Annotated in this window: 39 protein-coding genes and 2 pseudogenes; 36 read left to right on the top strand and 5 right to left on the bottom strand. The window is 35.9% G+C overall.

Going from position 1 to position 56860, the window contains the following annotated elements; all coding sequences use genetic code 11:
• The 16 genes and pseudogenes from RVS70_RS11325 to RVS70_RS11400 all read left to right on the top strand — a co-directional run.
• Positions 1-5585: non-ribosomal peptide synthetase (locus tag RVS70_RS11325; RefSeq protein ID WP_321133338.1), on the top strand; the 5585-nt coding region annotated here is incomplete at its 5' end.
• A gap of 76 nt (positions 5586-5661) precedes the next feature.
• The gene (locus RVS70_RS11330) at positions 5662-18216 is read left to right on the top strand and encodes a non-ribosomal peptide synthetase (RefSeq protein ID WP_321133340.1); all 12555 of its coding nucleotides are present in this window, start codon (positions 5662-5664) and stop codon (positions 18214-18216) included.
• Positions 18217-18550: 334 nt separating this feature from the next.
• Positions 18551-19237 carry a response regulator transcription factor gene (locus tag RVS70_RS11335; protein WP_034679502.1) on the top strand — a complete coding sequence of 229 codons (687 nt, stop codon included), beginning with the start codon at positions 18551-18553 and terminating at the stop codon, positions 19235-19237.
• Positions 19234-20247 (top strand): sensor histidine kinase, encoded by a 1014-nt coding sequence (locus RVS70_RS11340; protein ID WP_321133342.1) that lies wholly within the window; start codon positions 19234-19236, stop codon positions 20245-20247. The genes RVS70_RS11335 and RVS70_RS11340 overlap by 4 nt, the downstream gene beginning before the upstream one ends.
• Positions 20248-20275: 28 nt before the next feature.
• Complete coding sequence (locus RVS70_RS11345) at positions 20276-21022, top strand: thioesterase II family protein (protein WP_026682510.1); 747 nt, start codon at positions 20276-20278, stop codon at positions 21020-21022.
• On the top strand, positions 21015-21710 hold the full coding sequence (locus RVS70_RS11350) for a 4'-phosphopantetheinyl transferase family protein (protein ID WP_026682511.1): 696 nt from the start codon (positions 21015-21017) through the stop codon (positions 21708-21710). The genes RVS70_RS11345 and RVS70_RS11350 overlap by 8 nt, the downstream gene beginning before the upstream one ends.
• A 228-nt stretch (positions 21711-21938) precedes the next feature.
• Positions 21939-22703, top strand: a complete 765-nt coding sequence (locus RVS70_RS11355) for an ABC transporter ATP-binding protein (RefSeq protein WP_026682512.1) — start codon at positions 21939-21941, stop codon at positions 22701-22703.
• Complete coding sequence (locus RVS70_RS11360) at positions 22690-24615, top strand: ABC transporter permease (protein WP_121604760.1); 1926 nt, start codon at positions 22690-22692, stop codon at positions 24613-24615. The genes RVS70_RS11355 and RVS70_RS11360 overlap by 14 nt, the downstream gene beginning before the upstream one ends.
• A 52-nt stretch (positions 24616-24667) precedes the next feature.
• Positions 24668-27673: an efflux RND transporter permease subunit gene (locus tag RVS70_RS11365; RefSeq protein ID WP_026682514.1), complete on the top strand. Its 3006-nt coding sequence runs from the start codon at positions 24668-24670 to the stop codon at positions 27671-27673.
• Between the two features lie 135 nt (positions 27674-27808).
• Positions 27809-28792: an ABC transporter ATP-binding protein gene (locus tag RVS70_RS11370; protein ID WP_026682515.1), complete on the top strand. Its 984-nt coding sequence runs from the start codon at positions 27809-27811 to the stop codon at positions 28790-28792.
• Entirely contained in the window at positions 28770-29543 is a 774-nt protein-coding gene (locus tag RVS70_RS11375) for an ABC transporter permease (RefSeq protein ID WP_026682516.1), read from the top strand. Before RVS70_RS11370 ends, RVS70_RS11375 begins: the two co-directional genes overlap by 23 nt.
• 813 nt (positions 29544-30356) lie before the next feature.
• On the top strand, positions 30357-30563 hold the full coding sequence (locus RVS70_RS11380; protein ID WP_026682518.1) for a hypothetical protein: 207 nt from the start codon (positions 30357-30359) through the stop codon (positions 30561-30563).
• Positions 30564-31246: 683 nt separating this feature from the next.
• Positions 31247-31753 (top strand): matrixin family metalloprotease, encoded by a 507-nt coding sequence (locus tag RVS70_RS11385; protein ID WP_051388428.1) that lies wholly within the window; start codon positions 31247-31249, stop codon positions 31751-31753.
• Positions 31754-31768: 15 nt separating this feature from the next.
• Positions 31769-32386, top strand: coding sequence for a hypothetical protein (locus RVS70_RS11390; protein WP_051388429.1), 618 nt, complete (start codon positions 31769-31771; stop codon positions 32384-32386).
• 22 nt (positions 32387-32408) lie between these two features.
• Positions 32409-32849 carry a DUF4362 domain-containing protein gene (locus RVS70_RS11395; protein ID WP_321133348.1) on the top strand — a complete coding sequence of 147 codons (441 nt, stop codon included), beginning with the start codon at positions 32409-32411 and terminating at the stop codon, positions 32847-32849.
• 195 nt (positions 32850-33044) lie between these two features.
• A pseudogene (locus tag RVS70_RS11400) lies at positions 33045-33609 on the top strand (transposase); the annotation flags it as partial.
• Positions 33610-34089: 480 nt separating this feature from the next.
• Here RVS70_RS11400 and RVS70_RS11405 read toward each other — a convergent pair.
• Positions 34090-34293, bottom strand: coding sequence for a hypothetical protein (locus RVS70_RS11405; RefSeq protein ID WP_240455722.1), 204 nt, complete (start codon positions 34291-34293; stop codon positions 34090-34092).
• Here RVS70_RS11405 and RVS70_RS11410 point away from each other — a divergent pair.
• The gene (locus tag RVS70_RS11410; protein ID WP_321133351.1) at positions 34267-34677 is read left to right on the top strand and encodes a hypothetical protein; all 411 of its coding nucleotides are present in this window, start codon (positions 34267-34269) and stop codon (positions 34675-34677) included. The genes RVS70_RS11405 and RVS70_RS11410 overlap by 27 nt on opposite strands.
• Before the next feature lie 236 nt (positions 34678-34913).
• On the opposite strand, the gene RVS70_RS11415 is transcribed toward RVS70_RS11410, so the two are convergent.
• On the bottom strand, positions 34914-36062 hold the full coding sequence (locus tag RVS70_RS11415) for an MFS transporter (protein WP_321133353.1): 1149 nt from the start codon (positions 36060-36062) through the stop codon (positions 34914-34916).
• A gap of 195 nt (positions 36063-36257) precedes the next feature.
• Here RVS70_RS11415 and RVS70_RS11420 point away from each other — a divergent pair, with 195 nt between their 5' ends.
• The 13 genes and pseudogenes from RVS70_RS11420 (at position 36258) to RVS70_RS11475 (ending at position 49319) form a co-directional block, all read left to right on the top strand.
• Positions 36258-37106, top strand: coding sequence for a LysR family transcriptional regulator (locus tag RVS70_RS11420; protein ID WP_026682929.1), 849 nt, complete (start codon positions 36258-36260; stop codon positions 37104-37106).
• Positions 37107-37306: 200 nt separating this feature from the next.
• A pseudogene (locus RVS70_RS11425) lies at positions 37307-38157 on the top strand (aminoglycoside 6-adenylyltransferase).
• A 147-nt stretch (positions 38158-38304) separates the two neighbouring features.
• The gene (locus tag RVS70_RS11430; protein WP_026682930.1) at positions 38305-38871 is read left to right on the top strand and encodes a GNAT family N-acetyltransferase; all 567 of its coding nucleotides are present in this window, start codon (positions 38305-38307) and stop codon (positions 38869-38871) included.
• 240 nt (positions 38872-39111) lie between these two features.
• Positions 39112-39867 carry a class I SAM-dependent methyltransferase gene (locus tag RVS70_RS11435; RefSeq protein WP_026682931.1) on the top strand — a complete coding sequence of 252 codons (756 nt, stop codon included), beginning with the start codon at positions 39112-39114 and terminating at the stop codon, positions 39865-39867.
• A gap of 207 nt (positions 39868-40074) precedes the next feature.
• Positions 40075-40926, top strand: coding sequence for an AraC family transcriptional regulator (locus RVS70_RS11440; RefSeq protein ID WP_026682932.1), 852 nt, complete (start codon positions 40075-40077; stop codon positions 40924-40926).
• A gap of 442 nt (positions 40927-41368) precedes the next feature.
• Positions 41369-41959, top strand: a complete 591-nt coding sequence (locus tag RVS70_RS11445) for a nucleotidyltransferase family protein (protein WP_321133356.1) — start codon at positions 41369-41371, stop codon at positions 41957-41959.
• Positions 41960-42207: 248 nt separating this feature from the next.
• On the top strand, positions 42208-42672 hold the full coding sequence (locus RVS70_RS11450; protein WP_080668773.1) for an NUDIX hydrolase: 465 nt from the start codon (positions 42208-42210) through the stop codon (positions 42670-42672).
• Between the two features lie 527 nt (positions 42673-43199).
• Positions 43200-45269 carry a penicillin-binding protein 2 gene (locus RVS70_RS11455; protein WP_321133360.1) on the top strand — a complete coding sequence of 690 codons (2070 nt, stop codon included), beginning with the start codon at positions 43200-43202 and terminating at the stop codon, positions 45267-45269.
• Positions 45270-45465: 196 nt separating this feature from the next.
• The gene (locus RVS70_RS11460; protein ID WP_026682935.1) at positions 45466-45762 is read left to right on the top strand and encodes a hypothetical protein; all 297 of its coding nucleotides are present in this window, start codon (positions 45466-45468) and stop codon (positions 45760-45762) included.
• Between the two features lie 298 nt (positions 45763-46060).
• The gene (locus tag RVS70_RS23385; protein WP_240455726.1) at positions 46061-46153 is read left to right on the top strand and encodes a hypothetical protein; all 93 of its coding nucleotides are present in this window, start codon (positions 46061-46063) and stop codon (positions 46151-46153) included.
• Positions 46154-46458: 305 nt separating this feature from the next.
• Complete coding sequence (gene eutH, locus RVS70_RS11465; RefSeq protein WP_121604770.1) at positions 46459-47559, top strand: ethanolamine utilization protein EutH; 1101 nt, start codon at positions 46459-46461, stop codon at positions 47557-47559.
• A gap of 54 nt (positions 47560-47613) precedes the next feature.
• Positions 47614-48258 carry a YczE/YyaS/YitT family protein gene (locus RVS70_RS11470; RefSeq protein ID WP_034679802.1) on the top strand — a complete coding sequence of 215 codons (645 nt, stop codon included), beginning with the start codon at positions 47614-47616 and terminating at the stop codon, positions 48256-48258.
• A 395-nt stretch (positions 48259-48653) separates the two neighbouring features.
• Positions 48654-49319 (top strand): hypothetical protein, encoded by a 666-nt coding sequence (locus tag RVS70_RS11475; RefSeq protein WP_166530357.1) that lies wholly within the window; start codon positions 48654-48656, stop codon positions 49317-49319.
• Positions 49320-49445: 126 nt separating this feature from the next.
• Here RVS70_RS11475 and RVS70_RS11480 read toward each other — a convergent pair whose 3' ends face one another.
• The gene (locus tag RVS70_RS11480) at positions 49446-49595 is read right to left on the bottom strand and encodes a hypothetical protein (protein ID WP_161629298.1); all 150 of its coding nucleotides are present in this window, start codon (positions 49593-49595) and stop codon (positions 49446-49448) included.
• A gap of 278 nt (positions 49596-49873) precedes the next feature.
• Between RVS70_RS11480 and RVS70_RS11485 the strand changes: the two genes are divergently transcribed.
• Positions 49874-51334 (top strand): SulP family inorganic anion transporter, encoded by a 1461-nt coding sequence (locus RVS70_RS11485; RefSeq protein ID WP_205388361.1) that lies wholly within the window; start codon positions 49874-49876, stop codon positions 51332-51334.
• Between the two features lie 81 nt (positions 51335-51415).
• Positions 51416-51832: a universal stress protein gene (locus RVS70_RS11490; protein WP_121604773.1), complete on the top strand. Its 417-nt coding sequence runs from the start codon at positions 51416-51418 to the stop codon at positions 51830-51832.
• Between the two features lie 701 nt (positions 51833-52533).
• Here the strand turns inward: RVS70_RS11490 and RVS70_RS11495 are convergent.
• A complete protein-coding gene (locus RVS70_RS11495) occupies positions 52534-53658 on the bottom strand; it encodes an FAD-dependent oxidoreductase (RefSeq protein WP_321133366.1) in 1125 nt (374 codons plus the stop codon).
• Entirely contained in the window at positions 53659-54111 is a 453-nt protein-coding gene (locus tag RVS70_RS11500; protein ID WP_240455727.1) for a DinB family protein, read from the bottom strand.
• A gap of 120 nt (positions 54112-54231) precedes the next feature.
• Between RVS70_RS11500 and RVS70_RS11505 the strand changes: the two genes are divergently transcribed.
• From RVS70_RS11505 to RVS70_RS11520, 4 genes are all read left to right on the top strand, one after another.
• Positions 54232-54810 (top strand): hypothetical protein, encoded by a 579-nt coding sequence (locus tag RVS70_RS11505; RefSeq protein ID WP_121604776.1) that lies wholly within the window; start codon positions 54232-54234, stop codon positions 54808-54810.
• A gap of 42 nt (positions 54811-54852) precedes the next feature.
• Positions 54853-55425 (top strand): hypothetical protein, encoded by a 573-nt coding sequence (locus tag RVS70_RS11510; RefSeq protein WP_121604777.1) that lies wholly within the window; start codon positions 54853-54855, stop codon positions 55423-55425.
• 69 nt (positions 55426-55494) lie between these two features.
• Positions 55495-56427: a manganese-dependent inorganic pyrophosphatase gene (locus RVS70_RS11515; protein WP_026682945.1), complete on the top strand. Its 933-nt coding sequence runs from the start codon at positions 55495-55497 to the stop codon at positions 56425-56427.
• Positions 56428-56553: 126 nt separating this feature from the next.
• Positions 56554-56706, top strand: coding sequence for a small acid-soluble spore protein P (locus RVS70_RS11520; protein ID WP_026682946.1), 153 nt, complete (start codon positions 56554-56556; stop codon positions 56704-56706).
• Positions 56707-56860 lie beyond the last annotated feature (154 nt).

The raw sequence follows: 56860 nt of genomic DNA on the forward strand, positions 1-56860 counted from the left end.
TTCAGCGTGGGCTAGATATTGAAAACGGCCCACTTGTTAACGTAGCATTATTTCAAACGAATGAAGGGGACCATTTACTTTTTGTGATTCACCATTTAGTGATAGACGGAGTTTCATGGAGAATTCTATTAGAAGATTTCACAGAAGGCTACCATCAAGTTAGTCAAGAAAAAGAGATAGCCTTCCAGAAAAAGACTAATTCTTTTCGAGATTGGGGTATTTATTTAACAGAACAGCTACATGGAGATGTTCTATTAGAAGAGCTAGAATATTGGAAGCAAATCGGTAGGGCTAAAGGAACGGGGTTACCAGTAGATAAAAAGGATCAGGGGTACTCCAATAAAGCAAAATATTATTGTGATGTGTACATTGAAATAAGTAAAGAGTACACGGAGGATTTACTAAAGAAAACAAATAAAGCCTATAATACAGAGATTAATGACATCTTATTGACTGCTTTAGGGTTGGCTATTCACGATTGGACAGCTGAAAACCAAATTCTTTTAATGCTAGAAGGACATGGGAGAGAAACGCTTGAAGGCGATATAGATATTTCAAGGACAATAGGCTGGTTTACTACGCATTACCCTGTACTACTGGAGTTAGATAAGTCGAATCAAATAGCTGTTGTGATTAAACATGTAAAAGAAATATTAAGACATGTACCTAATAAAGGCATTGGTTATGGAATACTAGAATATTTGGAAAAAGACCGTGATGAGACCTTTAATCACATAAATTCTTCAATAAAGTTTAATTATCTCGGTCAGTTTGATGAAAATACGAAAAATGGATTCTTTAATATGTCCACTTTCTCACATGGAGATTCCATTAGTTTAGAAAGTGAAAGACTATTTGACATTGATATTTCAGGAATGGTCTCCAGTCATCAACTAGAATTTAGATTTTCATACAATAGTAAGAAATATCATGAAAGTACAATGAAGATGGTAGCCGCATCATATAAGAGCTACTTACTACAAATCATTGAACACTGTCAAAAACAAACCACCACAGAATTAACACCCTCAGATTATGCAGATCAGAGTTTGACGTTAGAAGAACTAGCGGAACTAACGAAATACTACCATTCTGCAACCATTCAAGATATTTACCCATTGACACCAATGCAGGAAGGAATGTTATTCCATTCTCTGTTAGATGAACATTCAACGACCTATTTTGAGCAAAAATCCTTTATATGCAAGGGGAATGTCCATCTTGATATTCTCGAACAAAGCTTTATAAAACTAATCGAACGGTACGAAATTTTACGAAGTGTAATCGTCCATGAGAATGTTCAATCACCAAAACAAGTCATCTTGAAAACACGCAAGCCTATGATTCATTATGAAGACCTTAGTACGCTTAGCGAAAACGAAAGAACAGCCTATGTGGAAAAGTTTGAAGTTGCCGATAGGCAAAAAGGCTTTAGTCTTAGTCAAGATATTCTGATACGACTAGCTGTTTTAAAGCTGAATGCAGAGGAATATAAAATGATTTGGAGCTCCCATCATATTCTGATGGATGGCTGGTGTAACGGGTTAATTATGAAAGATTTTTTCACCATTTATAGCTATTTAAGCAATGGGACAGCGGTACAGTTACCAGACACCACGCCATATGTGGAATATATTAAGTGGCTACAGAAACAGCCAAAAAATAAGGCAAAGCAGTTCTGGCAACAGTATGTGGAAGGATATACGAATCAGGCGAAGTTACCTGGTAAAGAGAAACGAAGTGAAGCCTTTACGAAAGAGCGCTTAGAATTTACGATTGATCCAAAAATGACCGAAGCTTTAAAACGAATTAGTAAACATCATCAAGTAACCTTAAACAACGTCATCCAAACGGCATGGGGAATCCTACTCCAAAAGAATACAAACTTAGATGATGTCGTATTTGGCTCGGTCGTTTCCGGAAGGAATGCAGAAGTAGAAGGTATTGAGGAAATGGTAGGATTATTCATAAACACAGTACCAGTACGGGTAAAACAAGAAGTTAATCATACATTTATTGATGTTGTTAAACAAATGCAGAAAGATTCATTAGAATCGGCAAGATATGATTATTATCCACTGGCAGATATTCAATCTTTATCTGAGGTGAATCAAGAATTAGTTCATCATATCATTATTTTCCAAAATTACTATTCCGATGATCAAGTCTATGATGTAGTAGAAGATGTAGGCTTTAAAATTAGTGAATCAAACGTCTATGAACAAACGAATTATGATTTTGACGTAATGGTTTTACCTAAAGATGTATTAGAAATTACGTTTTCTTATAATAAAGAGCTGTATGATAAAACAAGTGTTATCAAATTTAAAAATCAATTCACTAAAATTCTACAAACTATTATCGAGACAGTTGAAGTAGAAGTTGCAGATATCAATATTTTAACCGAATTAGACAGTCAGAAACTCCTGCAGGAGTTTAACCAAACAAACGCGGATTATCCGAAAGATAAATCACTTCATACATTATTTGAGGAGCAGGCTGAGAAGAATCCTCATCATATTGCGGTTGTATGTGCGGGCCAGAAGTTAACTTATCAGGAATTAAATAAAAAGGCGAACCAACTGGCAAGAGTTTTACGACAACAAGGGGTTCAGAATGAAGCCATTGTAGGTCTCATCATGGATCGGTCCATCGATATGATCATTGGAATCATGGGAATACTAAAGGCAGGAGGAGCCTATCTACCAATCGACCCAACTCATCCAACCGATCGTATCCAAACGATTCTATCCGACGCAAAGGTGTCCTTAGTTGTCACATCAAGTGGTCAAGCTCGTTCACTTTCTCTAGCTGTACAGGCTATCGATATTACGGTAGAAGATTTCTATCAAGGTCCATCCACAAATCTAGATCTTGCTATCGACTGTCATCAATTGGCGTATGTAATTTATACATCTGGTTCCACTGGAACTCCAAAAGGAGTGATGGTTGAGCATCAACAGGTGACTAACTTCATCTATGGTGTTATGCACGAAACCAATCTAGGAAGCTATGAACGGATTCTCTGTTTAACCACGGTATCTTTCGATATCTTTGGTTTAGAAACGTTTGTACCGCTAACGCAAGGATTAACGGTTGTGATGGCCAAGGAGGAAGAGACGAGAGAAGGCGAAAAGCTAGCGAAGGTAATGACGAAACATCAGGTTGATGTCATGCAGAGTACGCCGACGCGGGTCAAGATGTTGCTGGAGAATGATTCCTTTACGGACGCACTAATGGGAATAAAAGCGCTTCTTGTAGGTGGTGAAGAACTTTCGAAATCATTATGGGAGGAGTTACAGGGATATCCTTTTACCGTATTTAACATGTATGGACCAACGGAAACGACAATCTGGTCAACTGTTAAGAAGCTGGAATCAACCGACCGTATTACAATCGGAAAACCAATTCAAAACACCGAGCTGTATCTTATGGATTCAAATAGGAAGTTAGTGCCAAAAGGAGTGCATGGTGAGCTTTGTATCGGTGGAGATGGTGTAGCACGAGGATACTTTAATCGCGAGGCATTAACGAAGGAACGATTTATCGACCATCCATTTAAACCGGGGGAACGCTTATATAGAACTGGGGATTTAGCGAGGTGGCTTCCCAATGGAGAATTGGAGTATTTAGGAAGAATGGACAACCAAGTCAAGGTTCGAGGCTATCGAATCGAACTTGGAGAGATTGAGAGTCGACTGATTAGTCACCCTGCCATTAAGGAAGCTGTCGTGGTGGCAAGAGAAGATGAAATGAATCAAAAATACCTATGTGCTTATATCGTGGCGAAGGATTTCGTGGATAAAGCAGAAGTGAGAACATATGTCAAGGAAGGTTTACCAGATTATATGGTTCCTGCATACTACATGGAACTGCAGACGATTCCATTAACGCATAATGGAAAGGTAAACCGGAAGGCGTTACCGAAGCCCGAAATGCAGTACATTACGAATGCATATGAAGCACCGCAAACTACTACACAGAAGAAGCTGGTAATCATTTGGCAACATGTCCTGGGAGTGGATACGATAGGTATCCATGACAATTTCTTTGATTTAGGTGGTCATTCATTAAAAGCAACGATGGTTATGGGGGAGATACACAAAGCGTTAGAGATTTCCGTTCCATTAAAAGAAATCTTTAATAGACCGACAATTCAAGAGTTAAGTGACTACATTGAAACGGAAGGATTGATCAACCCATATGAACAGATAAAGCCATGTGAAGAAAAGGAATACTATCAGACATCTTCTGCGCAAAAACGGATGTACACGGTACAGCAATTGGATCAAGAAAGTACGGCTTATAACATGCCCGCTATTTTTGAATTAGAGGGAGAAGTCAACAGGGAACGTATGGAAGCAACGTTTAGGCAATTAATCGAAAGGCATGAGGTACTACGTACCTCTTACAAAATGGTAGAAGGCGAGATAGCTCAGAAGATTATGTCCCATTTGGATTTCCATCTTCGTGTACGGACAGTGGATGAAACGGATAAGACGGTACTGGTCCAGAATTTTATACGCCCGTTCTCCTTAGAGGAGGCACCGTTATTCCGAGCGGAAATCATGAAAAGCCAAGGAACTAATTACCTACTTATTGATATGCATCATATTATCTCAGATGGTGTCTCGATGAGTATCTTGGTTCAGGAATTCGCGAAGCTCTATAATGGCGACAAATTGGACCCACTCCGTATTCAATACAAGGATTATGCGGAATGGGAACAACACTATTTACAATCTGGACAAATGAAGAAGCAAGCACGATATTGGAAGGAACAATTCCAGGATGAGGTGCCAGTCCTTCAATTGCCATATGATTTTGAACGTCCAGCGTTTCAACGATTCGAAGGAGATAGCATTTCGTTCACGATAGACGAAGCAACAACGAAACAGCTACAGGAACTAGCGAAACAAGAAGATGTAACGATGCATATGGTTTTATTGTCTGCCTTTACCATTCAACTAGCGAGATATAGTGGTCAAGAAGACATTGTTGTCGGGGTACCGATTGCCGGAAGGCCACATGCCGATCTTCAAAATATCATGGGGATGTTCGTTAATACGTTAGCGATGCGACATCGACCAAATAAGCATAAAACATTTAGTGAATTTTTGAAGGAAGTGAAAGAAAACTCATTGCAAGCTTATGACAATCAGAACTATCAGCTTGAAGAACTGATAGAGCAAGTGAATATAAAGAGAGATGTTAGTAGGAATTTTCTGTTTGACGTTGTATTTAACTTGAATAATATCGAGTATGATGACCTTGAAATAAATGTAAATAATCTAAGATTAAAACAAATAAACACTGAAAATGAATTAGCAAGGGTAGATTTAAGTCTAACTGGGTATGAAACCTCAAAGACCATTGCATTAAAGCTAGTTTATGCAACAAAACTATTTAAGAGAGAAACGATACAGAGAATCGTAGAAGATTTCCTATTCATTTTACGAGAGTATTCACAAAACATTCATACAGCTATTAAAGATGTTCAATTAATAAATAGCGAAGAAGAAGCGTATATTCTCAACGAAAAAAAAGAATTAGATAGTTTAAGAGACCTAGAGTTTGATTTTTAAAATAATGTAATAAATTTCCAGATAGAGTTAAGTGTTGTTTACCTTAGCTCTAGCATTCAGCAAATGGAGGGGTGACATGAGTAAAGAGGTTCATAACAGTCAGTTATCTGAGCTTGATCAATATTGGAAAAACTTACATATAAAAGGTACAGATAGAACTACATTAAGACACGATATGACAACAGGAGACTCGTACCAGAAACAAACGGTATCTTTACCAATTGATCATCAGCTCATGAAAAGAATGATGTCCATTACAAAAAATAATGATATGTTAACGTATGTTACTTTTTTAATGGGATTATTGATTGAACTATATAAATATACCGGGAGTGATGAAATTTTAGTCGGTGTTCCGGTTTATTACTCTAGAGAGAAAAGACCACAAAATATAAAAAATAAACTTATGCCATTCAAAGAACGTTTGAATGGTGGATATAAAATAAAAAACTTCCTTGTAGAAACGCAACGAGGATTATTGGATCACTATGATAATCAGTTTGTAAACTTGGAACAGGTATTTAGGCAGTTAGGTGTATCAGAATCGATTTCCACACTAGTTCCAATAAGCATTACTTACAATAAATTACATGCAAAAGAGGATATTCATTTTATCTGTGAATCAATTCATAATGAACTAACACTATGTATTGAAAAGGATGATCAGAATTATTTTGAGGCTAAATTGATTTATAATGCTGCTTTGTTTAAAAGGGAAACTGTTGAATCATTTGGAATGAACTATTTTCAAGTGTTATCGGATTTACTCGATAAGCTTGATATGACTATTAAAGATATAGACATGATCACAGAAAAGCAGAAAAAGCTAGTAGTAGAAGAATTTAATAATACGGAAGTTCAATTTAAAAATGCAAATTTAACACTCCCAGAGCTTTTTCAGAAACAAGTAGAACAAACACCAGAGCAGATCGCGGTAATCTTTGAAGGAAGAGAAGTGACGTTCCGAAAACTAAATAAGATGGCTAATTCATTAGCACATTCCCTAATGAAACAACAAGTAAAAAATAATCATGTTGTAGGAATTATACTAGATAGATCTATTGAGATGGTCGCTGGAATATTAGGGGTTTTAAAATCCGGTGCAGCGTACCTACCTATCGACCCAAATAATCCAAAAGATAGAATAGAATATATATTAACCGATGCTAAAGTTGACCTAGTAATTACGAAACCTTCTCTAATTACTGAAGTAGATTTTAATGGGAAGGTTATTGATGTCAGTAAAAAGCAGGTTTTTACAGAAGAGACAACTAATCCAGATGTTACTAATCTTCTAAATGATTTAGCTTATGTCATCTATACATCGGGTACGACAGGAAATCCAAAGGGGGTAATGGTTGAGCACCATAGTTTAACTCAGACAATGCTGTGGGAGAAGAAGGAATATGATTATAACCATGAGAATGTTGTTCTTCCTTTAGTAAATTATGCTTTTGATGGCTTTATCATAGCATTTTTTACGCCACTTATTGCAGGGGGACAAGTCGTATTAGTGAATAACGAAGAAATGTCGAATCCTTTCAAAATTAGTGAACTGATTAGAAGTTATAAGATAACAGATTACTTAAGTGTACCATCGATATATTTATCAGTACTAGACTTTATTTCATCGAAGGACGCTATTTATTTGAAACAAGTTACATTAGTTGGAGAAGAAATGCCTGTTAATGCGATTGACTATACCAATAAACTTCATTTTGGAATCGAAATTATAAACAGATATGGTCCATCAGAAAATACTGTAGATACAACGATTATGAGAAATGTAGAAAACAGTGAAAAAATACTCATTGGTAAACCAATTGCTAATTCGAAAGTTTATATCGTAGATAAAGACCATAAACTACTTCCTATAGGTGTGCCTGGCGAAATTTGTATTGGTGGAAGTAGGTTAGCAAGAGGTTATGTAAAAAGACCAGAATTAACGAAAGAGCGGTTTATCGATAATCCTTTTGATCCTGGGAAACGAATGTATAAAACAGGGGATATGGCAGCCTGGATGCCGGACGGTTCTATTCAATTTTTAGGTAGAGAGGATGATCAAGTAAAGGTAAGGGGAATTCGAATTGAGTTAAAAGAAATTGAACACAAGCTACTTCAACATGTACAAATTAAAGAAGCCGTTGTCCTTGTTGAAAAAAAAGATAATCAAGATCAGTATTTGTCTGCTTATATCGTAGGATTAAACATCCATGTACCTGAGATTAGGAGCTTTTTAAGAGATAAATTACCACAATATATGGTACCGACTTATATTACACCGATAGAAAAAATACCATTAACAAATAATGGGAAAATTAATCGGAATGCCCTTGCAAAACGGAGTAGTGAAGCGAACATGGAGAGTATTTATGTTGCCCCGAGAGATGGTATGGAAGCTACCTTAACTAAAATTTGGTGTGAAGTATTAGGGATTAATCAGGTAGGAATAGATGATAACTTTTTTGAGTTAGGTGGTCACTCCTTAAAAGCTAATGTTCTCATAAGTAAAATTCACCAAGAATTAAATATGGAAATAACGTTTAAAGAAGTCTTTTTGCATCCTACAATTAGAGAGATTCGACGGCTTATGGAAGATGTTAAACAGGAACAACGATATGAAATGATCCCGGTTTGTGAGGAAAGGGAATATTATGAAACATCGTCTGCTCAAAAACGAATGTATATGGTAGAACAACTTGAAAAAGGGACTGCTTATAATATGCCAATGGTGCTAGAGGTGGAAGGGCCACTTCACCTTGAAAGAGTCTGTCAGGCCTTTGAAAAATTAATTGCCAGACATGATTCTTTACGGACGCACTTTGAAGAGGTGAATGGCGAAATTGTTCAAAAAATTGCCTCGCATGTCGCCTTTGAAATGGAAACGAATCGCCCGACGGGCGAAACGATAGAGGATATAGTACAGAACTTTGTCAGACCGTTTCAGTTACAGGAAGCACCGTTATTCCGAGCGAAGCTCGTAGAGACAAAGAAAAAACGATATCTATTAGTCGATATGCATCATATTATAAGTGATGGGGTATCCATTCAGCTGTTGATGACAGAATTTATGGAATTGTATCAGGGAAATGATCTGGAGCCATTACGAATTCAATATAAGGATTTTGCTCATTGGCAAAATAGACAGCTTATGTTAGACACTGTGAAACATCAAGAAGCCTATTGGCTGCATCAATTTGCTGGAGAGATTCCAGTGCTGAACCTGCCGTATGATATGAAGCGGCCACTGGTCCAAAGCTTTGAAGGGGATCGTGTCCCACTTTTCATCGATGAAGAGCTAACACACGCATTACGGAAATTGGCAAACGAAACCGGAAGTACGATGCATATGGTCTTACTTTCCGCATACTACCTACTTCTTTCGAAGTATAGTGGGCAAGAAGATATTGTTATCGGAACACCGGTAGCTGGCAGATCACATGCTGATCTACAATCGATCATTGGGATGTTTGTCAATACGCTCGCCCTTCGTAATCGTGTAGATGGGAATAAGCGTTATGTTGATTTCTTAAAAGCCGTGAAAGAAAATGTACTTCTCGCCTATGAGAATCAAAGCTATCAATTTGAAGAATTGATTGAACGATTACACATAAACCGAGATGCAAGTCGAAATCCATTATTTGATGTGATGTTTAATATGAATCCTGTTGATGACACCATAGTGTTTCCACTAGAAGATGACTTCCAGTTGAAACAAGTTCAACACGAAAGTAATATCGCTAAGTTTGACGTGACACTACATGTCACGGAGTATACTAACACCATCCAAGGTAGTTTAGAGTATAGTACTGCGTTATTTACATCTGAAACGATGGAACGAATGGCAAGGCACTACTTAGAAATTGTGAAAGGGATTTGTCAACAACGGGAAGCGAAGCTTGCCGAGCTAGACATGATGACGGAAGAAGAAAAGCAACAAATTATAATGCAATTTAATGATACGAAGACAGACTACCCACGAGAAAAAACGATGGCTGAATTATTTGAAGAACAAGTGGCGAAAAAGCCAAATGAACTAGCAGTTGGTTTTGAGAATCAATGCATGACGTATCAAGAATTAAATGAAAAAGCTAATCAGCTGGCTCGGGTCCTACGTCAAAAAGGTGTTCAAGCAGAGACGGTAGTAGGGTTGATGACAGACAATACCATCGAGATGATTATTGGAATTTTAGGCATCTTAAAATCTGGAGGAGCGTATCTTCCACTGGATAAAACTTACCCGATGAAGCGAATCGAATATATGTTGAAAGACAGTAATGCTCAGCTGGTGTTGACAGAGAATGACGCAGAGAAATTGGGCGCATTTTCCGGAGAGCGGTTGGATATAACGAATGAGAGCTTGTATGTCGGAAATACGAGCAATTTATCTATTGAACACCATCCAACAAACTTAGCATATATCATGTATTCGTCAGGGAGTACAGGAGAACCAAAGGGAATTCTAATCGAACAGCGAAATGTCGTCCGTCTCGTTAAGCATACAAGCTATATCCAATTTAATGAAGGCGATCGAATCCTCCAGACAGGATCACTCGTGTTTGATGCCTCAACATTTGAGATATGGGGAAGTCTATTAAATGGACAGAGTCTGTATTTAACGAAGAAAGAGACCATCCTTTCGGTAGAAAAATTAGAAAACGCCATCGAGAAGCATTCCATCACTTTAATGTGGCTAACGGTTGCGTTGTTTAATCAATTAGCACAGGAGAAGCCAGATATGTTTCGCCATCTACGATGCCTCCTCGTTGGGGGAGACGTCCTATCTACAAAGCATATTCAACTAGTTCGTAGTCATTGTCCAAACATACAGATCATTAATGGTTATGGCCCAACCGAAAATACGACTTTTTCTACGACATTACCAATCGAAAAGGATTACGAATCGAGTATCCCGATCGGTAGACCAATTAGTAATTCCAGCGCGTATATTGTTGGGAAACATGGTGAGTTAAATCCAATCGGAGTCTACGGTGAGCTATGGCTTAGTGGGGATGGAGTTGCCAGAGGATATTTAAATAGACCAGCTCTTACCAAGGAAAAGTTCATCGAGAATCCATTTGTACGTGGTGAAAGACTATATAAGAGTGGGGACATTGCCAGATGGTTGCCGGATGGCACAATCGAATTTTTGGGTCGAGTTGATCACCAGCTTAAGATTCGTGGATTCCGAATTGAAATTGAGGAGATTGAACGGAAGCTATTACGTCACCACGCAGTGAAAGAGGCGGTTGTTTTAGTGAAAGAAAACGAGCAGCTAGACAAGTATCTTATTGCGTATCTGACCGCCCATAAATTAGAAAAAAGTAATTTAAAAGAATACTTACAAGATAGTTTGCCAGATTATATGATTCCATCCTATATAAAAGAAGTATCGACCATTCCCCTCACCGCTAATGGAAAAGTAGATCGAAGATCGCTACCAGAAGTCACGAATCAAGATCTCATTCAAGGGGAGTACAAGGCGCCAGAGAATAAAGAAGAGGAGAAGCTTGTCAAGATTTGGCAAGAAGTCTTAGGCATAAATGAAATAGGAACGGAGGATAATTTCTTTGAACTTGGTGGGAATTCACTTAAAGCTAGTTTAGTAATGAATAAAGTCCATAAGGAACTAGGAAAAGATTTACCATTAAAAATCTTTTTTGAACATGTAACGATAAGAAGTATCGCTCGCTATATAAGGAGAAGTGGGAATAAGGTATATGAACAAATTGAAAAGGTAGATATGAAAGAATACTATCAAACATCTTCAGTTCAAAAGAGAATGTACACTCTACAACAATTTGAAAAAGACAGTATCGCCTATAATATGCCTGCTGTTTATGAATTGGATGGTACCATAAACAAAGAAAGATTAAATAAGACCTTTAAAAAGCTGTTTAATCGTCATGAATCATTGCGAACATCTTTTCAAATGATTGATGGAGAAGTTGTTCAAAAAATTAATGATGACATTGCATTTAACTTGAACTTTATAAAAAAGTCTAATATATATCTAGAAACGATAATCAATGATTTGATTCAACCATTTGATCTAGAAGAAGCACCTTTATTCAGAGGAATGTTACTTGAAAATGGAGAGAAGAGCTATCTATTCATTGATTTGCACCACATTATAGCAGATGGAATATCGATGAATATTCTAATTAAAGATTTTATCCGTTTATATAATGGAAGCAATCTTTCTCCATTGCAAATTCAATATAAAGATTTTGCAGAGTGGCATAATAAGATATTAAAATCTAACGAAATAAAACAACAAGAAAACTATTGGAAAGGTCAATTCCGAGGTCATCTCCCTGTACTAAACTTACCTTATGATTTTGAAAGACCACAGGTCAAAAGCTTTGAAGGAAACCAGATCAGTTTTTCATTGGATAAGCAAAGAATGAATATCCTGAAAAAAATATCTAACCAATCGGACAGCACTTTGTTTATGGTTATTCTATCTTCCTTCTATATTTTATTAGCAAAGTATAGTGAACAAGAAGATATTATAGTTGGGACAACAACAGCTGGTAGATTGCATGCAAACCTAGAAGATGTAATGGGGATGTTTGTTAACACGATTGCCTTAAGAAATAGACCTGAGCGTGAAAAAGCTTTTAAAGATTTTTTGATGGAGGTTAAGGCAAATTCAGTAGCTGCTTTTGAAAATCAAACGTATCAATTTGAAGCATTGTTAGAATCTGAAAATATTGAAAAAGATATAAGTAGAAATCCATTATTTGATGTCATGTTTTCTATGAATAATCAAGAGACAGATGCCATAGAGAATCTAATGCTAGATGGCTTTGTTATGGAACCATTAAAGATCAACGCAGGTATCACTAAGTTTGATTTAAGTTTAGCTGTAACTGAAAGAGAAGCTGGATTAACCTGCTCATTTGAGTATTGTACAAAGTTATTTAAGCAAGAAACCATTGAAAAAATGATCAATCATTTTAAAGAGATTGTGAAGTGTATTTGTGAAAATCCTAATATGAAAATCTCAGACATGGAAATGATTAGTCCAGCAGAGAAGGAAAAAATTCTTACAGATGTAAATAATACGAAGACAAATTATCCTAAAAATAAATCCTATGTAATGTTATTGGAAAAAAAAATAACAGAGAATGCAAATGGTATTGCTGCCGTATATAAAGATAAACAAATCACTTATGGTGAGTTAAATCAAAAAGCTAATGCTTTAGCACAAGTATTAAGAAATGAAGGGATACAGGATAATTCCATTATTCCAATAATGGTTGATCGTTCAATAGAAATGCTCATAGGTATCTTGGGAATATTAAAGGCTGGTGCAGCATTTATGCCAATCGATACTAAATTTCCTAAAGAAAGAATTAATTACATGTTAGAAGATATTAAAGCAAGCCTATTTTTAACAGTGAAAGGTTCTGATATACCAACTAGTGTTAATCCAATTTATTTGGATGATGAACGTGTATATTGCAATGTGGATTTGGATTTCCAGGTTGCTTATAGTCCTGATAAATTAGCATATGTGATGTATACATCAGGTTCGACTGGTAAACCAAAGGGGGTTCAAATAACACAAAGAAGTATTGTCAATTTATGTATGTGGTTTGGTAAACAGTATGGTTTGTATCAAAATAAAAATGTATTGCAAAATACAAGCATTTCTTTTGATGTATCCGTGGAAGAAATTTTCCCAACATTGTTATACGGGGGTACGTTGTTCATCACAACAGAAAAAGAATCTCTTTCTCGAGAGCATTTTAGAGATTTCATTCGAAGAAACAAGATAAACATCGTCCAATTAGTACCTACTATGATGAGAGAATTTATTGCTGGTGGGGAGAAACTTGAAAGCATCCAAGTATTGATTTCTGGTGGAGAAGCATTACCACAAGCTTTACAAGCAGAAATCATGGATATTGGTTATAATTTATATAATTGCTATGGCCCAACGGAATATACTGTTGATGCTATTACAACGAAATGTGTGGAATCTGAGAATGTCGTTATTGGTAAACCAATAGCAAATACAAATGCTTATATTTTGGATAGAGATGGTCATTTACAACCAATCGGATTACCAGGAGAACTCTGTATAGGTGGAGATGGTTTAGCATTAGGCTATCTAAATAGACCAGAATTAACTTCTGAAAAATTTGTAGAAAATCCATTTATACAAGGGGAAAAAATTTATAAAACAGGCGATCGAGCTAAATTATTATCAGATGGAACCATTGAATTTCTTGGTAGGATCGACAATCAGGTTAAAATTAGAGGCGTTCGAGTTGAACTCGGTGAAATCGAAGAACGAATACAGGAGCATCCTGAGGTTAAGGAGGCAGTTGTTATAGCTAAGGTCAATCATCATGATCATTACTTAGTTGCTTATATCATAGGAAGCATTGCTTCTTTAGAAATAAAACAGTATTTAAAAAAGACGCTCCCTTATAATATGGTGCCAACTCATATTATGAAATTAGAGGAACTGCCCTTGACCAATAATGGAAAGGTAAATAGAAATGCTTTACCAGAACCAAATCTAGAAATGATGAGCCAGGTTGAGCGTGCTCAACCAAAAACAAAACTGCAGAAAAATTTAATGGACATATGGTCTAATGTGTTAAACAAAGAAATTTATAGTATTTATGTGAACTTTTTTGAAATAGGCGGACATTCCCTAAAAGCAATCATCGTTTCGAATGAAATTGAGAAAAACATAAATGTGGCAGTATCTATAATAGATATATTTAAGTATCCGTCAATTCAGGAATTAAGTGATTTCTTAGAAGGAAAGCAAGAAAAACGATATGAAATGATTCCGGTTTGTGAGGAAAGGGAATATTATGAAACATCGTCTGCTCAAAAACGAATGTATATGGTAGAACAACTTGAAAAAGGGACTGCTTATAATATGCCAATGGTGCTAGAGGTGGAAGGGCCACTTCACCTTGAAAGAGTCTGTCAGTCCTTTGAAAAATTAATTGCCAGACATGATTCTTTACGGACGCACTTTGAAGAGGTGAATGGCGAAATTGTTCAAAAAATTACCTCGCATGTCGCCTTTGAAATGGAAACGAATCGCCCGACGGGCGAAACGATAGAGGATATAGTACAGAACTTTGTCAGACCGTTTCAGTTACAGGAAGCACCGTTATTCCGAGCGAAGCTCGTAGAGACAAAGAAAAAACGATATCTATTAGTCGATATGCATCATATTATAAGTGATGGGGTATCCATTCAGCTGTTGATGACAGAATTTATGGAATTGTATCAGGGAAATGATCTGGAGCCATTACGAATTCAATATAAGGATTTTGCTCATTGGCAAAATAGACAGCTTATGTTAGACACTGTGAAACAACAAGAAGCCTATTGGCTGCATCAATTTGCTGGAGAGATTCCAGTGCTGAACCTGCCGTATGATATGAAGCGGCCACTGGTCCAAAGCTTTGAAGGGGATCGTGTCCCACTTTTCATCGATGAAGAGCTAACACACGCATTACGGAAATTGGCAAACGAAACCGGAAGTACAATGCATATGGTCTTACTTTCCGCATACTACCTACTTCTTTCGAAGTATAGTGGGCAAGAAGATATTGTTATCGGAACACCGGTAGCTGGCAGATCACATGCTGATCTACAATCGATCATTGGGATGTTTGTCAATACGCTCGCCCTTCGTAATCGTGTAGATGGGAATAAGCGTTATGTTGATTTCTTAAAAGCCGTGAAAGAAAATGTACTTCTCGCCTATGAGAATCAAAGCTATCAATTTGAAGAATTGATTGAACGATTACACATAAACCGAGATGCAAGTCGAAATCCATTATTTGATGTGATGTTTAATATGAATCCTGTTGATGACACCATAGTGTTTCCACTAGAAGATGACTTCCAGTTGAAACAAGTTCAACACGAAAGTAATATCGCTAAGTTTGACGTGACACTACATGTCACGGAGTATACTAACACCATCCAAGGTAGTTTAGAGTATAGTACTGCGTTATTTACATCTGAAACGATGGAACGAATGGCAAGGCACTACTTAGAAATTGTGAAAGGGATTTGTCAACAACGGGAAGCAAAGCTTGCCGAGCTAGACATGATGACGGAAGAAGAAAAGCAACAAATTATAATGCAATTTAATGATACGAAGACAGACTACCCACGAGAAAAAACGATGGCTGAATTATTTGAAGAACAAGTGGCGAAAAAGCCAAATGAACTAGCAGTTGGTTTTGAGAATCAATGCATGACGTATCAAGAATTAAATGAAAAAGCTAATCAGCTGGCTCGGGTCCTACGTCAAAAAGGTGTTCAAGCAGAGACGGTAGTAGGGTTGATGACAGACAATACCATCGAGATGATTATTGGAATTTTAGGCATCTTAAAATCTGGAGGAGCGTATCTTCCACTGGATAAAACTTACCCGATGAAGCGAATCGAATATATGTTGAAAGACAGTAATGCTCAGCTGGTGTTGACAGAGAATGACGCAGAGAAATTGGGCGCATTTTCTGGAGAGCGGTTGGATATAACGAATGAGAGCTTGTATGTCGGAAATACGAGCAATTTATCTATTGAACACCATCCAACAAACTTAGCATATATCATGTATTCGTCAGGGAGTACAGGAGAACCAAAGGGAATTCTAATCGAACAGCGAAATGTCGTCCGTCTCGTTAAGCATACAAGCTATATCCAATTCAATGAAGGCGATCGAATCCTCCAGACAGGATCACTCGTGTTTGATGCCTCAACATTTGAGATATGGGGAAGTCTATTAAATGGACAGAGTCTGTATTTAACGAAGAAAGAGACCATCCTTTCGGTAGAAAAATTAGAAAACGCCATCGAGAAGCATTCCATCACTTTAATGTGGCTAACGGTTGCGTTGTTTAATCAATTAGCACAGGAGAAGCCAGATATGTTTCGCCATCTACGATGCCTCCTCGTTGGGGGAGACGTCCTATCTACAAAGCATATTCAACTAGTTCGTAGTCATTGTTCAAACATACAGATCATTAATGGTTATGGCCCAACCGAAAATACGACTTTTTCTACGACATTACCAATCGAAAAGGATTACGAATCGAGTATCCCGATCGGTAGACCAATTAGTAATTCCAGCGCGTATATTGTTGGGAAACATGGTGAGTTAAATCCAATCGGAGTCTACGGTGAGCTATGGCTTAGTGGGGATGGAGTTGCCAGAGGATATTTAAATAGACCAGCTCTTACCAAGGAAAAGTTCATCGAGAATCCATTTGTACGTGGTGAAAGACTATATAAGAGTGGGGACATTGCCAGATGGTTGCCGGATGGCACAATCGAATTTTTGGGTCGAGTTGATCACCAGCTTAAGATTCGTGGATTCCGAATTGAAATTGAGGAGATTGAACGGAAGCTATTACGTCACCACGCAGTGAAAGAGGCGGTTGTTTTAGTGAAAGAAAACGAGCAGCTAGACAAGTATCTTATTGCGTATCTGACCGCCCATAAATTAGAAAAAAGTAATTTAAAAGAATACTTACAAGATAGTTTGCCAGATTATATGATTCCATCCTATATAAAAGAAGTATCGACCATTCCCCTCACCGCTAATGGAAAAGTAGATCGAAGATCGCTACCAGAAGTCACGAATCAAGATCTCATTCAAGGAGAGTACAAGGCGCCAGAGAATAAAGAAGAGGAGAAGCTTGTCAAGATTTGGCAAGAAGTCTTAGGCATAAATGAAATAGGAACGGAGGATAATTTCTTTGAACTTGGTGGGAATTCGATAAGCTTCGTTCAACTTTTATCTAAAATAAGAGAATATTTTAAAGCAGGCATTGGTTTGGATAGTTTGTATACAAATGCAACGATAAAATCAATGGCAAAATTAATAAGAAATGAAGAATCTTCCTTTATCGTTGGGGAAGAGGATCTTCACTTATTAAATGGTAAAAAGGATCATAACATTTTTGCCTTTCCGCCTATTGGCGGCTTCGGAATGGTATATAATGGAATGGCAAATTTAATGGATACACATTCCCTATATGCATTCGATTTCATAAATTCTGATAATAGAATTGATCAGTATATTGAATTAATTCGAATGGTGCAGCCAGAACCACCGTATCAACTATTAGGTTATTCAGCAGGTGGGAACTTAGCATTTGAAATTACTGCAGAAATGGAGCGACAAGGATTAGAAGTATCCTATATCATCCTTCTAGACAGTTATCCAATCGAGGGAGCAACACTAAATAAAGCGGATACTACTAACTTATATGACAATATTATAAAAGAAGCGAAAACAAATCCTGCCTATCAAAAGTATCTAGAAAGAGATTATTTTAAGGAAGAGATTATCAAGAAGATTAAACTTTATTCGGACTATGTTAATAATCTAATAAACCATCATATCATTGATACGACTATTCACTTCATTCAGGCTCAAAATGATGAGCATTACGTTAAAGATGAACTGTCTTTGCCAAAATGGGACGAGTTTACAAAGAAAGACGTATTAAACTATCAAGGCTATGGTAATCATGGTGATATGTTATCGGAACCATATTTAGAAAGAAATATGGAAGTAATTAACCAGATATTAACCTCTTTGCAAATGAAAGCTTTAAATACTAAATGATATTAGGAACTAGTAAAGGGCGAAAAAACAGGAATAAAGGGAAACTACAATCAGTTGGGGGGTATCCCCTACGATTGTAGTACCACAAGGGTATGACCTAAAGGACTTTGTTGAACCAATCGGCCATTTACCGGCAGTCGATCGCCACATATCCATATTGGTTTCACTTTTGAAATGGAGGTCTTACTGCCGGTTATATCGAGATAAATATATATTTCAATTTTTCTACACTATTTTAATCCATATTTTCATCTTTTTTGATTATGCTTTACAATACATATAAAAGTGTAATCGTTTAATCACCTAGTTGAGATTCTACTTAGGGAAGGTGAACATGTTGAAAGGTGTTTATAAATTATTAATCATTGAAGATGATGAAAACATGGCAAACGTATTGAAGACTCTCCTTGAAAAATGGAATTTTCATACAATGGTTTGTAATGACTTTGAAAATATTTTAAAAGTGTTTGAAAAAGAAGAGCCTCATATTATTTTAATGGACATTAATATCCCGTCTTTTGATGGATTTTACTGGTGTAAAAAGATTAGAGAGATTTCAAGTGTTCCTATAATCTTTTGTTCCTCAAGAAACAGTAATATGGATATTGTAATGGCTATCAATAATGGTGGAGACGATTATATACAAAAGCCTTTTGATAGTTATGTACTAGTTGCCAAACTGCAAGCAATTATTAGACGTACGTATGAGTATAAATCAGATTCCAATCAAATCATTGAATGTAAGCAGGTCATACTAAATTTAAGCGATACAGCGGTTTACCACCAAGATCAGAGGGTAGAGCTTACAAAAAATGAGTTTGAAATTTTAAAAACATTGATGGAGAATAAAGGAAAAGTGGTCACACGAGATCGATTAATGAAGAAGCTCTGGGATGATGATATTTATGTAAACGAAAATACCTTAACTGTTAATATTAATCGTTTACGAAGTAGATTAGAAGATATCGGTGTCGTGAATTATATAGTAACGAAAAGAGGAATGGGTTATATAATTCAATGAAGATACAAGATTATTTAAAAGCTCACAAGCTATGGGTGGTAAGTAACGTAATTGTACTTTTTATTGTTAATAGTATTTACATTAGTACTGTAGTAGAATATAGATCTTCTGATTTATTGTATATGAACGGCCTACTAATCATTATACAACTATCTTTTCTATTAATTGGATTTTGGCAACAAAAAAATAAATATAACAAAGCTATGAAAAGCTCGATGGAAGAACTAGAAAAAATGGCCATTCATGATGATGATTACATTATAAATATGCTCTATACTTTATTACAGCAACAACGATTTCAACACCAAAACAATGAAGAAGCGTTTAAAAAGAAAATCAATGAAATACAAGATTATATTACACAATGGGTTCATGACATTAAAGTTAATATAGCAGTATGTGACCTGCTACTTGATGAGACAGAAGATATAAAGGTAAGAGATTTACGAAATCAAATAGAGCAAATTAAATTTAGAGTAAATCAAACGCTATATATCACTCGAGCAAATCATTATAGTCAGGATACAGTTGCTGAAAGAATAGACGTTGGTCAAGTTCTAAGAATGGCAATAAAAGAGAATGCGCTTTTCTTGATTAATAAAGACATTACGATTAATACGGATTTACACCATATTACGGTTATTAATGATAAAAGGTGGGTTTATTACATTTTTACCCAAATATTAAATAATAGTAGTAAGTATACCCAAAAAAGGGGAACAGTACAGATTAATAGTGAAGAGGATGATCATGCATATTATATTTACATTAAAGATGATGGCATTGGTATTCCTAAAGAGGATTTGGGGAGGATTTTTGACAAAGGCTTTACTGGTAAAAATGGAAAAAACGTTACCAAATCTACTGGTATGGGACTTTACTATACAAAGAAAATATCAGAAATGCTTCAAATCGGTATAGATGTTAAGAGTGAAGAAGGAGAATATACAGCGTTTACAATTATATTTTATAAGCTATCAGATTACTTCAACATAGCATCTAATGGTTAAAAGTTTAAGAAAAGGTGGGAGTTTCATAATGAAAAAGATAAAACTTTTCTGTATCCCATATGCTGGCGGGTCTGCTACTGTTTATTCGAAGTGGAAAAGATTAGTAAGTGCTAATATCGAAATCGTAGAAGTAGAATTAACAGGTAGAGGACGTAGGATAAATGAGGCTTTAATAGATAATATGGATGATATGATAGAGGATATTTATACGAGCATTAAAGATCAATTACAGGAACCTTATGCAATATTTGGTCATAGCATGGGTGGACTTATTACATACGAACTTTGTCAAAGATTAAAAAAGGAAAGCCATCAAGACCCCGTACATATTTTTATTTCCGGAAGAAAAGCACCACATATAAAGAATCCATTTTATGATTATCACGATTTACCATTTGATGAATTTGTAAAGAAAATTGTAAATTATGGTGGAATGGAACGAGAGATTTTTGAAAATAAGGAGTTGGCTGAGATTTTTGTACCTATCCTACGAGCAGATTTTAAGTTGATTGAAACGTATGAATATAGCCAATCAAATCATCGTTTAGACTATGATTTTTCTATATTTCATGGCAATAACGATCACACGGTTCAATGGAATGACATAATACAATGGGATGAAATAATAAGTGGGAACAGTAAATATCATCGAATCCCTGGGGGACATTTTTTTATTAATGAGAATACAAGGCAAGTAACAGATATCGTTTGTAATGTTCTAGGAAATGAAATAAACAGCTTAACTAAAGGAATGGGGCCAACATTCAATGTGTGAAGTTTATGGTGTAAACATTGCACAAGGAATTGGTGACCAACCGTTTCAGCAATTATTAAGCATATTACCGTATGAAAAACAGAAGAGAATTAATCGATTTAAATTTGTTAAAGATGCGGAAAGAAGTCTAGTAGCAGAGTTATTAATTCGTTACCTCTTAAACATAAAGGGATTTACCAACGGTGAAATTCACTTTCAACTTAACCCATCTGGGAAACCATTTTTGCAAAATGTACCAAATATTGCATTTAATTTAAGTCATTCTGAAAACTGGGTCGTCTGTGCACTGGATAAGACCCCTGTCGGTATTGATGTTGAACATGTACAGTCTATTGATTTACAAATAGCAAATCAATTTTTTACGGATGTAGAATGCCATTATATATTTTCTAATTCTTCTGCTCAGCTGGATAGATTTTATGAAATATGGACGATGAAAGAAAGCTATATAAAAGCAAGGGGACATGGGTTATCCATTCCATTGGATTCATTTTCCATAACCGCATTAAATAATAAATTTAAGATTGAGGTCCATAATACGATAAGTAAGTATAATGTAAAACTAATGACAGTCGATCCAAAATATAAGCTTGCACTATGTTCGATGAGTAATAATACTCCTGCACCTGTTACCGTTATACCCCTGGACAACTTAATTACCAATCATTTGCAAGATAGGTTATCTTAAGGGAGAAATGATCTCCCTTATTTTAGTTTCAACCTCAAATTTCTGGTTATGCATATAGATGTCCCTCCTTTGTAGTCATTATCCTCCTTACTTTAATTTAAAATTCTAGAAAACTAACATAAATGTCACATAACTATTTAAAATGTAACCTAAATCGATAGAGAGTGATTTTATTGCGAATTATAATAAAATTAAAACGTAATTAAGTTGGGTTGGAGGTTGAAATCTTTGAAAAAAATAGTAGAACTATCCAATGTAATTAAAGAATACGGTAAATCAAGTAATTCTTTTCGGGCATTAAAAGAAGTAAGCTTCGACATTAACGAAGGAGAATTTGTTGGCATTATGGGGCCATCTGGTTCAGGTAAAACTACATTGCTTAATATTATGTCTACAATTGATAAACCTACGTATGGAAAAGTCTTACTAGATGGTAAGGATTTAAATGAATTTAAAGGAGAGAATTTAGCTGGGTTCCGAAGAGATAATATTGGTTTTGTTTTTCAATCCTTTAATTTATTAGACAATATGACGGTAAGAGATAATATCGCCTTACCACTTACTTTAAATAATGTAAGACATGAAATTATTTTACAAAAAATTGATACGTTCACGAAGCTATTAGGGATCTCCGACCAAATGGATAAATATCCTGTTGAATTATCTGGAGGTCAAAAACAAAGAGTAGCTATCTGTAGAGCTCTAATTACGGATCCAAAGGTTATTTTTGCAGATGAACCAACTGGAGCATTGGATTCTAAGTATTCATCTGATGTGTTAGAGTGCTTTAAAAATGTTAATAGTAGGTTAGGGATCACCATTATTATGGTAACACATGATTCCAATGCAGCCAGTTACTGTGATCGTGTAATGTTCTTAAAGGACGGAAAGATGCACGGTAGATTAGATAGTAATGGTAACAAACAGGAAATGTTTACAAAAGTATTAGATATGCTTGCTATCCTGGGAGGTTCGGATAATGAACTCCTTTAGAATTGCTTTTAAGCTAATGCGAAACAATTCTAATATCTATGGTCTGTATTTTTTAGTGTTAGTAGTAACAGTTGCTACTTACTATAATTTCGCGGCCATTCAGTATAATGATAAATTTGTGGAATTAACCGAAAGAGTCCAGTCTGCTGTAGTAGCTAGTTTCGCCTCTGGATTTGTCTTGATATGTACAGTTGTATTTTTTATGTGGCATGCGAACAGTTTTTTTATAAAACAGCGTCAAAAAGAAATTGGGCTTTATATGTTGATGGGAATTAGCAATGCTAGAATTGGCAGAGTATTAGCGCTAGAAGGTTTGTTTATTGGTGGATTAGCTTTTACTGTTGGCTTGATCATTGGTATCTTATTTTCCAAGCTTTTCTTTATGTTATTAAGTAAGGCAATGTTTTTAGATGTTGTATTACCATTCAATATTTCAATAGAAGCAATTATACAGTTAATATTGGTGTTTGGGGTTATCTTTATCTTACTGGGAATTAAGAATTATAGTGCTATCAAGAAGAAACAGTTAATCGATATGTTACATGCTACGAAAGAAAAACCTGCTAAGCCAAAATATAGTCTACCTAAAGGTATTCTAAGCATTTTTTTAATTGTAGCAGGCTATTTCATTGCACTTAATATTAAGCCTTGGCAATTAGACTTATTGCTTGCTGCGGTAGCGATCGTGTTTTTAGTTAGTCTAGGAACATACTTATTTTTTGGAAGTTCATTAACAGTCATTTTAAGTAACTTAATTAAGACAAAGCGTTTTATTTATAAGGATGTAAGACTAATCAGTATAAGCAGTATTTTTTTTCGGTTAAAGGAGAACTATCGAAGTTTAGCAATGACAGCAATTTTGGCAGCGGCGACCGTTACAGCATTTAGCGTTAGTATTTCATTTAATCAATTTGCAAATAGTCACGAAGTGATTGAAACACCTTATAGTTTTAGCGTTGAGAGTGAATCCCCAGATACTAATGAATTGGTTAGAGAAGCTGTTGAGTCTTCTGAACATAGCTTAAAGGGAGTTCATGATCTGCATTTTTTTATTGGAAAGGTCCATTATGATGATTCCCGTAATGAAGTGGATAAAAATAATGAAGCTATAATTACGAGCTATTCACAGATGGAGAAAACACTGGAGTATTTACAGTATAAAGGTAGAGACAATCTGTTAGATCAGATTAAGCCATCTCAAAATGAAGCGACATTTATTCTAAATCCTAATACGATTGCTTCTCCTATGAATATTCTCGGAGATAAGATGAAGATAAATAAAACTGATTTCCAGATTGCAGAATTTACCCAAGTTCCATTTATAGGTAACAATAGTAAGTATGGACGAATGAACGTGTATGTTCTCCAAGATCAAGATTATGAAAGACATGTTCAAGATTTTGAAGAACTAACGCTTACTGGAGTAGACATCACCAATCAGGAGAACAGTAGTGAGTTAATTAGTAATATCAAACAAATAATTCCTAATGGGGAGCAAATGCTTTATGAGAATCCGAAACAATATATCTGGGAGTACTATGCTTTAGGAACATTGTTTTTCTTAGGTTTAATTATTTCGATTGTATTCATGCTTGCGACATTTAGTACGATTTACTTTAAGTTTTTAAGTGATGCTTTTTCTGATAAAGAACAATATGCGATGCTTAAAAAGGTTGGCATGAGTAGAAAAGAAGTCCAGCGTTCGGTTAATTTAACGGTTGGAATTGCATTCTTAATCCCTATCATAATTGGTATTGTCCACAGTGTGGTAGCGATGAAGGTATTGGAGCAAATCATGAGTGTGAAATTTACCTTCCCGCTTTTACTAGGGGTAGGTTGGTTTGTTTTTGTCATGACCTTCTTTTATAAAGGTATTATCAGAAGCTATACCAATATGGTCTATAAAGATTAAGCTTTTTATGGCCTAATTTCACAAAACAACATTGCAAAGGGGAGTTTTAAAGATGTCTTGGTTTACCAAATGGTCTTTTGCCAACAAAGCGGCTGTAACTCTAGTAACCTTAATTGTTCTGATATTGGGAGTCCTTAGTTACTTTAGGATGCCTATGGAATTCTTGCCAAAAGCGGAAACACCACAGATTAGAATCATCGCAATGGGGCAGGGTGTTAATTCTAAGTCGATGGAAACTGATGTCACAAGTCCGATTGAACAATCAATTGCAGCGGTAACTGGAAAGAGTGGAGTTCTTTCAACAACTGGTGATGGTTACAGTAAGATTGATGTGTTTTTTGAATATGGAACAGATATGGATCAAGCAAGACAAGATGTACAAGAATTAGTAGATTCGGTATCTTTACCTAATTACGTATCAAAACCTTCTGTAACAAAGCTGGATACGTCCTCTATTCCAATTTCCTTTGTAGCAATAACTTTTAAAGATGGTATCACAGCAGAAAATCTAGACTTTGTAAAAGAAAAACTGGAGCCAATATACAGAGATACAGAAGGAGTAGCAGAAGTACAAATACAGGGAGTTGAAGATTCCTTTGTTTCAATCCAATTAGATCGTGAAGAATTAGATGAATTACAAATACCAGTTCAAACTGTTATTGAGGCTCTACAAGGGCAGGATGGGTCATTTGCAGTAGGAGAAAATATCATTGAAGGTAATGCTAGTAATATTACAGTAGTTGGTAATATAGATAGTCTAGAAGACCTTGAGAATATTACTGTATCAAAAAATGTTCAGCTCGAAGATATTGCTATTATTCAAAAAACTAGACCAGGAGATGTTATTAATCGCTTTAATGGGGAGGATAGTATTGAATTTACCATTGTTAAAGATAGTACATCCAATGCAGTGACACTTAGTGAAGAGGTCGATAGCATAACAAAAGAAATAAGTGATAAATATGATAATTTAGAAGCTACTGTGTACCTGACTACAGCGGATATGGTCAAATCATCGGTACAATCGATGATCAAAGAAGTTCTTATTGGCGCTCTATTTGCAACAATTGTAATTATGCTATTCCTTCGGAAAATTCGTTCTACCTTTATTACGATTGTTTCAATACCATTATCACTATGTATTACATTAATTTTATTATCCCAATCAGGAATTACGTTAAATATTTTAACACTCGGTGGTGTAGCTGTAGCAGTTGGGCGTTTAGTAGATGATAGTATCGTTGTGATTGAAAACATATTTAAGAAAATGCAACAAGAAAAGTTCTCGGTAGGGATGATAATTGATGCAACAAGGGAAGTAGGCGGAGCAATTACTGTTGCAACTTTGACAACTGTCGCTGTTTTTTTACCGATAGGGCTAGTGAATGGGAGTTTACAAGAATTTATTTTACCATTTGCCTTAACAATTACGTATTCGTTACTTGCTTCATTACTAGTTGCATTAACAGTCGTTCCGCTTATGAGTGCAGGACTATTAAAAGGTTCAAAATTAACAGAGTATAAACCACCTGTCCGATTTAGAAAGGTTGTTAACTGGTCATTGAGCCATAAGTTCATCACGTTAACGATTGCTTTATTATTATTCTTTGGTTCAATCGGTGCATATTTCGTAATGCCAAAAGGAGTAGTGGATGATTCGAGTACAGATTATATACAAGCAACATTAAAATATCCCTCTGATACTCCGCTTAAAAAGGTAACAGAAAGCACATTGAAGCTGGAGTCGAAAGTTCAGAAAATAGAAGGAGTTAAACATGTTATCACCTATTTGGGTAACTCGAGCTCTGCCGTTCAATCGGGAGTCGTTAAGTCGCCTACAGAGGCACAGGTGAGAGTGTTACTTTCAGATGAAGAAGAGGTTGATCGTATAATGGAGGAGATAGAGCAGCAACAGGATTTATTTTCGGGCGCTGATTACAGTGTAGTAGCAGCTTCTTTCCTTGGATCAACAGCAACAGATATTAATATTGATGTAACAGGTGATAATTTAGAGAATATTGAAGATGTTACAAATGAAATAGTCGAACAGATTGAAGATGTAGAGGGAATTGAGGAAGTCACAACAAACCAACAAGAGAAGAAAAGCGTTTATTCGTTTGAAGTGAATTCTGCTAAAATCAATACTGAGCAAGTGGCATCTCAACTAGGCATATTATTAAATAAAACACCAATTGGGACGATTGATCTTCAAGGTGAAAAGACTAATATTGTATTAGAACCATTGCTGAGCACTGAAACAGAAGAGGATTTAGAGGATATCTCGATATTAAGTGAAGACGGCCCTACACCTATTACCGAAGTAGCATCGTTAAAGAGTGAGCGTACAGCTACCAATCAGTATCATAAAGATGGCGAACCATTCTTACAAGTAACGGCAAAAATAGATCCAACAAAACTATCCGAAATTAATGCAGATATTCGTACTACTATATTCGGAGATGGCGAGAAAAATGGGATTAAAATTCCCGAAGATGTTGAAGTATTTATTGGTGGAGCTAATGTCCAACAATCAGAAGACTTCAATGATCTATTCATGACGATGGGCATTTCCATTGGCTTAGTATTTTTAATCCTTGTTGTAACTTATAAAGGGATTAAAACACCAATTGCGATACTCATCACATTGCCGCTAGCATTAATTGGTTCCATTGTTGGCTTATTAATTACAGGAATTTCAGTAGATACGACCGTATTATTAGGGGCATTAATGCTCATTGGTATCGTAGTGACAAACGCAATTGTCTTATTAGATCGCGTAAAACAAAATGAGAAAGCGATGAGTATAAGAGAATCCTTATTAGAAGCCTCACAACGGAGATTACGTCCGATTATCATGACAGCTATCTCCACAATCAGTGCCATGATTCCACTGTTATTTGGAACAGCAGAAACAGGAAGCCTTGTATCAAAAAGCTTAGCAGTTGTTGTTATTGGAGGATTAACTATATCTACCTTATTAACGTTAGTAGTGATTCCATGTGTTTACGAATTATTGCATACCAAGGAGAGAAAAAGATCAGTTATAGAAAAGAATTAAATATAGCTTTTTGTTAGCTAATGGAGAAAATGATATGACGATTTATGAAAGAGTATCATTTTCTCTTTTTCAGAACATTCGATATAATGATGAAGAGACAAGGTCGTATAATAAAAAGCAGAAGGGATGGTGAAGATGGAAGCCATAATTGAAGTAAAAAACCTTAAAAAGGTCTATAAAAAAAGAAAAACGAAAGAATCTCTAATAGCTGTAGATGATATTTCATTTTCGGTTAATCGGGGAGAGATTTTGGGTCTGTTAGGTCCAAATGGTGCAGGAAAGTCTACTATGATTAAGATGATCTGTGGACTTCTTATTCCAGATGATGGCTCTATTATAGTAAATGGCATTAACACCCAAAAGAAGCGATTGGATGCGCTACGCCATATAAGCGCAGTACTTGAAGGGAATCGTAACCTGTATTGGCGTCTATCAGTAAAGGAAAATTTAGAGTATTTTGCTGGAAATAGAGGACTTTCTAGTAAAGATATTGCTGAACAAATTGAAGGCCTTTTGACCAAGTTTAATCTAAAAGACAAAGAAAATGAATTAGTGAATCGACTTTCGCGCGGAATGCAGCAAAAACTTGCCATTGCAGTTGCAATGCTTGCAGATAGCGAGATTATTTTACTGGACGAACCAACTTTAGGACTTGATATTGAAACAAGCTATGAGGTTCGCGAACTATTGAAGTCAATTGCCAAAGGGTATAACCGAACTATTATTATCAGCTCTCATGATATGGATGTCATTCAAGCTATTTGTAACCGGACTATTGTTATTAACTACGGAAAAGTAGTTGCAAATGATAATGTGGAAAACCTACTACGTTTGTTTGAAGTTCGCTCCTACAAGATTCAACTAGGTGATCATTTGACTGATCGGCAGTATAAGATGTTGGTAGAAAAGTTTCCAGGGCTAGAATACATACCAGATTCCATACAATCTACAATCGAGGTTGATCTAAATCATAGTAAAGAAATTTATGATTTGTTTGATGTATTGAAGCTTGAGCATATCCCGGTTGAGACAATTGATAGACAAACAGTTAATTTTGAAGAAATCTTTATGAAAATTGTAAAGGGAGAGAAAGAATATGCGATGGTATATCCTTCTTAAGACAAATGTTCGTAAAGAGTACATAGAGCTAAAACGCTATCTACCTAATACCATAGCTATGCTACTTACTTTTTATTTCATCTTTTTAGCAATGTTTTTAGGTATTCAAGTAATTGGGGATCCTGGTACTCAGGATGTAAACACGCAATATATTATTGTCAATTATGTTTTTTGGTTTTTGACGGTAATGGTTATAAATCAAATTGGCTTTGATATCATCAATGAATCCATGCGAGGTACACTAGAGCAACTTGCTATGTCACCTATGGGGATATGGAGAATCATGACTGCTAGACTTGTTGCCACAACAATACTGAATTTTATAATTGTCGTTATATTATTACTCATGTCTATGCTAACTACCGGACAATGGCTAAATATTGATGTGGTGACTATAATCCCAATTCTAGTATTGACACTTTTTAGTATGTATGGGCTAGGCTTAATTATTGCAGGTATTTCAATAGTGTTGAAACAAGTACAAGCTTTTCTCCAAATTTTACAGTTTATTTTAATGGGGTTAACGTTTATTCCATTATCTGTTGCACCTATCTTATCTTTCTTTCCATTTGTAAAAGGTGTGGATTTAATGCGAAGTGTGATGATAGAAGGCTTAACTTTATCCTCTATAAATTTGGGGGATATAGCAATATTGCTTATTAATGCGATTATTTACTTTACTTTAGGCTTAGCAACCTTTCTTTGCTGTGAACGGATAGCAATGAAAAAAGGATTGCTGGCACAATATTAACAGCTAAAATCAGTAAGTAAATAAGATAGAAGAAAAACTAGAATGCAGCCAAATGTATTTTAGTTTTTCCTGTGTCTTTTATTATGAAGGCGGAAAAGTAAAAGGTAAATTTATTTCAAAAGATAACGGTAAAACATGGGAATTTTCAATGGAGGTACAGCTGAATGAAGCGAAATAGCACGAAACAAAAATGGATAGGCTGGATGTTATTTCTTTTTACAATTGCCTTTTTTGTTTACAAATAGGATATTTGATTGTTCACGATAGGTTTCAAGTAGAGTATATTGATAATAGATTATTTTATATGATTAATATTGTCTGTGTGGCCTGTTTATTTCTTGCAAATATTCTATTGCTGCGAATCACTAAACGATTCAAAATAATAGGTTCTAGTATCATATTCCTATTTATCGCTGTTCATGTAGTACTTCTAGTAGACAGTAATAAACAAGTTAACAATATAACAAGTGTTTCACCTGACTTTAAACATGTACTATCTATTAAAAAAATGTTGAGAGTGGATCAGCCGTTTACTATAGGTCGTATGGTATTTTAGCTCGTCCAAAAGATAGCTTACCAGCCGAGATAATTGGCGATTTTAAGGTAGATTGGTTAGCTAAAGATATCGCAGCCGTTACTTATAAAACGGCAGACAACTCGATACAGCAATTTATAGCCACATATGGGGATCGAGGTGATGGTACAAGCTATTATTATGTTGGTGCACAAATTCACGGGAATTGGCAAGGTGATAACATTAAAGTAGTTAGTAACCAAGAAGGGATTTCTGTTACACAAGCTAATCAAACAGAATTGTTTACATGGGACACTATTGAACAGTTTGGTACACTTGCAGTTGTTTTGAAGAAAAATAACGAAGCAGCTTGGACCATTTCTTTGAACGAGAATTTTGAAGTTGATTCTGCTGCCTCCCAATCAAATGTTGGCAATATTCGTTTATATAAAGCAATCTTAGAAGAAAATCAGCCAATTACGCTCCACTATAAATCTTCAAACTAAAATTAATTGTACTATTAGTGATCCCTACATTACTTTTTAGATGTAAGTATGCTACGTAATACGTAAGATTATATATAAATATTTGTTGCACCTTGTTAGGATGAATTATAAAAATAACCAGAACGATTAACGGTCTAAGCTCTATGACAAACAGGGCAAAGGCCAATTAATCGTTATTTTTTTGAAACCAATTGGAGTTCCATTATTATCATAAACTATACTTTTATCAAACAAGATTTCTAATACTTTTGCAAGATCTTCTACTTCTTTTTCATCATAATTGTCAGCTTCAGAAGCACTTGCAGAAATACTACTTACATTTGTAATTAAAAATCGTTCAGAAACAGACAGGAACCTACAAAGTGTTGATTTATGGCTAACTACACGCTTTTTCGTAGTTGGCCATAAACTACAGTTTGTGGTTATCGGCTGTTTTAGAGGGAAGCGAGAAGCCATAGAGTTGTAAGTTAGCGTTCTTTGATAACTTACAACTTATGTGCAGACCTTTAGGCAACCCCCCTAAAAAATTTAATTTATTTGATTATTCTTGCAGGTTTGAAAAATTTTAGGCAGAAGTTATTATATAGGTTATTAATGTCGAAATTAAAAAGAAAGGGGGAATAGCCCTTCATTACCACGACAATAACCTTAATAAATGTTCTACTTTTAAAGGAGGAATTAAAATGAATAGAAAGAAAGTTATAAAGATATTGGCAGCACTTTTTATTTTACTATCAATCCCCACTTATTCTAGCGCATACGTACTTAATGGAAAATCTTTATCAAATAGATTAGATGCTTATTATTGGATAGATGGAGATTTCAATAGTAATAGAAGAGAAGTTTTATATGGCATATTAGCATGGAATGACACAAGCCAAATACAATTCAGAAAAGAAGCCGGGGTTCCAGGGGGCGGGGATGTAATGGTAGAGTATGTAAACTATTATAACGGCGATATTTATGCTGTTAGTAAAGGACGTGGGCATATTATGGTTTATAAAAAATGGAAAAACATAAGTTCATATACACAAAGGAAAGAAGTCATAGTTCATGAGGTAGGTCATGAAGCAGGTTTAGCTCACACCCAAAAATCTAACAATAGTATCTCTGTAATGCGCCAATACGGTTTTAATAATAAAGCATATCCTTTATCAGACGATAAAGCTGGACTTCGAGCTAAATATTAAAAGGGGGTAAAAGTTATGAAGAAGATTACTAGTGTTTCGCTTATCCTAATATCTTGTCTAACAATAATGGTTTTTATAATTAGTAAATCGAATGAAGAAAAAAATATTATTCAAGGTAAGTCTTTAGATAATCTTTCCACAACTGAGACTTTAGTATTTGAAGCGAAGACAGATGGATTTGAGTCACTAGATGAATTAGAAAGTAATTCAAAAATCATTCTACGAGGAAAGAAAATAGGAGAAGAAAGTCCAGTAATTTATAGATCGGAAGTAGACGGTTCAGTAGCAGGTGGCTATACAGTAACTAACTTTAAAATATCAAAGGTATATAAAAATGAAACAAAAAATAAGAAGATTAAAGAAAAAGAAGAAGTTAATATAGCAGAAAATAATTTTTTTGATAAAAAAACAAACAAAACATACAGTTTTAATGGATATAAAAAAATGAATGTGAATGAAGAATATCTTTTATTTTTAACACCAGAACAAGATGGAGTATTTGCTACAAGAGGAGTCACTTTTGGTAAAATACCTTTAGAAACCAACAAAATTGAAGTTTTAAAAGACACAGAAGAACCTCTATCTTTGAATTTGCAAAAAATATTTAGTGAAGCAAGAAACCAATACAAATAATTTAAGTCATGAGGGAGATAACGTGAGAAAAACTATACAGTTAGTAATTATACTTTTAGTGAGCGTAAACATTATAGGTTGTTCTCAAACTTCAAAATATGATTCAAAAGAAGCGATAAAAAAGGGTGACGTTGTATACAGTGGAGATAACGTATACAACCTAGATATTTTTTTAAAATTTCTAGATAATATTCATAGCAATAAAAAAGATTCTATTCGAATAACTAGTTATACAAACGAAGGAGACCCTATATTTCAGGACTTGAATTTTGATGGAAATGTAATAAATTATAGTTATGATAATAGGTATGATGATTATGGAGGGGGTGATGTAGGAGTAAAAAAAGACGATTGTGAAAACATAAAAAAAGAAAGAAAGAAAGATGGAAAAATAGAATATTTCATCGTAGGTTGCTCAAAAAAACCTAATGATAGTTACTTACTTATTCGTACAGATGAATAAAAATAAACTTGAAGCATGATAGGTTGTTTACCAGAGGATATACAAATCTTCAATGTATTTTTAATCATAGATGTAAGCTAGCATAAATGCAGGAGTGTAATATTAACTGTGTAAGTAAGAAATGCGTACGGTTTCTTACTCACACAGTTTTTTTATTTGGTAAAATAAAAACATAAAGCTAAAGGAGTGTTTTAAATGGGAAAACCTAAAAGAGATCCTAACTCCGTAGAATTAGCTAACAAGATTATTGAACAGTATCAACCAAAGTCTGTAGAAGGTTATGCAACATGCATTAAAGGACATATTTGGGCCGATGTTTGAATCGATGTTAAAAGGTGAAATGAATCATCATTTGGGCTATGGATCAAAGGAGAAAAAGAAACAAACAATAAACGGAATGGGTACGGAAAAAAGACAGTCAAAACGACTGCTGGCGAAATGAATATTGCCGTACCTCGTGACCGTGTCATTTGAAACACAACTTATTCTCAAGCGCAAAAGAAATGTTTCTGCCATCGAGGATAAAGTCATCTCCATGTATGCAAGAGGAATGTTCCAGCGAGATATTTCGTCCACTATCGAAGATACCTATGGTTTCTCTGTGTCTCATGAAATGATATCCGAAATTACCGATACAGTGCTTCCTGATTTAAAAGAGTGGCAAAGTCGCCCTTTAAGCAACTGTTATCCTTTTGTGTTTGTAGATTTCCTTTATACGACGATACGTAATGACTATGAAACAAAGAAATACGCTGTTTATAGGGGTGGTGTCAGCTTCGCTGGCACTACCCCTACTGCAAAAAGGATATTCAATAATCATTATCATCACGCAATAGAGGTTGTGAATTTGCATTCCTATAGGAAAGGTGAGGTATCAAAGATCATAGAAGAATTAAATATCCTTTTGATCAAATAAATATTCCTTTAGCTTTGTATACAGAAAAACCCAAGTTAGTAGATTACTACGAACAACATGGATTTATAAATTATGGAAGGTGTGGAGTTCATAGAGAATATTTTATGGTTAAATGGCCAGAGTCGTTATAGAACATGGAGAACAGAGGTTTAATGCTAATAGACATTACCAGCCTTTAGACCATTAAATAAGACTTAAACCAATAACATAATCCAAATTCCTTAACATACAAGAATTTGGATTTATCTATATAGAAATTTTCTTAGCGTACAAAATTTCCGAAATGGTGGCAGTACCCCCTTACTATTCTTTCTACAATTTTATTTATAATACCCTCCTACTAACAATACAACCAGAAGCAATTGGAAGATATGAAGGTGTTAGTCCACCAACCATCACGATTCCTCCAAGTGCAGATCCCATGGAACCACCTAAGTAATTAGCTGAGCTGTTTAAAACAACTACAGATGATCCGTGTTCTGGCTGTAGCTGAAGTAATACATGCTGCTGTGGGCCAATGAAGCCCAACCCATTTCTCCCCATACCATGAAGGGGAGAAATGCTAGAAAAGTAATTCCAAGCACCAATGGTAAACTAAACATTGCTAATGCTAATAGAGCAAGTATTCCACCTATAATCCAGCTTGGACGTCCTATTCGATCAATAAGCGTCCCAATAGATAAGTTTCCGATAACACCACCAATTCCCCATGCCCATAAATATGGTGTTACTTTTGGTACACTTGCAGTTGTTTTGAAGAAAAATAACGAAGCAGCTTTGACCATTTCTTTGAACGAGAATTTTGAAGTTGATTCTGCTGCTTCCCAATCAAATGTTGGCAATATTCGTTTATATAAAGCAACCTTAGAAGAAAATCAGCCAATTACGCTCCACTATAAATCGTCAAACTAAAATTAATTGTACTATTAGTGATCCCTACATTACTTTTTAGATGTAAGTATGCTACGTAATACGTAAGATTATATATAAATATTTGTTGCACCTTGTTAGGATGAATTATAAAATAACCAGAACGATTAACGGTCTAAGCTCTATGACAAACAGGGCAAAGGCCAATTAATCGTTATTTTTTCTTCACTGTCTATTCATAGTTTCTTATTATCTACTTCAAAAGGTCTTACAGCATGTTACTTCTTTCGTTGTTTATTTATTATAAGTATGATCAATTGCCCTAGAAAAGCCACTAGTACAAGGCAGCCAGAAGCAATTGGAAGATATGAAGGTGTTAGTCCACCAACCATCACGATTCCTCCAAGTGCAGATCCCATGGAACCACCTAAGTAATTAGCTGAGCTATTTAAAGCAACTACAGCTGGTCCGTGTTCTGGCTGTAGCTGAAGTAATACATGCTGCTGTGGGGCCAATGAAGCCCAACCCATTGCTCCCCATACCATGAAGGGGAGCAATGCTAGAAAAGGAATTCCAAGCACCAATGGTAAATTAAACATTGCTAATGCTAATAGAGCAAGTATTCCACCCATAATCCAGCTTGGATGCCCTATTCGATCAATAAGCGTCCCAATAGATAAGCTTCCAATAACACCACCAATCCCCCATGCCCATAAATATGGTGTTACTTGATGGATTTCCTGTAAATCTTGCAAGATTGGAGAAATATACGTGTAAAGACCTAAACTAGCAAGGGCAGCAACAAACGTTATGCCCACTGTTGCTGTGACACGTCCATTAGTCATCATTGCAAAACGTTGGCGCAATGAAGCTGGTTGTGAAGCAGGAATGTCCGGGAACCAGAGTATAATCCCGATCATAGCAATAATGCCGAGTGTAGTAATTAACCACAACGTACCGTGCCAACCTATCTCTGTGGCCATAATTAATCCAAGAGGAACCCCTATGACTGTGCCCAAACTCATACCACCTAATACCGTACCTAAGGCACGTCCACGTTTTTGAGGAGGAACTAGTGCGGCTGCTGCGGCTGTTGCAAGCGGTGAATAGAGACCAGCTCCAATACCTGCAATTGCCCGAGCCAATAGTAGCAGGGGGAAATTCGAGGCAAGTGCACTCAATGCATTACCTAATGAGAAAATAACTAGTGCGATAACTAATATTCTTCGAGCTGGTTTGCCCGCTAATAATGTTGCGAAAACGGGGGCTGCAAGTGCAAAGCAGAGGGTAAAGACAGTGACTGCCTGTCCTGTCTGTGAGTCGCTAGTCTTAAAGGTTGCTCCGATATCAGGTAACAAACCAGCTACTACATAAGCATCAAATCCAAGCGTAAACATTCCTATAGTGAGAAGAAAAACCATTCTCATTTTACCCCTCCTTAAATGTCTCAGTATAATTTGTCAATGCTAATCAGAGTGGGATATAATTTTTTTGTTATATCGATATGTTATAATGATGGAGCGATTGACATTTGAAATAATATCATATCGATAGCCTCAATAGAATAATCAATATCTTAGAAGGGTATAACAAATAGTTATAACAGATGTGGGGTAAAAGAAATGAATACAGTGTGGATGCAAAGCTTTATAGAAGCTGCAAAGCAAAAAAGCTTGTCTAAAGCAGCTAAGGAAAATAATATATCTCAACCGGCATTGAGCAAACATATACGAAATTTAGAAAATGAACTAGATGTTGCGTTGTTTTACAGGACCTCTACGGGTATTGAGCTTACAGAAGCTGGAGAACGTTTTCGCTCTCGAATTTTACCTGTTATTACTGAGCTAAACGCGATCCGTCAAGATTTACGGCAGTTTTCACGAACTTCACCTATAGCGATAGGAAGCCTGCCTAGTCTAGCAACCTATTATTTGCCACCAATGATTAAGAAGCTTCAGTCTTTAGCCCAACCAGCAACGCTAATGATTCAAAATACTTCAAATGAGCTTGTACAATCATTAGAGGAAGGGAGACTTGATGCAATCTTTATGGATACAGTAAGTACAAGGGAATCCCTGTGGAGTTGCGAATTATTTAAGGAACCTTATTATGCGGTGTTTCCATTAGATCATCCGTATCGTTCTAGAAAAGCGGTCAAACTTGCTGAGTTATGCGAGGAGCAGCTTATTGTTCATCAATCTCCTTGTGATACAAGGAGTCGTATTATGGAGCACATGGAATTGATAGGGCAAAAACCTACTATTATTAGCGAGGTGGCTTTTGGTGATTTTATTTACGGAGCTGTAATAGCTGGAATGGGGATAACGATTGTTCCCGAAATAAGTGCAGAGCATATTGATCGTCATCAGCTTTTTGCTTTACCGATTATAGATTTCGGAAACGAGCGGTCGATTTCATTGGCCACCCGAAATGCTAAACTTGGATCACAACTTTATCAATATTTTTGTTGACATTGATTTCTTATATGTTTCCGTTAGGAGTGTAGCAGGCATTCTTACGTGTTTGGATACAAGTAGATAAGTAGTTTTAATTAGAAAGGTGAAAAATTCAGCACATTATAAGATATAATGGTTGAATACAAGTTAGATAAGTAAAATGATATATTCAAGATTAGAGATGGATGAATGAAATGAGAAGCGAGCAGGAGATAATGAATTTGATTATAAGGATTGCTAAGAATGATGAGCGTATTAGGGCTGTTTATATGAATGGCTCGAGAACGAATCCAAATGTTCCAAAGGATATTTTCCAAGATTACGATATCGTTTTTGTTGTGAGAGAAACATCCTCATTCATCAATGATGACAATTGGATCTCCAAATTAGGTAATCTATTAATGATTCAAGAACCTGATAAACTTGACAAAGGGATTGGTCAGGATAAGAATTTTGACGATACTTATGCCTATCTAATGCTATTTACAGATGTGACCTACGCCTTCAAACAGTTGATGTGATGAATCATACTTATACGAATGATAAGCTTACTCATCCAGTGTTGGATAAGGATAATATTCTGCCATCGATTCCCTCGCCATCTGATATCGACTATCATGTAAAGAAACCTACACATGGCCAGTTTGAAAGCTGTACAAATAATTTTTGGTGGTGCTTGCAAAATGTTGCCAAAGGAATATGGCGTGATGAACTGTCTTATGCAAAATTAATGTTTGAATATACCACAAGAGATTGTTTGGATAAAATGATTAATTGGTGGATTGGTATGGAACATGATTTTGGAGTGTCGACAGGGAAACTAGGAAAATATTTCAAGTACTATCTCCCTTCAACCTATTGGAAGATGTATGAAGCTACATATTCTAATTCGGACTATCAACAGATGTGGCATTCCATGTTTACTGCTTGTGAATTATTCAGGGAATTATCGTTAGATGTAGCTACATACTTTGGGTTCATCTATCCAAAGACGGACGATAACAACATAACCAAATTTCTAAAACATATTAAAGAATTACCAGCAGATGCAAAAGATATATATTAAATTACGAATAAATAAGAAAATTATTTGAATAATGGTATAACTGCATAAGTGTAAAGAAAGGAATGATTACTATGATCAATAAGCTAAATGGTATTAAAAAGGAAGCATTTGTATTTAGAAGAAAAACGATGCAGAGGAGATATTGTATTGAAGTCGGAGAACATAAACCATGATTTTGTTTCAGAAACAGAAAGATTAATAATTAGATTGTTAGATGAACAGGATTATAAACGGTGGCTGGAAGGGTTTAATAATAATTATCCTCCCCAGTACAAATATGATGATGACCACCTAGATATAAGCGAGTGGACGGAGGATGCATTTCAAAATGTTGTAAAAAAACATCGGGAATTAGCAGCTGATGATAGGGCGTATGTATTTGGGATTTTTCGAAAAATGGATGGTCAACATATTGGTAAAGTGGAATTTAGTACAATAATGAGGGGGGAATTTCAATGGGGGATGATTGGTTATCGTTTGCATAATCAATTTTGGAGATATGGCTATGGCAAGGAGGCAGTAAAAGAAGGATTGAATATCGCCTTTAGTCATCTTCATTTCCATCGGATTGAGGCCCATATAAATGTGGATAATATTCCCTCGATTAATTTAGCAGAGAGTGTAGGAATGGAGTTCGAATGTACACGTAAAGGATTTATATTTGAATTTGGAGAGTGGACGGATAATCTCGTTTATTATAAAAACGCAAAATAGCTAATTTCAAAATAGGTGCAGCTCATGTATCATATACTGACTGCACCTTTCCTATAGTCTAGGAAATTAAAGGAAATTATAAAATTTGCCCATATGGATAAAGATGGGCGTGTTGAGCCACGTTCAGCTCCAACGCCCAGAAACGTAGCGACTTCACGAATCGCCCTAAGTTGTTATAAGTTTGTAGTTGAATTTTCAAAACGTGAACAATAGATAATCTTAAAAAAAAGGGGAGCTTACATGAGCCAATCAATGGGGACCGAAGAGGCAATCAAAAGATGGGATAACTTCGCTGAAAATTATTCAGAAAACCATACGGAACAAGGTGATCTTCATAAAGAAATCTTTTTAAACCCAGCTTTATTCTCACTTATGGGGAATGTGAAGAATAAAAAAGTGCTTGATGCTGGATGTGGAGAAGGATATTTGAGCAGAATTTTATCTAAGCGTGGTGCCGCTGTAACAGCGGTGGATTATTCTCCGACCATGATAGAAATCGCTAAGGAAAGAACGCCAAAAGAATTGAACGTTCATTATAGTCATGGAAATTGTGAGGATTTACATCAACTAGAGGATAAAAGTTTCGACTTCATCGTGTCCAATATGGTCATCCAAGATCTTGCGGATCATGAAAAAGCATTTCGAACGATGTATCGGCTGTTAGCAGATAAAGGTATCTTTATCTTTTCTATATTGCATCCATGTTTTGTTACTCCAGAAAGTGGTTGGGAAAGAACAGAAAACGGAGAAAAGCTGCATTGGAATGTGGACAAGTATTTTTATGAAGGAGTCTATGAACAGCCCTTAGGTGATAAAGAAAACATGCTGCTTTTCCATCGAACGTTAACAACCTATATAAATACATTAATACATACAGGGTTTGTTTTGGAGAGCATTATCGAACCACAGCCATCAAAAGACATGCTAAAAAAATACCCTTCATTTGCAGAAGATTTTAGGTGTCCTGACTTTATTGTTTTTAAATTAAGGAAATAGTCGAGCTTGTGTTATTTGTTACAGGGTGCTTATTTCTCCATACAATAAGCACCTTTTTTTGTGTGCTACATGAAGTAATATGTATAAATATTATGAAATACTTATTATTAACCTAGCATTGTAAGCAAACATACTGTCAGCCTAGAGCACAAAGTGACAGGATACATGGTGAAATACTTGTTAAGATCTGATTAGGGAGTGGGCGATATGACGTGGGTCGAATCATTACAGAAGGCCATCAATTATATGGAGGAGCATTTATTGGATGAAATATCGATAGATAGCATCGCAAAGCAGGCGAATTTTTCAGCATTTCACTTTCAGCGTACCTTTTCGATATTGACCGATATATCTGTTGGTGAATATCTCAGACGTAGACGCTTAACATTGGCTGCTCATGAGCTTAATCGTGAAAATACGAAAATTATTGATATTGCCTACAAGTATGGCTACGACACTCCAGAAGCTTTTTCCAAAGCATTTCGCAGACAGCATGGTATAACACCGAGTGAAGCGCGAAAATATGCAGGAAGGCTTAAATCTTATAACCGCCTGGTGATTCAGGTTAGTGTGAAGGGAGCAGAACCAATGCAATACAAAATTGTTGAACGGGAAGCATTTCAGATTGTAGGGATTAAACGAGAATTTTCGTGTATCAATCAGCAGAATCAAATTGATATTCCAAAAATGTGGGATAAAGTAAATGGGGATGGAACGGATGATTTATTATTCCGATTAAACGATGGTTTGATCGAAGGGGTGTTGGGGGTTTGTGTCGACAAAAGCTCGGAAGTAATTGATTATTGGATAGGTACAACCTATGAGGGGGACGTACCTGATGGGCTAGTGGCTTTGACTATTCCTGAATCAAAATGGGCTGTTTTTGAGGTGCATGGCCCGATGCCCGATGCCATGCCAAAAGTATGGAAACAGATTTTCTCTGAATGGTTTCCTTCGAGTGGTTATAAACATGCTGGTATACCGGAGTTAGAGGTTTATTCAGAAGAGGATCCTTCGAGCCCAGATTTGTATTCAGAAATTTGGATACCAGTGAAATAGAAACAGAGATGAATAGGTAGTTATTCATTCATTAATAATAATTGGGATTTCTTATTAAAATTCATGTTAATTTATAAGAGGTTGAGACAAAAGTCGTCAAAAAACAATCAAGAAACGAACGATAATTAGTTTAGATTCCACATATAACTGGCAATTAAACCCCCACTTCAAGCAATAAAGTGAAGCCAATATTGGTAAGTGGGGGTGCTCTGCCAGTAAATATCCAATTGGTTCAAAGGCCTTTAGGTCATACGTTTCTGGTACTTACAATTAGTGGGAATAAACAAACCCCCCATCATTTTAGGTTCACACCAACTTATTGAAGATAGTCAGTGTCTAGACTTAGATGCTTTACCAATAATTAATTTGTTTCCTTTTCACTAAAAGTCAATAGACGGAACAAATATTCACTAAAGCTTTTATTATGCTATAATAAGAATGTATGTTCTGGATAGGGGGAATATTCTTGTTAAAGAATAAAGAAGATGTCAGAAAGTTAATTCAAGCTGATGATGAGATGATGGAAATTTTGCAAGCTGCCAATACATTGAACCTGCCTGATTGGTGGATATGTGCCGGATTTATTCGTGCGAAAATTTGGGATACATTGCACGGCTTTACTAAACGAACTACTATACCAGATGTGGATGTAATCTATTTTGATATAGAAACGATAGATGAACAGGAGGAAAAAATTTTAGAAGCTAAATTAAAAAATAAAATGCCCAATGTTCCCTGGTCTGTTAAAAATGAAGCAAGAATGCATATTGTTAATAATATTCCACCATACACTTCATCAGTTGATGCGATATCTAAATTCCCAGAAACAGCAACTGCACTTGGGGTAAAGCTAGATAAAGAAGGTAAGGTAATTGTTACTGCACCTTGTTGTATAGCCGATGTCATCAATTTACAGCTGAAGCCAACGCCTTATTTCACAGAAACAAGAGAACGTGAAGCAATTTATGAGGAGAGAATAAGGAAAAAGAAGTGGAAATCTACTTGGAACAAGCTTAACATTTATCATACATAACTTTTTCATACAATCGGTAGATCTGTCCTATCAGTTTCCATTAAGAGCATGTAGTCGAACAAGAATAGTGGAGGAGGAGCCTAATTTGTCTTGGGAATATAAGTTATTATTAGCAAAAATTTATACCCCCACTAATTGAAGCTTCACTTTATATATTTCTTGTGAGATTAATAGATATATGTGCTATAGTCTGATAAAAAACTAATAAATTAAGAATTTTTAAAATAAAAATAGAAAGGTGCTTATAGATGAAAAAATGGCTTGGTGCTGCGGGAGTATGTGTTTATGACAGAAAGGTTCTAATGGTATTACAGGGAACCCCAGAAGAACCAAAACGTTGGTCTGTTCCTTCTGGCGGTTTAGAAGCAGGTGAAACCTTTGAGGAATGTTGTGTTAGGGAAATAAAAGAAGAAACAGGCTTAAACGTAGAGATAAGACAATCTATATGGAAAAAAGAAAGACCATATGGGGAAATTATTTATTTTGCAGTTAAGGTGGTTGGTGGAGAGGAAACCATTAATGATCCTGATAAATTAATTTATCGTATAGATTGGAAATCACCAGATGAACTAACAAATTTAGCTTTATCCTATCCTGAAGATAAAACATTTTTAATCGAATACATACAAAATTATAAGCACGATGATTTGTCTATTAAAAATGACAGAGAGTTAATAGGTGAGCATCTCAATAATGACATCGATGAAAAATAAGCTTCTACTTAGGCATTTTCCTTTGAGAGAATTCATTTTCCATAGCATGTAGTAGGTTCAAGAACTCCCTCTTATACCTGTGATGATGGATCGATAGTTGCATTCAAACAGTAAATTCACAGAGAGCTTCTAAAAAGTTTGCAGCTATGATAGATAATAAAAAGGAATACCTTATCATGGGGAAGGGGCAGAGGACTTTAAAGTAATACTGGAAAAGAATCTGATCATATACATAGTATACTATAGACATTGATAAATCCTTAATTACTCAAGGTATAGAGTGTTTAATTATTGCTTCTATAAAAGGAAATAATTGGTTGAATTGCAGGATAAGTAAATGATATGATTAACTCAAATATATTGTTACTTATTAAGTAAAAAGCATCAATTGAGTATTAAGTTGGATTGGATGGTGGTCTTAAGTTCCTGTATTTATATTTTTTGGTTAAAAAGTCTTAATATTCTTATTATTAGAGGGGATAAGAGGTGTTAGATTACATAGCACTTGTAACAAAGGGGAAGATTAGATGGGGAAAAAGAACAAGCGAAGGAAGTTGAAAAGGGAGAGACTTCCTTTTCGATTAAACATTTTATTTTTTGTCATGTTTATTATGTTTTCTGCATTGGTGTTGCAGCTGGGTGTAGTTCAAATTCTGAAAGGAGAGTCATTTCAAGAAGAAATCGATCGAACCATTAGAGACACAACTAAGGTACCAGTGCCGCGGGGGGAAGTTTATGATAGTAATCATCGATTAGTAGTCACGAATAAACCTTTGTACGCTATTACATATACACCCGCTAAGAGAGTGCAAGCGAAGAATCGATTAACGGTTGCTAAGAAATTAGCGAAATTAATTTCTTTTGATAGCAAAGGAATTTCGGAGCGGAATAAAAAGGAATATTGGTATTTAGAGAATAAAAAAGAAGCTGTTAAGCTGCTAAGCACAGAAGAGAAAAAGGAATTAGATGATACAGAGGAATATAATCTTATTTTAGAGAGAATCCCGAAAGATAAAATAAGTGATTTCACGAAGAATGAGCAGAAGATCATAGCCATTAAGCGGGAGTTGGATAAGGCATATGCTTTAACGCCCCAAATTGTTAAAAATGAGGGGGTAACGTCAGAGGAATATGCAATGGTTTCTGAACATCTTAGCGAACTTCCAGGCATTAATGCAACAGCTGATTGGGAAAGGGAGTACCCATTTGGTGACACATTTCAAAATTTAATCGGAAATATTACAACGCAAAAGAATGGAATTCCAGCAGAAAAGGAGGAATATTTTCTAACTAGAGGATACAGTCGGAATGATCGTGTTGGGATAAGTGGTTTGGAAGAATACTATGAAAATGTATTACGAGGTAGGAAAGAGCAGATTCAATACACAACTAAAAAGGACGGTACGATTGTAGGTTCTGAAACGGTTGTTGAAGGTGAGGCAGGGAAGGATCTCGTCTTAACCATAGATATGGAGTTTCAGAAGAAGGTTGATAAAGTTGTGAAGGATGAATTAAAAAATATTATTCAAGCGAATCCTTATCAGCATCCATACTTAACAGATGCAATTGCAGTTGTGATGAATCCGAAGACAGGTGAGTTATTAGCTGTTAGTGCTGCGAGTCGGGATAAGGAAAAAAATGAATATGTAAATGAGTCGTATAGAGCATTGTACGATTCCCACTTGCCAGGTTCTGCAGTTAAGGGAGCTACGGTTTTAGCTGGGTATGAATCGGGGGTTATTTCCCCGGGACAATCATTTTATGATCGCAAACTGAAGATTAAAGGCGATCCTAAAAGAAGGGGTTCCTATAGGAATTTAGGTGCTGTGAACGATTATGATGCATTAAGACTGTCTTCAAATGTGTATATGTTTTATATCGCTTTAAAGATGGGGGGAGAACAACGGAATCCATTACCAGATGAGGCCAAAATTACGTTTAATCCGGATGCTTGGGAAGAAATGAGAAATTATTTTCAGCAATTTGGTCTAGGTGCGAGTACAGGCATTGATTATCCATATGAATCGACAGGATTAACGGGTGAAAATTCAACGATGGGTGGCTTGTTTATGAACCTTGCCATCGGTCAGTATGATACATATACTGCGCTACAAATGGCTCAATATGTGTCAACAATTGCCAATGATGGCTACCGCATTCGCCCGCATTTTGTAAAGGAAATTAGAAATCCAAGTAACTCGTCTGAGGAATTAGGTTCCGTTTATCGAAATATTGATACAAAGATTTTAAACCGAGTAGATATGGATCAATCATATATTACTCGGATTCAGGAGGGGTTCCATCGAGTTTTTCACGCAGCTGGCGGAACAGGTGTAAAATATTTTGGTAATAACGAGTATAGTAAATATAATGCGGCAGGAAAGACAGGAACTGCTGAAAATGCATATTATATAGATGGAAAGAAGCTAGCTGATACGGAGAACCTTTCATTAGTTGGTTACGCACCATATGATGATCCGGAAATGGCTTTTGCGATCATTGTTCCACATACAGGAAAAATAAAGGGGCGGTATCCAATTAATCATAGGATTGGTCAAGGAATATTAGACGCTTATTTTGAAACATATAAACCATAGAGCTTTCTTAAGAAAAAACGTAATTGTTGAGTGGCGTTTTAGTAAAACAGTAACAGCTATTTTAAACCAGAAAGTCGAACGAATTCGAATGCCACGTACATTTCGAAAGGTCGTTCGGCTTTTAGCTTTAACGTATACTTTTGTCTCAGTCACTTTCAGTTATAGAATAGGTACCATTATGAATGGAGGATGAGAGGTGAAGCTTCGTAGCGTTTTAGTAATGGCGATCTTAAGTATTATGTTGTTTGCAACTGGGTATATAACTGCGTTATTTACAAATAGTCAGACCTCAAGAGAAATATGGTTAACGGATCATGATGAAACGGTGATAATTACAAATATAGCAGATCAATCTGTCGTCGATAATATAATAATGATTTATCTTAGAAAAAAACAGCTAACAGCTAATATTAATGAACTTGGTAAACCTGATATGTCCATTCGTGTTGTAAGTCCGAGGGAACATACAAGTCTGATTGATTCTAAATTGTAGTTTGTAAAAGACGGAGCTATTATTAGTGAACGAGCAGGAGAATCTTCGAGTCAAGTGATCTACTATAGCATTGATGAAGCGAGTAAAAATTTTATTGTAGAGGAATTTAAAGCGAAAAAGTAAGCTGTGGAAACCGTCATGCGAGAAGTAATTGTAATACTTTAAGGGGAGGAGTGGGGAAATATGTTTATCAAGGAAGTTGAGAAACTAAAGAAAATTCTTAATGGGGAGTTAATTGCTATTTATCATATCAAGTATGGCAGTTAAAGGGGGAAATGCAAAACCTATCATGGATATAATGCCTATAGTAAAATCAATCACAAAGTTAGATTTCTATAATCAAGCAATGCGTAAGCATGGTATAAATCATGTGGTGAAAACGGTATTTTAGGAAAGGTATTTTCAAAAAAGTGGAGAACAGCGTAGAGATTATGTTCCTATGTATGAAATAGCAGTTTTGCTTTTAGGATTTATTACAAATCCTTCCATATGAAGCAAAACGGTATGGGAATGTAAAAGAGAGGCTGGCAAAACGATCTCCATTGATATAGCTATGTATATTCAAAATAAAGACGCAATTGTTAAGGAAATAGAACAAAAAGCATTGACTTGGTACAAGGGTTTGCGGTAGTTTATTCCTATTAGTATATGAAAGTTCACCTGTTAGAACAGATATAGAAAGAATGGAGAACTATAATGGGAATTAATGATGTCATTATAATTATTGTTGTCTGTTTTCTTTGTTTGGGTGCCATTGATAAATGTTTTGGTAATAGGCTTGGATTTGGTCAACATTTTACAGAAGGGTTTATGACCATGGGATCGCTTATGCTAGCCATGGTCGGAATTATTTCCTTAGCTCCAGTATTAGCTAGGATATTAACACCAATTATTGCTCCGATATACGGCTTTATCGGAGCTGATCCAGCAGTGTTTGCAAATACTATATTAGCCATTGATATGGGGGGGTATGCGCTAGCACAGGAAATGGCGCAAAATAAGGAGGCAGGATTATTTGCTTGGGTATTTTTAGGGACGATGATGGGCCCAACCATTGTATTTACAATTCCCGTAGCATTGGGGATTATTAGAAAAGAGGATCATACATATTTTGCAAAGGGTATCCTGTTAGGTTTGATTACAATTCCAATCGGCTGTTTAGTAGGCGGAATACTCGCTGGTTTTAGCATCCAGCTAATTATTATTAATCTTATACCGACATTGCTTTTTTCTGCTCTCATTTCCATGGGGCTGTGGAAGAAGCCGGGACAAATGATTATTGGTTTCTCTATATTCGGTAAATGTGTTGAAATTATAGCTATTATTGGGCTTACCGCGATTATTATTGAGACATTAACTGGTTTTATCGTCATTCCTTATCTAACACCGTTAGAAGAGGGGATTCAAATTGTTGGCCAGATTGCAATATTTTTAGCAGGGGCTTTCCCCATGGTCCATTTTATATCCAAGGTATTTAAGAAACCATTATATACGTTGGGTTCGAAGCTTGGTATTAGTGATACGTCTACAGCAGGTCTAGTAGCATCACTTGCCCATAGTATTCCGATGTTAACGCTGTTAAAACATATGGATGCCAGAGGGAAAGTCATCAATGTTGCCTTTGCCGTAAGTGGTGCGTTTGTTTTGGGTGGTCACTTAGGATTTGTAGCAGGAATTAATAAGGAAATTGTATTTCCTATGATTGTAGGGAAACTTATCGCTGGTTTTAGTGCAATTATTTTAGCAATGATTGTATTAAAAAAATCAAATGGGTCTGGACGCCATTCGTATAAATAGAACCTACGTCACCTGGCGAGATAAATATATATGATGAAAGAGAGAAGGGATAAAATGATAGTTGCCATCCGCTGGGGTATGTTTTTTGTAGGGTTAGCCCTTTTTAGTTTAGGAATAAGTATATCGATTAATGTTCAGCATTTAGGAATTCATCCATGGGATGTCTTAAATGTTGCATTATATGAAAAAGTAGGTCTTTCGATTGGGTCATGGACGATTATCATCTCTGCGCTCTTAATTATCATATCCTGGTTTTTGGATAAAAGCTATATAAAACTAGGAACTTTTCTAAATGGGGTACTGGTAGGTGTATTTGTAGACATCTATCTCTATCTTGACTTTTTACCCGTTGCAACGTATACATGGATCGATTATCTTATTATTATAGTTGGTATCGTTATTATGGGAATCGGTGGAGGAGTATACAATGCGGCAGGTGTTGGTTCTGGACCTCGTGATGGATTTATGCTTTCCATATCTGATAAGCTTGACGCATCTGTAGGCAAGGTGCGAATCATAACAGAGTGCCTTGTTCTCATAATTGGCCTGATATTAGGAGGCCCAGTGTTTTTATTTACCTTTATCTTTACATTTATTCAAAGTCCAATATTCCAATATATCTACGGAAGGCTAAGAGAGGAGATTACTCGTTTAGAACATAATAATCAGAACAAGCATCTCCCTAAGACACGTGCTTAACTGACAAGCTGCTCGAAATCATAGTTGTGAATGACGCTCGTTATTAGATCACCCTAAGTGAAGCTAAATATCGGGCGTCTTTTGCCAATTTTAGAGAACTACAAGACTCTCCATGAAATCAGAACAAGCCGGATTTAACGCATAGGAGTGACTAGAAAATGTTCGTTTTTAGGGATGGTAAGATTATTGTAATGAGAGGTTGTCTTCCAAGACATCATTGGTATAGGCATATAACAAAGTTTTATATTGTTAATGATTTTGAGTACAATTTGTAATTTTGTTGACAGAAAAAATCGATACTCATCTAAGTCCACTGTTATAAAATACGCTTTTAAAAACTAGACGTCTGATTTTACCATGCTAGAATGTAAGAAACTTAGCATGGGGGAGATAAAATGGATAAACGTGATATTGCTCCAAACATACTGATGGATGATCCGATAATGGGAGAGATTCACAGTATGGTCGACGAGATAATGATCTATGCTATCGAAGAGTTCCACTCTGTCCTTACAAACATCATGGAGAATATGAGGGTGGAGCTGAACGTTTCTGATGAATGGATGAATAGACTTTATGATTCGTGGTTATGCTGGACTATTTTTTGTTTTCATGAAAAACATACTAGCAAGACTATTTATCAGCAATTTCTTCAGTATAATAGGGAAAAATGGATAGATAAGTCTATAGCCATTCAGAAGCTATTATATCAATGGAACCATCTTAAACCAGGAATTTACGTGGTGGGAAGTGACTATTCTATTGGTGAAAATTATACATTTATCGATATAGTCGAAGGAAAGGTGAATTCAGTTATATTGCGTCAGCGAAAAACTAGGATAAATCAAGGGGATATGGTTATAGGATTTCTACTTCCATATAGACAAGGTCACTATCTTAGTATAGGTAAAACATGCTTAATACCAAATATATTAACCAATCAAGTTTCCTTAGCAGTTCTTTCCTATTTTAGTAAGCACGCAGCGTCCTCTAGGTTTACTGAAAGTTTGTATCCGGCTTTGTCGGCAATAGCAATACATACGGTGGAGCAGCATCTATGAAATGGAGCAGACTGACTTCAAAAGAAGCAGAGATTACTAAGATTATAGAGCGGCTATCAGCTAGAAAAATACGCATTATCTTTGTAAGCGTAAATAGAAGTCAATATAAGGTCACAAAAAAGTGGACTAAAGAGAAAGGGTCTCACTAGTCCATTTTAGTTGCATGGCTCGTTCTAAATCGTAATCCACAATAACATCCTGTAACCAATACCAGCACAAGACAAGTGCAATTAACGTTATAATAATTAATAAAAAGACAATCATTCTTCCCTTCATTGTACTTCCTCCTTATATCTAACTAAGCGTACCAAACAGGGTAATGTATGTAAATATAATCCATAGGTAAATGGAAAATATTTTTGAGTAAAAAGCTCTCATTCTAATAACTTGTTATGAAAATGGTAGAAAATAATAGTAAATAGAAGTTTTCTTGTGATGTACACGCTTTCTTTAGGTTTTTCCTCTTTTTTTATTTATGGTATGATGCATAGGTTATCTACGGCTAAGTCTCTGGAGGGCTTAAATAATCTAAACAATAGAAAGAGGTTGAACATTTGAAAACTGCACAATGGAAACATGAATGGTTTGGTAACGTCAAGGGTGATATTCTAGCTGGAATTGTAGTTGCTCTAGCGCTAATCCCTGAGGCGATTGCCTTCTCAATAATTGCTGGTGTGGATCCGATGATTGGCTTGTATGCATCGTTTTGCATCGCAGTTGTAATTGCTTTTGTCGGAGGTCGTCCGGGAATGATTTCTGCGGCAACTGGAGCAATGGCGTTACTTATGGTTAATCTAGTTGCGGACCACGGGTTGCAATATTTATTAGCAGCAACAATTCTTACAGGTATTATTCAAATAATCTTTGGTATCTTTAAGCTAGCAAGAGTGATGAAATTTGTACCACGTTCGGTGATGGTTGGATTTGTTAACGCGTTAGCTATTTTAATTTTTACTGCTCAGCTTCCTCATTTTAAAGGGGAAGGTTGGATCATGTACGGTTTAGTTGGGTTGACCTTAGCAATTATATATATTCTCCCACGTATTACAACCGCAGTACCCTCAGCGCTTGTAGCAATTATTGTCGTAACAGCAATTGTCATTTTAGGAGATATTCACGTAGGAACCGTAGGTGATATGGGAGCTTTAACACAACAGCTGCCCATGTTTTTAATTCCGTCTATTCCATTTACATGGGAGACGTTAACGATTATATTTCCTTATTCCTTAGCACTTGCAATCGTAGGGTTATTAGAATCGCTATTAACATCTAATATTGTAGATGATATGACAGACATGGAGAGTAATAAAAATAGAGAAAGTCGTGGACAGGGGATTGCAAATATAGTAGCTGGCTTTTTTGGAGGTATGGCTGGTTGTGCCATGATTGGCCAATCGGTGATTAATGTAAAATCAGGAGGCAGAGGAAGATTATCTACACTAGTAGCAGGTATATTCCTTATGTTTCTCATTATTGTATTAGGTGGATTAGTTGTACAAATACCGATGGCAGCTCTTGTAGGTGTTATGATTATGGTGTCGATTGGTACATTTGATTGGTCATCGATTAAAAATTTAAATAAACTGCCAAGAACGGATGCAGCTGTGATGCTAACAACAGTAGGTGTTGTGGTGTATACGCATGACTTGTCAAAAGGTGTATTAGCTGGTGTGTTATTAAGTGCCATTTTCTTTGCTGCAAAAATTTCTAGGATAAAGGTTACTAGTGAGCTTGTTCATCAAGGGCAAAAGCGCATTTACCGAATGGAGGGTCAACTGTTCTTTGCATCAGTCAGTGAGTTACCGAATAAATTTGATTTCACAGAACGTGTGAGTGAAGTGGAAATTGATTTATCAGAAGCCCATCTATGGGATGACTCTGCTATAGGAGCATTGGATAAGATCGAAATGAAGTTTGAGCAAAAACAAGTTCCCGTTCACTATACAGGTTTAAATGAAGATAGTCGGAGGCTTAAACAGCAGATCAGTGGCCTTTCCAAAGCTTCTGGACATTAATATTTGTTTTACCAAAGGCATCCATGTTTTTAATCGAAAGCACAAGGTTGTATTTTAATGAATTTCTAAGAGGTGAGCCGTTTGTTCCAAAAAATATTATTAGCTGCTGATGGTTCTGAGCATTCTGTTCGATCCGCAAAACAAGCGATTGAACTTGCAGAAAAATTTTCTAGTTTAGTAGAAGTTGTTTATGTGATAGATGGTCAAACAGCAAAAGCAGATGTATTACATGCAACAGACAAATTAGAAATTGAGAAAAAACGTAAAGAAAAGTTGAAGGTTGTTGAAAATTTATTAATAGCCGCAGAAATAGAATATGACATAGCGATTTTACATGGAGAACCTGGTCCAACGATTGTATCTTATGCCAATGACAATGCATTTGATTGTGTTGTCATCGGAAGCCGTGGATTAAATAATTTACAAACGTTTATCTTAGGTAGCGTGAGTCACAAGGTGGCAAAACGAGTGAATTGTCCTGTAATGATTGTAAAATAGTAGGAAGAACATGATGTATTGTCAGATTGTAATAGTTCTACAATCTTCTTAAGCTGTCAAGTAATTTTTCTCATTAAAGAGCCTTACTACACACAAATTGTAGTAAGGCTCTAACTATTTAAGATAAAAATTAAACAACTTTATTATCTCTATAACCCTTTCATTGTAATAAAAGGAAATAAAATACAGAATTATGATATCTAATTGGTCTTTTTGTGTTTCCTCTACCAGTTGAGACAGGGGATAAAGATGAGTGAGTAAAGAAATAAAAAAAATAGCTAACAAACTACCGAATTTTTAATTTTAAATCTTCATCTGAATGTAGGAGGATTTAAGGATGCCCAACGAAGTAATTTTGCTATTCTCCAGTCAAGCTACAGAAAATCTGCCCCTGCAGCAATCCATTATTACTTAGGGGTTCTGGAAAAGAGTAAACCTGGAGAAGTGTACTTTAGAATCAAGAAAAAGCCGAGTTATTTGAGCCAGCTCAGCTTTTCTATAGATTATAATAAACTCCATTTAGTACGTTTTTCCCCTAGCACTGTAAAAGCTTTTTCCACTAATATTTAGCATAGGAGCATGCTTTGAAAAAATTTCTTTCTTTGTTTGTTAGGTTGTGTTTATCTTTAACGTTAAGTGTTTTGTTATGTCCCAGACTATGTGTGAGTAGTGCTAGGATGTTCGAATAGAGGTACTTACGTTTAGTTTTTAGTGATCGCTTTTTCTACAGGATAATCACATAGATGGATATCAACTTCTTCTTTCATTACAAGCTTGGATAGCTGTAAACCGATGAATGGTCCCATCGTTAAGCCAGTTGATCCAAGTCCATTCGCAAGTAATAATCCATGAAAGCCAGGGAGTGGTCCAATAACTGGTAGAAATCCTGGTGTGACTGGTCGGAAACCAACGCGAGCTTCAAGAATAGTAGTTGCTTCTAATCCAGGAGCGACTTCCATTGCCTTCGTAAGGATTTCATGCATTCCACCTGCTGTTACTCGGTGATCAAACCCTACATTATCTTCATGGGTTGCACCTAATACAATTCGATTATCAGGGAAAGTCAACATATATTGGTTATTAGGTGGTTTTACGACGGGCCAATTAGATGCATCTCCTGTCGGTAGCTGAACATGGAGAATTTGTGCACGTTGCTCGTCCACTTGAAAATGAATACCCAACGGACTTAAGAGTTCCGTCATCCAAGCTCCAGTAGCAGCAATAACGGTATCTGCAGGGATTGTTTGGCTGTTTACATGTACACCATTAATTGTATTGTCTTTGTACGTTAACGCTGCGTTTCCCTTTATCAATATTGCTCCGTGTTTTTCCGCTGCACGCAAAAGTGCATCTCGTAGTTTTCTTCCATCAACTCGAGCGGCACCACTTACGTAGACCGATTTATAGTTACCGTTTAATAATGGGAACAATTCTGTTGTGGCTTGCTGATCTAATAGCTTTATTTCTCCTATTTCTGGAGCAGCAAGCTTCCGTTTTTCGGCGCGTTCTTTCATAGCAATTAACTTTTTATCATCATCATGCAAATGAATAGCTCCAACCTGTTCGTATCCTACATCCTCTTCGCCATCTTGATATAAGGAATGAATAAGGTTAGGATAGCTTCGTGCTCCTGCTTTTACGAGTTGATACCAAGCTTTATTTCGTCGTTGGGAGAGCCATGGGCATACGATACCAGCTGCAGCATCAGTTGCTTGACCATCATCAAAGCGATCGATGATCGTAACATGGTATTTATTTCTTGCGAGGTAATATGCGGTTGAAGCACCTACAATTCCCCCACCGATAATAATTATTCGATTACTCATCTATCTATTTTCAACTATCTTCTTCATTGCTTTTATTTGTCCCAAGTGCTCTGCTTCATGAGAAAGAATCATTGCAAAAACGTCACCATATGTTTTGAAATTACCAAACGGTAATGTGTACGGTAAGTCTGTAGCAAAGAACTCATCTGTAAGTGCTTCAATTCGTGGAGCTTGATTCTCTAAATCAACGATAAGCGTAGCTAATTTTGGAACATTCTCTGACCATTCAGATGGTTTTGTTCCCGTAGCAAATAACCCTTGATATGATACAGGAATATTCGTTGACTGTTTAGGATATCCAAATAATAGGCTCTCAGCAGTTACAAGGATATGCCCGATATGCCAACGTATCGTATTATTAAATCCCTTCGGTTGGATATCCATTATTTCCTTATCTAGCTGTTTCACAAAAGTTAATAAACTCCCACGTGTTAATGAAAATTGATTTGTCATTTCCGATTCCTCCATTCTTGATTCCTCTATTTATTATGATAAAAATAATCATGGAAAAAGTAAAATATTTGAAGGGTTTACCATACGAATAAAGAATTAATAAACAGGGGGGGATACAAGTTGCAACGAAATATTCTAGGAATTGCTATTTTAATTTTAGGTATTGGATTAATGCTTATTGGACCAATGTTCGCTTATTATGTCACGTTTAATGAAAGTTCTCTATATGAAATGGGAGAGCAGGAAAACAGGTTTATGTGGCAGTCCTTTTTTACGATTGCTGGTCGGTGGTTTTTAGGTGGGGTACTACTAATTGGCGTATCTGAAGTGATTCGCTTGCTCGTCTCTATTAATAATCATATCTATAATGATCGAAAACAAACTAGAGAAAAGGGGAAGCGAATGACCGACGATGAGTCTGGCTATAGTCAAACTACTGAACGAGAACAAACTGATATGCAGGAGGAATGGAACTTACGGCCAGCAGATGAAGAGAAGATTTATCACATATTTAATAATGAGGCAATTTTAGAAATGAGGCCAGCTCCCATCAAGGGGTATTGCGTTGTTAAACTCCAGGATAAAGATAGTCCTATAAATCCATATGTAAAAGTAATTGAGGTAACAGAAACAGTTGCAAAAGAGGTTCGTAATGCTGAAATTAGGAAAAGGGTTTTAGAATGGTATAACGCACAATAACAGTAAAAACAGGAGAAAAATTTTCTTGAAGGAGTTTTTATAGTGAAAAAAACGAATTCAAAACGTACATGGGGTTGGTTTGGCTGGACATTTTTCATCGTACTATTCGTATCATTTATTGGATCTACGGTATTTTTCTTTGCGCTATTTGACATTGATTTAAAAGCCGTATTTCAAGATGAAAGAGCTAGTGGTTCTACAGAAATAGTTGATGCGAAAAATAATGAAAAGAAAGAGCAAACCAAAAAGATTGCTGAACAAGAAAATGAATCAGTATCACAAAATAAAGCGGATATAGGGGATTTTATCGCTCAGGCACATGATTTTTATAATGATACGACTGGGTATGGTGCTATTAATGATATTGATTGGGATGAACAGGTAACACAGGCCCAAACGATTCGAGAAACCATAAATAACCAATTAGGCGAAATTGCTAATGAGTCGTTAATAAGAGATTTAGATGCGATCAAAAAACTGACGAATCAATTAGAACAAGAAAAAAATATGAATACGGTTCGTCAATTACATCGATATTTTCATGATTTAGATATTGTTTGGAATAATTACAGTAGATCAAAAAAATTATGGGGGGTAACGGAAACGGAAGAATAAACGCTATTCAATTTTAATTAATTTTGGTAAGCTAATAATGGTAGAAGCTTAATAGAAGGAGAATGATTCATGGATAAGACGTTAATTTTTGGACATAAGAATCCAGACACAGATACAATTTGTTCAGCTTTAGCCTATGCTGACTTGAAAAATAAACTTGGTATACGTGCAGAACCAGCAAGATTAGGGTCTGTTAGTAAAGAAACACAATTTGCGTTGGACTACTTTAATGTGGAAGCTCCGAAACTAATTGAAAAAGTGGAAGATGATGTGAAATCGGTTATTCTTGTTGATCATAATGAATTTCAACAAAGTGTAGAAAATATAAAAGATGTCCGTATTGCCGAAGTAATTGATCATCATCGTATTTCTAATTTTGAAACAAGTGAGCCCTTATATTTTCGTGCTGAGCCGGTAGGTTGTACAGCTACGATTCTGAACAAAATGTACAAGGAAAACAATATCCCTGTTTCCAAAGAAATTGCTGGTCTATTACTATCTGCAATCGTATCAGACTCGTTGCTATTAAAATCTCCAACTTGTACAAAAGAAGACGTGGATGCTGCATATGAATTAGCAAAAATTGCTGGAGTAAATCTAGAAACGTATGGAATGGAAATGTTACAGGCTGGTGCTGATTTAAGTGATAAATCTGTTTACGAGTTGCTTACCATGGATGCAAAAGAATTCTCCATGGCTGATGCAAAGGTAGAAATCGCACAGGTAAATGCAGTGGATACTGCAAAAATATACGAATTGCAGCATGAAATCGATCAGGAAATTGCAAAAATAGTGAATGAGAAAGACCTTGATCTTTTCTTGTTTGTAGTAACAGATATATTAAATAATGATTCCGAGGTATTAGCACTTGGAAGTGGAAAAGAAAAAGTAGAAGCAGCATTTGATGTCAAACTTGACGATAATAGTCGTGCGCTTCTAAAAGGTGTTGTATCACGTAAGAAACAAATTGTCACAGCACTTACAGACGCTTTTACGAAATAATCTATATGACAGAGGACCCAGAAAAGCAGTATGCGCTTTTCCGGGTCCTTTTTGAATTACCATGCCCATGTATAAATGGATATGCTCCCTCAAAAACTAAATGGAAGTTGAAAGGAGGAAGCTGACATGGCGGGTAAACCAAAAGGACCAAAGCAACAGGAACATCCAAATTTGCCGCAAAGTCCAAAACAACCCTATGGCGAACCGTTAGATGGTTCAAAGAAAGTTAAAAACGCCAATCATTCTAGACAAAAGCATAATCCCCATCACGGACTTTAGCTTGAAGGTATCCTTTTACTGGGTACCTTTTTGTAAGTTAAGAAAGTATAAAATCAGTGCAATGACTGCGTTAAGCCAAGTAGTTATTTTGAAATGTTTGATGTATATTGGCAATGCTCCGACTAATTACTTCGCTTTCCGCGGGCACGGCCTC

This window comes from Virgibacillus sp. M23 (genome assembly GCF_034190895.1).
Lineage (GTDB): Bacteria > Bacillota > Bacilli > Bacillales > Amphibacillaceae > Virgibacillus > Virgibacillus salarius.

What these genes read in the sequence shown, in the direction of transcription:
- RVS70_RS11330 (WP_321133340.1), top strand. Translation starts at nt 5,662, where the DNA reads ATGAGTAAAGAGGTTCATAACAGTCAGTTATCTGAGCTTGATCAATAT.
- RVS70_RS11335 (WP_034679502.1), top strand. Translation starts at nt 18,551, where the DNA reads ATGTTGAAAGGTGTTTATAAATTATTAATCATTGAAGATGATGAAAAC.
- RVS70_RS11340 (WP_321133342.1), top strand. Translation starts at nt 19,234, where the DNA reads ATGAAGATACAAGATTATTTAAAAGCTCACAAGCTATGGGTGGTAAGT.
- RVS70_RS11345 (WP_026682510.1), top strand. Translation starts at nt 20,276, where the DNA reads ATGAAAAAGATAAAACTTTTCTGTATCCCATATGCTGGCGGGTCTGCT.
- RVS70_RS11350 (WP_026682511.1), top strand. Translation starts at nt 21,015, where the DNA reads ATGTGTGAAGTTTATGGTGTAAACATTGCACAAGGAATTGGTGACCAA.
- RVS70_RS11360 (WP_121604760.1), top strand. Translation starts at nt 22,690, where the DNA reads ATGAACTCCTTTAGAATTGCTTTTAAGCTAATGCGAAACAATTCTAAT.
- RVS70_RS11365 (WP_026682514.1), top strand. Translation starts at nt 24,668, where the DNA reads ATGTCTTGGTTTACCAAATGGTCTTTTGCCAACAAAGCGGCTGTAACT.
- RVS70_RS11370 (WP_026682515.1), top strand. Translation starts at nt 27,809, where the DNA reads ATGGAAGCCATAATTGAAGTAAAAAACCTTAAAAAGGTCTATAAAAAA.
- RVS70_RS11375 (WP_026682516.1), top strand. Translation starts at nt 28,770, where the DNA reads ATGCGATGGTATATCCTTCTTAAGACAAATGTTCGTAAAGAGTACATA.
- RVS70_RS11385 (WP_051388428.1), top strand. Translation starts at nt 31,247, where the DNA reads ATGAATAGAAAGAAAGTTATAAAGATATTGGCAGCACTTTTTATTTTA.
- RVS70_RS11390 (WP_051388429.1), top strand. Translation starts at nt 31,769, where the DNA reads ATGAAGAAGATTACTAGTGTTTCGCTTATCCTAATATCTTGTCTAACA.
- RVS70_RS11410 (WP_321133351.1), top strand. Translation starts at nt 34,267, where the DNA reads ATGCTGCTGTGGGCCAATGAAGCCCAACCCATTTCTCCCCATACCATG.
- RVS70_RS11415 (WP_321133353.1), bottom strand. Translation starts at nt 36,062, where the DNA reads ATGAGAATGGTTTTTCTTCTCACTATAGGAATGTTTACGCTTGGATTT.
- RVS70_RS11420 (WP_026682929.1), top strand. Translation starts at nt 36,258, where the DNA reads ATGAATACAGTGTGGATGCAAAGCTTTATAGAAGCTGCAAAGCAAAAA.
- RVS70_RS11435 (WP_026682931.1), top strand. Translation starts at nt 39,112, where the DNA reads ATGAGCCAATCAATGGGGACCGAAGAGGCAATCAAAAGATGGGATAAC.
- RVS70_RS11440 (WP_026682932.1), top strand. Translation starts at nt 40,075, where the DNA reads ATGACGTGGGTCGAATCATTACAGAAGGCCATCAATTATATGGAGGAG.
- RVS70_RS11445 (WP_321133356.1), top strand. Translation starts at nt 41,369, where the DNA reads ATGTTCTGGATAGGGGGAATATTCTTGTTAAAGAATAAAGAAGATGTC.
- RVS70_RS11450 (WP_080668773.1), top strand. Translation starts at nt 42,208, where the DNA reads ATGAAAAAATGGCTTGGTGCTGCGGGAGTATGTGTTTATGACAGAAAG.
- RVS70_RS11455 (WP_321133360.1), top strand. Translation starts at nt 43,200, where the DNA reads ATGGGGAAAAAGAACAAGCGAAGGAAGTTGAAAAGGGAGAGACTTCCT.
- RVS70_RS23385 (WP_240455726.1), top strand. Translation starts at nt 46,061, where the DNA reads ATGCCTATAGTAAAATCAATCACAAAGTTAGATTTCTATAATCAAGCA.
- eutH (WP_121604770.1), top strand. Translation starts at nt 46,459, where the DNA reads ATGGGAATTAATGATGTCATTATAATTATTGTTGTCTGTTTTCTTTGT.
- RVS70_RS11470 (WP_034679802.1), top strand. Translation starts at nt 47,614, where the DNA reads ATGATAGTTGCCATCCGCTGGGGTATGTTTTTTGTAGGGTTAGCCCTT.
- RVS70_RS11475 (WP_166530357.1), top strand. Translation starts at nt 48,654, where the DNA reads ATGGATAAACGTGATATTGCTCCAAACATACTGATGGATGATCCGATA.
- RVS70_RS11480 (WP_161629298.1), bottom strand. Translation starts at nt 49,595, where the DNA reads ATGAAGGGAAGAATGATTGTCTTTTTATTAATTATTATAACGTTAATT.
- RVS70_RS11495 (WP_321133366.1), bottom strand. Translation starts at nt 53,658, where the DNA reads ATGAGTAATCGAATAATTATTATCGGTGGGGGAATTGTAGGTGCTTCA.
- RVS70_RS11500 (WP_240455727.1), bottom strand. Translation starts at nt 54,111, where the DNA reads ATGACAAATCAATTTTCATTAACACGTGGGAGTTTATTAACTTTTGTG.
- RVS70_RS11515 (WP_026682945.1), top strand. Translation starts at nt 55,495, where the DNA reads ATGGATAAGACGTTAATTTTTGGACATAAGAATCCAGACACAGATACA.
- RVS70_RS11520 (WP_026682946.1), top strand. Translation starts at nt 56,554, where the DNA reads ATGGCGGGTAAACCAAAAGGACCAAAGCAACAGGAACATCCAAATTTG.